The organism is Arthrobacter sp. AIWTK1 (genome assembly GCF_056680535.1).
In genome coordinates, this window is the sequence record NZ_CM155287.1 from 3,473,143 (window position 1) to 3,529,264 (window position 56,122).

The 56,122-nt window shown below is 67.1% G+C and carries 53 protein-coding genes (2 of these 53 running past the window's edge); 17 read left to right on the forward strand and 36 right to left on the reverse strand.

Features of this window, described 5'->3' with window-relative positions; translation table 11 throughout:
• On the reverse strand, positions 1–265 hold the 5' portion of the coding sequence (locus tag AC1MDG_RS15915; RefSeq protein WP_043483381.1) for a hypothetical protein. It extends 281 nt beyond the left edge of the window; the window shows 265 of its 546 coding nt (coding positions 1–265); its start codon is at positions 263–265; the stop codon falls past the left edge of the window.
• A 93-nt stretch (positions 266–358) separates the two neighbouring features.
• On the opposite strand from AC1MDG_RS15915, the gene AC1MDG_RS15920 reads away from it, so the two are divergent.
• Genes AC1MDG_RS15920 through AC1MDG_RS15930 form a run of 3 tightly spaced genes read left to right on the forward strand, consistent with a single transcriptional unit; the run spans position 359 to position 1,961 of the window.
• Positions 359–649, forward strand: coding sequence for a hypothetical protein (locus tag AC1MDG_RS15920; RefSeq protein ID WP_479805036.1), 291 nt, complete (start codon positions 359–361; stop codon positions 647–649).
• Between the two features lie 2 nt (positions 650–651).
• On the forward strand, positions 652–1,479 hold the full coding sequence (locus tag AC1MDG_RS15925; RefSeq protein ID WP_479805038.1) for a DUF1206 domain-containing protein: 828 nt from the start codon (positions 652–654) through the stop codon (positions 1,477–1,479).
• A gap of 41 nt (positions 1,480–1,520) precedes the next feature.
• Entirely contained in the window at positions 1,521–1,961 is a 441-nt protein-coding gene (locus AC1MDG_RS15930; RefSeq protein WP_479805040.1) for an SRPBCC family protein, read from the forward strand.
• An 83-nt stretch (positions 1,962–2,044) separates the two neighbouring features.
• On the opposite strand, the gene AC1MDG_RS15935 is transcribed toward AC1MDG_RS15930, so the two are convergent.
• The 5 genes from AC1MDG_RS15935 to AC1MDG_RS15955 form a co-directional block, all read right to left on the reverse strand.
• Positions 2,045–3,508: an FAD-dependent oxidoreductase gene (locus AC1MDG_RS15935; protein WP_479805042.1), complete on the reverse strand. Its 1,464-nt coding sequence runs from the start codon at positions 3,506–3,508 to the stop codon at positions 2,045–2,047.
• A 122-nt stretch (positions 3,509–3,630) separates the two neighbouring features.
• Positions 3,631–4,887 carry a uroporphyrinogen-III C-methyltransferase gene (gene cobA / locus AC1MDG_RS15940; protein WP_479805043.1) on the reverse strand — a complete coding sequence of 419 codons (1,257 nt, stop codon included), beginning with the start codon at positions 4,885–4,887 and terminating at the stop codon, positions 3,631–3,633.
• A gap of 210 nt (positions 4,888–5,097) precedes the next feature.
• Positions 5,098–6,063, reverse strand: a complete 966-nt coding sequence (locus AC1MDG_RS15945) for an ABC transporter permease (RefSeq protein ID WP_144406441.1) — start codon at positions 6,061–6,063, stop codon at positions 5,098–5,100.
• The gene (locus tag AC1MDG_RS15950) at positions 6,053–6,778 is read right to left on the reverse strand and encodes an ABC transporter ATP-binding protein (RefSeq protein WP_043483399.1); all 726 of its coding nucleotides are present in this window, start codon (positions 6,776–6,778) and stop codon (positions 6,053–6,055) included. Before AC1MDG_RS15950 ends, AC1MDG_RS15945 begins: the two co-directional genes overlap by 11 nt.
• 44 nt (positions 6,779–6,822) lie before the next feature.
• Positions 6,823–7,980 carry an ABC transporter substrate-binding protein gene (locus AC1MDG_RS15955; protein ID WP_479805046.1) on the reverse strand — a complete coding sequence of 386 codons (1,158 nt, stop codon included), beginning with the start codon at positions 7,978–7,980 and terminating at the stop codon, positions 6,823–6,825.
• 220 nt (positions 7,981–8,200) lie between these two features.
• Between AC1MDG_RS15955 and AC1MDG_RS15960 the strand changes: the two genes are divergently transcribed.
• Complete coding sequence (locus tag AC1MDG_RS15960; RefSeq protein ID WP_479805047.1) at positions 8,201–8,527, forward strand: GYD domain-containing protein; 327 nt, start codon at positions 8,201–8,203, stop codon at positions 8,525–8,527.
• 30 nt (positions 8,528–8,557) lie between these two features.
• Here AC1MDG_RS15960 and AC1MDG_RS15965 read toward each other — a convergent pair whose 3' ends face one another.
• The 7 genes from AC1MDG_RS15965 to AC1MDG_RS15995 form a co-directional block, all read right to left on the reverse strand.
• Positions 8,558–9,568 (reverse strand): GTP pyrophosphokinase, encoded by a 1,011-nt coding sequence (locus tag AC1MDG_RS15965; protein WP_479805049.1) that lies wholly within the window; start codon positions 9,566–9,568, stop codon positions 8,558–8,560.
• A 152-nt stretch (positions 9,569–9,720) separates the two neighbouring features.
• A complete protein-coding gene (locus AC1MDG_RS15970; protein WP_479805051.1) occupies positions 9,721–10,887 on the reverse strand; it encodes an RtcB family protein in 1,167 nt (388 codons plus the stop codon).
• Between the two features lie 105 nt (positions 10,888–10,992).
• The gene (locus tag AC1MDG_RS15975) at positions 10,993–12,414 is read right to left on the reverse strand and encodes a sulfate adenylyltransferase subunit 1 (RefSeq protein ID WP_479805052.1); all 1,422 of its coding nucleotides are present in this window, start codon (positions 12,412–12,414) and stop codon (positions 10,993–10,995) included.
• Positions 12,414–13,484 (reverse strand): sulfate adenylyltransferase subunit CysD, encoded by a 1,071-nt coding sequence (gene cysD, locus AC1MDG_RS15980; protein ID WP_479805054.1) that lies wholly within the window; start codon positions 13,482–13,484, stop codon positions 12,414–12,416. The genes AC1MDG_RS15975 and cysD overlap by 1 nt, the downstream gene beginning before the upstream one ends.
• The gene (locus AC1MDG_RS15985) at positions 13,481–14,260 is read right to left on the reverse strand and encodes a phosphoadenylyl-sulfate reductase (RefSeq protein ID WP_479805056.1); all 780 of its coding nucleotides are present in this window, start codon (positions 14,258–14,260) and stop codon (positions 13,481–13,483) included. Before AC1MDG_RS15985 ends, cysD begins: the two co-directional genes overlap by 4 nt.
• The gene (locus AC1MDG_RS15990; protein WP_479805057.1) at positions 14,257–16,002 is read right to left on the reverse strand and encodes a nitrite/sulfite reductase; all 1,746 of its coding nucleotides are present in this window, start codon (positions 16,000–16,002) and stop codon (positions 14,257–14,259) included. Before AC1MDG_RS15990 ends, AC1MDG_RS15985 begins: the two co-directional genes overlap by 4 nt.
• Positions 16,003–16,056: 54 nt before the next feature.
• The gene (locus AC1MDG_RS15995) at positions 16,057–16,920 is read right to left on the reverse strand and encodes a sirohydrochlorin chelatase (RefSeq protein WP_479805059.1); all 864 of its coding nucleotides are present in this window, start codon (positions 16,918–16,920) and stop codon (positions 16,057–16,059) included.
• 61 nt (positions 16,921–16,981) lie between these two features.
• Between AC1MDG_RS15995 and AC1MDG_RS16000 the strand changes: the two genes are divergently transcribed.
• Together AC1MDG_RS16000 and AC1MDG_RS16005 are read left to right on the forward strand one after the other, a co-directional pair.
• Positions 16,982–17,653 carry a trimeric intracellular cation channel family protein gene (locus AC1MDG_RS16000; RefSeq protein ID WP_479805061.1) on the forward strand — a complete coding sequence of 224 codons (672 nt, stop codon included), beginning with the start codon at positions 16,982–16,984 and terminating at the stop codon, positions 17,651–17,653.
• Positions 17,654–17,667: 14 nt separating this feature from the next.
• Positions 17,668–18,093 carry a hypothetical protein gene (locus tag AC1MDG_RS16005; protein ID WP_479805063.1) on the forward strand — a complete coding sequence of 142 codons (426 nt, stop codon included), beginning with the start codon at positions 17,668–17,670 and terminating at the stop codon, positions 18,091–18,093.
• Positions 18,094–18,254: 161 nt separating this feature from the next.
• Here the strand turns inward: AC1MDG_RS16005 and AC1MDG_RS16010 are convergent, their stop codons facing one another.
• From AC1MDG_RS16010 to AC1MDG_RS16025, 4 genes are all read right to left on the reverse strand, one after another.
• Positions 18,255–19,094, reverse strand: coding sequence for a hypothetical protein (locus AC1MDG_RS16010; protein WP_479805065.1), 840 nt, complete (start codon positions 19,092–19,094; stop codon positions 18,255–18,257).
• A gap of 388 nt (positions 19,095–19,482) precedes the next feature.
• Positions 19,483–20,586, reverse strand: a complete 1,104-nt coding sequence (locus AC1MDG_RS16015; RefSeq protein WP_043484914.1) for a polyprenyl synthetase family protein — start codon at positions 20,584–20,586, stop codon at positions 19,483–19,485.
• A 9-nt stretch (positions 20,587–20,595) separates the two neighbouring features.
• Positions 20,596–21,930, reverse strand: a complete 1,335-nt coding sequence (locus tag AC1MDG_RS16020) for a geranylgeranyl reductase family protein (protein WP_479805067.1) — start codon at positions 21,928–21,930, stop codon at positions 20,596–20,598.
• Between the two features lie 10 nt (positions 21,931–21,940).
• A complete protein-coding gene (locus AC1MDG_RS16025; protein ID WP_479809119.1) occupies positions 21,941–22,726 on the reverse strand; it encodes a demethylmenaquinone methyltransferase in 786 nt (261 codons plus the stop codon).
• A 132-nt stretch (positions 22,727–22,858) separates the two neighbouring features.
• Between AC1MDG_RS16025 and AC1MDG_RS16030 the strand changes: the two genes are divergently transcribed.
• From AC1MDG_RS16030 to AC1MDG_RS16045, 4 genes are all read left to right on the forward strand, one after another.
• A complete protein-coding gene (locus AC1MDG_RS16030; protein ID WP_479805068.1) occupies positions 22,859–24,259 on the forward strand; it encodes an isochorismate synthase in 1,401 nt (466 codons plus the stop codon).
• A 232-nt stretch (positions 24,260–24,491) separates the two neighbouring features.
• Positions 24,492–25,295, forward strand: a complete 804-nt coding sequence (locus AC1MDG_RS16035; RefSeq protein ID WP_043484910.1) for an ABC transporter substrate-binding protein — start codon at positions 24,492–24,494, stop codon at positions 25,293–25,295.
• Between the two features lie 96 nt (positions 25,296–25,391).
• A complete protein-coding gene (locus AC1MDG_RS16040; RefSeq protein ID WP_043484908.1) occupies positions 25,392–26,183 on the forward strand; it encodes an amino acid ABC transporter permease in 792 nt (263 codons plus the stop codon).
• A gap of 12 nt (positions 26,184–26,195) precedes the next feature.
• The gene (locus AC1MDG_RS16045; RefSeq protein ID WP_479805070.1) at positions 26,196–27,008 is read left to right on the forward strand and encodes an amino acid ABC transporter ATP-binding protein; all 813 of its coding nucleotides are present in this window, start codon (positions 26,196–26,198) and stop codon (positions 27,006–27,008) included.
• A gap of 38 nt (positions 27,009–27,046) precedes the next feature.
• Here AC1MDG_RS16045 and AC1MDG_RS16050 read toward each other — a convergent pair whose 3' ends face one another.
• Together AC1MDG_RS16050 and menD are read right to left on the reverse strand one after the other, a co-directional pair.
• A complete protein-coding gene (locus AC1MDG_RS16050) occupies positions 27,047–28,048 on the reverse strand; it encodes a hypothetical protein (RefSeq protein WP_479805072.1) in 1,002 nt (333 codons plus the stop codon).
• A 140-nt stretch (positions 28,049–28,188) separates the two neighbouring features.
• Positions 28,189–29,895, reverse strand: coding sequence for a 2-succinyl-5-enolpyruvyl-6-hydroxy-3-cyclohexene-1-carboxylic-acid synthase (gene menD, locus AC1MDG_RS16055; RefSeq protein WP_479809120.1), 1,707 nt, complete (start codon positions 29,893–29,895; stop codon positions 28,189–28,191).
• Positions 29,896–30,239: 344 nt separating this feature from the next.
• On the opposite strand from menD, the gene AC1MDG_RS16060 reads away from it, so the two are divergent.
• Positions 30,240–31,331, forward strand: coding sequence for a LacI family DNA-binding transcriptional regulator (locus AC1MDG_RS16060; RefSeq protein ID WP_479805073.1), 1,092 nt, complete (start codon positions 30,240–30,242; stop codon positions 31,329–31,331).
• Positions 31,332–31,355: 24 nt separating this feature from the next.
• Here the strand turns inward: AC1MDG_RS16060 and AC1MDG_RS16065 are convergent, their stop codons facing one another.
• The 11 genes from AC1MDG_RS16065 to AC1MDG_RS16115 all read right to left on the reverse strand — a co-directional run bounded on the left by AC1MDG_RS16065 (position 31,356) and on the right by AC1MDG_RS16115 (position 44,516).
• Positions 31,356–32,777 (reverse strand): glycoside hydrolase family 32 protein, encoded by a 1,422-nt coding sequence (locus AC1MDG_RS16065; RefSeq protein WP_479805075.1) that lies wholly within the window; start codon positions 32,775–32,777, stop codon positions 31,356–31,358.
• 23 nt (positions 32,778–32,800) lie between these two features.
• The gene (locus tag AC1MDG_RS16070; protein ID WP_479805077.1) at positions 32,801–33,703 is read right to left on the reverse strand and encodes a carbohydrate ABC transporter permease; all 903 of its coding nucleotides are present in this window, start codon (positions 33,701–33,703) and stop codon (positions 32,801–32,803) included.
• Positions 33,704–33,711: 8 nt separating this feature from the next.
• Positions 33,712–34,692: a carbohydrate ABC transporter permease gene (locus tag AC1MDG_RS16075; protein WP_479805079.1), complete on the reverse strand. Its 981-nt coding sequence runs from the start codon at positions 34,690–34,692 to the stop codon at positions 33,712–33,714.
• Positions 34,689–36,110, reverse strand: a complete 1,422-nt coding sequence (locus AC1MDG_RS16080) for an extracellular solute-binding protein (protein ID WP_479805081.1) — start codon at positions 36,108–36,110, stop codon at positions 34,689–34,691. Before AC1MDG_RS16080 ends, AC1MDG_RS16075 begins: the two co-directional genes overlap by 4 nt.
• Positions 36,111–36,368: 258 nt before the next feature.
• Positions 36,369–38,174, reverse strand: coding sequence for an arginine--tRNA ligase (argS, locus tag AC1MDG_RS16085; protein WP_479805082.1), 1,806 nt, complete (start codon positions 38,172–38,174; stop codon positions 36,369–36,371).
• A 123-nt stretch (positions 38,175–38,297) separates the two neighbouring features.
• Complete coding sequence (locus AC1MDG_RS16090) at positions 38,298–40,385, reverse strand: PhoX family protein (RefSeq protein WP_479805084.1); 2,088 nt, start codon at positions 40,383–40,385, stop codon at positions 38,298–38,300.
• 85 nt (positions 40,386–40,470) lie between these two features.
• Positions 40,471–41,523, reverse strand: coding sequence for an o-succinylbenzoate synthase (locus AC1MDG_RS16095; RefSeq protein WP_479805086.1), 1,053 nt, complete (start codon positions 41,521–41,523; stop codon positions 40,471–40,473).
• 350 nt (positions 41,524–41,873) lie between these two features.
• Positions 41,874–42,518 carry a hypothetical protein gene (locus AC1MDG_RS16100; RefSeq protein ID WP_479805088.1) on the reverse strand — a complete coding sequence of 215 codons (645 nt, stop codon included), beginning with the start codon at positions 42,516–42,518 and terminating at the stop codon, positions 41,874–41,876.
• Between the two features lie 440 nt (positions 42,519–42,958).
• On the reverse strand, positions 42,959–43,327 hold the full coding sequence (crcB, locus tag AC1MDG_RS16105) for a fluoride efflux transporter CrcB (RefSeq protein WP_479809121.1): 369 nt from the start codon (positions 43,325–43,327) through the stop codon (positions 42,959–42,961).
• Between the two features lie 5 nt (positions 43,328–43,332).
• Positions 43,333–43,965: a fluoride efflux transporter FluC gene (locus AC1MDG_RS16110; protein WP_479805090.1), complete on the reverse strand. Its 633-nt coding sequence runs from the start codon at positions 43,963–43,965 to the stop codon at positions 43,333–43,335.
• Positions 43,965–44,516, reverse strand: coding sequence for a universal stress protein (locus tag AC1MDG_RS16115; protein ID WP_479805092.1), 552 nt, complete (start codon positions 44,514–44,516; stop codon positions 43,965–43,967). The genes AC1MDG_RS16110 and AC1MDG_RS16115 overlap by 1 nt, the downstream gene beginning before the upstream one ends.
• Positions 44,517–44,647: 131 nt before the next feature.
• Here AC1MDG_RS16115 and AC1MDG_RS16120 point away from each other — a divergent pair, with 131 nt between their 5' ends.
• A complete protein-coding gene (locus AC1MDG_RS16120; RefSeq protein ID WP_479805094.1) occupies positions 44,648–45,568 on the forward strand; it encodes a phosphatase PAP2 family protein in 921 nt (306 codons plus the stop codon).
• A gap of 55 nt (positions 45,569–45,623) precedes the next feature.
• On the opposite strand, the gene AC1MDG_RS16125 is transcribed toward AC1MDG_RS16120, so the two are convergent.
• A complete protein-coding gene (locus AC1MDG_RS16125) occupies positions 45,624–46,448 on the reverse strand; it encodes a glycoside hydrolase family 25 domain-containing protein (protein WP_479805096.1) in 825 nt (274 codons plus the stop codon).
• A 345-nt stretch (positions 46,449–46,793) separates the two neighbouring features.
• Between AC1MDG_RS16125 and AC1MDG_RS16130 the strand changes: the two genes are divergently transcribed.
• Positions 46,794–48,011, forward strand: coding sequence for an aminotransferase class I/II-fold pyridoxal phosphate-dependent enzyme (locus tag AC1MDG_RS16130; RefSeq protein ID WP_479805098.1), 1,218 nt, complete (start codon positions 46,794–46,796; stop codon positions 48,009–48,011).
• Positions 48,012–48,386: 375 nt separating this feature from the next.
• The gene (locus AC1MDG_RS16135) at positions 48,387–48,998 is read left to right on the forward strand and encodes a carboxymuconolactone decarboxylase family protein (protein ID WP_479805100.1); all 612 of its coding nucleotides are present in this window, start codon (positions 48,387–48,389) and stop codon (positions 48,996–48,998) included.
• 77 nt (positions 48,999–49,075) lie between these two features.
• Here the strand turns inward: AC1MDG_RS16135 and AC1MDG_RS16140 are convergent, their stop codons facing one another.
• Positions 49,076–49,714 (reverse strand): TetR/AcrR family transcriptional regulator, encoded by a 639-nt coding sequence (locus AC1MDG_RS16140; protein ID WP_479805101.1) that lies wholly within the window; start codon positions 49,712–49,714, stop codon positions 49,076–49,078.
• 84 nt (positions 49,715–49,798) lie between these two features.
• Between AC1MDG_RS16140 and AC1MDG_RS16145 the strand changes: the two genes are divergently transcribed.
• A complete protein-coding gene (locus AC1MDG_RS16145) occupies positions 49,799–50,887 on the forward strand; it encodes a flavin-containing monooxygenase (RefSeq protein WP_479805103.1) in 1,089 nt (362 codons plus the stop codon).
• Between the two features lie 73 nt (positions 50,888–50,960).
• On the opposite strand, the gene AC1MDG_RS16150 is transcribed toward AC1MDG_RS16145, so the two are convergent.
• The 3 genes from AC1MDG_RS16150 to AC1MDG_RS16160 form a co-directional block, all read right to left on the reverse strand.
• Positions 50,961–52,169 carry an IS110 family RNA-guided transposase gene (locus AC1MDG_RS16150; protein ID WP_479805105.1) on the reverse strand — a complete coding sequence of 403 codons (1,209 nt, stop codon included), beginning with the start codon at positions 52,167–52,169 and terminating at the stop codon, positions 50,961–50,963.
• A 296-nt stretch (positions 52,170–52,465) separates the two neighbouring features.
• Positions 52,466–53,197: a hypothetical protein gene (locus AC1MDG_RS16155; protein WP_479805107.1), complete on the reverse strand. Its 732-nt coding sequence runs from the start codon at positions 53,195–53,197 to the stop codon at positions 52,466–52,468.
• A 9-nt stretch (positions 53,198–53,206) separates the two neighbouring features.
• Positions 53,207–53,332: a hypothetical protein gene (locus AC1MDG_RS16160; protein WP_479805109.1), complete on the reverse strand. Its 126-nt coding sequence runs from the start codon at positions 53,330–53,332 to the stop codon at positions 53,207–53,209.
• A gap of 146 nt (positions 53,333–53,478) precedes the next feature.
• Between AC1MDG_RS16160 and AC1MDG_RS16165 the strand changes: the two genes are divergently transcribed.
• Positions 53,479–54,492, forward strand: a complete 1,014-nt coding sequence (locus tag AC1MDG_RS16165; protein WP_479805111.1) for a zinc-binding metallopeptidase family protein — start codon at positions 53,479–53,481, stop codon at positions 54,490–54,492.
• A 36-nt stretch (positions 54,493–54,528) separates the two neighbouring features.
• On the opposite strand, the gene AC1MDG_RS16170 is transcribed toward AC1MDG_RS16165, so the two are convergent.
• Positions 54,529–55,746, reverse strand: coding sequence for an MFS transporter (locus AC1MDG_RS16170; RefSeq protein ID WP_479805113.1), 1,218 nt, complete (start codon positions 55,744–55,746; stop codon positions 54,529–54,531).
• A 174-nt stretch (positions 55,747–55,920) separates the two neighbouring features.
• On the opposite strand from AC1MDG_RS16170, the gene AC1MDG_RS16175 reads away from it, so the two are divergent.
• Positions 55,921–56,122, forward strand: the start of a protein-coding gene (locus tag AC1MDG_RS16175; RefSeq protein WP_479805115.1) for a GAF and ANTAR domain-containing protein. Its footprint extends 539 nt past the window's final position; 202 of the gene's 741 nt are visible here — the first part of the coding sequence; it begins with the start codon at positions 55,921–55,923; the stop codon falls past the right edge of the window.

Consider the following 56,122-nt stretch of genomic DNA (forward strand, 5'->3'; position numbering starts at 1 on the left):
TGAGGCCGGCCACACCTTCCTGCGCCGCCGTGCGGCCCTTGTTCTCCCAGGTGATGGCCAAGCCTGACAGCAGGTGCGCCGCAAACGCGCCGGCCTGCACGGGCGCCCACTTCTTCCAGCCCAGGCTGGAGAGCCTGGTGCGCTCGGTTGGATCCTTGGCCGCGGCGGCGGCCCCGTTAAGTCCGATCGCACCCATGAGCGAACCCCCGAACCACGCGCCCGCGGTCAGGTCGTGAATGGAGCGGGCAACAAGATTTCCTGCCATGATGATCTTCCTAACGTGAGTACGGATAGCGAGGCTATAGTAAGCACACTTATCAATATCTTGGTAGGGTGGATGATGCGTAAAATCAGCGATATGAACGGGTCCGGAACGCTTTTCGGTTGGGCTTTTGGTGACCTTTCACGGTCCGGAGACGAGGCGTGTCTGGACGAACTGCGCCGCGACGCCCTGGCCAACGCCACCCAGGACGCCGTCTCCCGGGGCTTCGGCGTCGAAGAGGGCACCGAAACGTACACGGTCATCAACCCGGGCGACACTCTGTCGGATGTCCACACGGCACCGGAGCAGCTCATTGTCCGCTGCACGGTGAAACTTACCGGCCCGGGCGCCGATGAGGTCCATGCCGAAGGCCCCATGAACGGCTAACGATGGCGGAAGAAGATACGGCCCTGGGCGAAGCCGCCGATGCGGCCGAGGCGGTGTCGAACACCAAAGCGCTGGACGTCGTCGCCCGTTCCGGTTTTGCCGTGATGGCCCTGCTGCACATTGTGATCGGGGCCATCGCCATCGCCTTGGCGCTGGGCCAGCCCGGTCAGGCCGAGCCCACGGGAGCCATCGAGCAGCTGGCCGCGAACCCGTGGGGTCCCGCCGTGATGTGGGCCGGGCTGACCGGCTGTGCGGGCCTGGCGCTGTGGCAGCTCAGCGAAGCCACCCTCAGGGCCCGCCACCTTCCTGCAGGCCAGCGTCTCGGCAAGCTGGTCTCATCCGGTTTCCTGGCCGTGGCCTACGGCAGTGTGGGGCTCACCTTCGCAGGGTTCGCGGTGGGACAGCGCGGGGACTCGGGCGATTCCACAAGGGACCTCAGCACAGCCCTGGTCCGCGGACCCCTGGGGGTTCCGGCGCTCATTGCGCTGGGGCTGACGGTGATCGGCGTCGGAATCTACTTCATCGTCAAGGGCGTCCGGAAGCAGTTCAAGGAGGAACTGCACCATTTCGAGGGAACCAGGCGCGGGCGCATGATCAGCGGGCTGGGCGTCGCCGGCCATGTGGCGAAGGGCGTCGCCCTCATCCTGGCGGGACTGCTGTTCGTCGTGGCAGCCGCCACCAACCGTCCGGGCGAATCGACCGGGCTGGACGGCAGCCTCAAGGCGCTGCGGGACCACCCGGCCGGGCCTTACCTCCTGGCGGCCATTGCGGCCGGCCTCATCAGCTACGGACTGTTTGCCCTGGTCCGGGCAAGATTCGGCCGGATGTAGGCCGGCGCAACCCGCAGTCCCCAGCAGAAAGCGAGCACAACATGGCTACTGTTTCGAAGCGTTTCCTCACTCCCCCGGCCGACGTCTGGAACGTCATCGCCAACGGATGGCTCTACTCGGGGTGGGTAGTGGGTGCATCACGGATCAGGGATGTGGACGCACTGTGGCCTGCTGCCGACGCGGTGCTGCACCACTCGGTCGGGGCGTGGCCGCTGCTGATCAACGACAAAACCACAGTGACGGCGTCGGATCCGGGCAAGTCCATCGAACTGCTGGCACGCGGCTGGCCCCTCGGCGAGGCCAAAGTGGTGATCACGCTGGAGCCCGAGGAAGCCGGATGCAAAGTGACCATCGCCGAGGACGCCGTCAAAGGGCCGGGCCTGTGGGTCCCCAAGTTCGTCCGGGACCCGCTGATCACGGTCCGGAACACCGAAACGCTGAACCGGTTGGAGCTCATGGCCGCGGGCGGCGCGGGGACTTAAACCAAAGCGCGAACTGGCAGCTAATGACGTCAACCGCGTGGTTTGCGTCATAAGCTGCCAGTTCGCGCTGAAGAAGGGCGCGGCTAGACCTGGGCGGCCACTCCGTCGCGGGAGATGGACACCATGTCCTCGCGCGGCACAACCTTGACCCGTTCGCGTGCAACCTCCACGCCGTGGGACCCGGTCTCGGTGGCCTTCTCGCCGAGGGCGCGCTCGTGCGCGTCCAGTGCCAGCCAGCCTTCCCAGCTGGTGTACTTCACGCCGCGGTTTTCCAGCAGTTCGACGACGGCGTCCGGTGCCGGCGCAGCGGCGAGCGGCAGGTTCGCGCGGTCTTCGAGCAGGTAGGTCACGGTCTCCAGGGCGTCACCCTTGGTGTGGCCGATCAGGCCCACCGGGCCGCGCTTGATCCAGCCGGTGGCGTAGATGCCCGGCACGTGGCTGCCGGCGGCGTCCAGGACGCGGCCGCCGTCGTTCGGTACAACACCCTTCTTGTGGTCGAACTCCACCTCGGGCAGCGCGGAACCGAAGTAGCCGATCGCGCGGTAGACGGCCTGGACCGGGTAGTCCACGAACTCGCCGGTGCCGCGGGCGTTGCCCGTGCCGTCCAGCTCGGTGCGCTCAAACTTGATGCCGGCTACGCGGCCGGGGGTCTCGGCGTCGTCGTACACCTCAACCGGGCTGTGCAGGAAGTGCAGGTGCAGGCGGCGGGAGGCCGTGAGCTCGGAAAGATCTTCCGGCTGCTCGGCGATCCAGTTGGTGAGCGTGCCAACCATGGTCTTGGTCTGGTTGTTGCTCTGGACCTGGCGGTCTGATTCCTCGTCGAACTCGAAGTCCTCCGGGTACAGGATGATGTCCACATCCTTGGAGTGGGCCAGTTCGCGCAGTTCCAGCGGGGTGAACTTCACCTGGGCGGGGCCGCGGCGGCCGAAGACATGCACGTCCGTCACGGGCGAGGACTTGAGGCCGGCGTAGACGTTGTCCGGGATTTCAGAGACCAGGAGGTCGTCGGCGTGCTTGGAGAGCATGCGGGCCACGTCCAGGGCCACGTTGCCGTTGCCGATCACGGCGATTTCCTTGGCATCCAGCGGCCATTCGCGGGACACGTCGGGGTGGCCGTCGTACCAGGAGACGAAGTCCGCGCCGCCGTAGGAGCCCTCGAGTTCGATCCCGGGGATGTTCAGGTCCGCGTCCTTGATGGCACCGGTGGCGAAGATGACGGCGTCGTAGTGGGTGCGGAGGTCCTCGATGGAAAGGTCCGTGCCGTAGTCCACGTTGCCGAAGAACCGGATGTCGCCGCGGTCCAGGACCTTGTGCAGGGCGTTGACGATGCCCTTGATGCGCGGGTGGTCCGGGGCCACGCCGTAGCGGATCAGTCCGTAGGGCGCCGGGTAGCGGTCAAAGAGGTCGATGCTCACGGTCAGCTCGCCGCTCTTGACGGCTTCGCTCTTGGTGAGGATGTCGGCGGCGTATACGCCGGCGGGGCCGGAACCCACGACGGCGACCCGGAGCGGGCGGGCGGCAGAACCTACGGTGGTGCTAGTTGACACGGCTGTGTTCCTTTTTTCTGTCACGGGCCCAACTAGGTAGCAGCAGATGTCGTTATGACGGCTCAAAACGACACTTACTGCTACTTAGTTGGGAAGGGGCTACGGGGCTGCGGGTCTTCGGGCTACTTGGTCAGTACGCGGGGCTGGTTCGGGGTGGTGGTGCTGTAGTCGGCGGTCTTGAAGTGCGACGGCGCGAACGGGCTGACGCGGACAACGTCGCCGATCACGATCACCGCGGGATTCGCGACGCCGGTGGCCTCGGCCTGGTCAGCGATGGAACCGACAGTGCCGATGGTCACGCGCTGGTTGGGCAAATAGCCATTCTCAACGATGCCAACTGGAGTGTCCTGAGGCAAACCGGCATCGGCCAGTGCAGCGGCGGATTCGCGGAGCTGGCCCACTCCCATCAGCAGCACGATGGTGTGGTCCGCGCGGGCCGGGACCTCGGAGAGTTCCTCGTGGCCGGTGACCACGCTGAAGCCCTTGGCCAAGCCGCGGTGCGTCACAGGGATGCCGGCTGCCGCGGGCACGGATATCGCGGAAGTCACGCCGGAGACCACTTCAACCTCGACGCCGTGCTGCCGGCAGAACTCGGCTTCCTCGCCGCCGCGGCCCAGGACGTAGGGGTCGCCGCCCTTGAGCCGGACCACGCGGTGGCCGGCCAGGGCTTCGTCGACGAGGATGCGGTTGATCTCGGCCTGCGGCACGGGATGGTGCCCGGGGGTCTTGCCCACCTCGATAACGCGGACGTCCGGGGCGAGTTCGTTCAGTAGCTCGCGGGGGCCCAGGCGGTCCGCCACCACGACGTCGGCCTGGCCCAGGAGCCTGCGGCCGCGGACGGTGATGAGCCCGGTGTCGCCGGGTCCGCCGCCCACGAGGGCTACGCTTCCCCGGTGGGCCCGCTGGCGGCGCAGCGGAAGGTCGCCGGTTTCCAGCGCGGTGGCCACGGCGTCGCGGAGGGCCATGGCGCGGCGCGGGTCTCCCCCGGCGTTGACGGCGATCTGCACGTCGTCCACCACGGCGACGGCGGGGGTCCAGGCGGCGGAGGCTTCGTGGTCCGACGCGTTGACGCACCAGATGCGCTGCGCCTCTGCGTCGGCCGAGACCCGGGCGTCCACCACGGAATCGCCGGTGGCCGTCTGGACGAACCAGGCGCCGTCGACGTCGGACGTGCGGTAGGTGCGCTGCTCCCAGGTGATGAGGCCGGCGTCGGCCAGTTCCTCAAGTCCGGCGGAGGCGAGGGGGGCAACCACGGTTACCCGGGCACCGGCGTCGAGCAGCCCTTTGGCGCGGCGCGTGGCCACCGGCCCGCCGCCCACCACCAGTACGGGGCGGCCCAGCAGGCGCAGTGCCGTGGGGTAAATATCCTGAATTGCCATGAATCGACGATAGGGCCGCGTCATATACCGGAACAACGGCGCGGAAACACCAGTTCACGTAAGGTAACGCTGCGTCACATTGCTGGTGGACCCCCGGGGGCCACATACCCGACGCCGCCCCCGCAAAAGCCAAGAGCAGAGCCCGACGGCGGGACTCGCCGTCGGGCTCTACTGTTTGGTTCTGCGCGGGTTGACTGGTGCGGCCCGACCCTAGCGGGTGCTGCCGGCAAGGAGGCCGCGGCGCCGGAGGAGGCGCTTTTCAATCGGTGCGAACACCAGCAGTTCGATCAGGATGCCCACGGCCAGGATCAGCAGGATGGCAGACATCACGATCGTCATGTCGGCGAGGTCGCGGCCCTGGTTCAACATGGACCCCAGACCGAAGCCGATGGTGCCGCCCACCGCGATGATTTCCGCCGCCATGAGGGACCGCCAGGAGAACGCCCAGCCCTGCTTCAAACCGCTCAGGTAGCCCGGCAACGCGGCCGGAAGGACGATCTGCAGGGCCATCTGCAGCCGGTTGGCGCCCAGGACGGTGCCCACGCTGCGGTACTGCGGCGGGATCTGGTCCACGCCGGAAATCAGCCCGTTGATGATGGACGGGATGGCGCCCATGAACACCACGAAGTACACCGTGGCATCCGTGAGGCCGAACCAGATGATGGCCGCGGGCACCCAGGCCACGGACGGCAGCACCTGCAGCCCGGAGATGAGCGGACCGAAGGCGCGGCGCAGCGGGGCGACCTGTGCCAGCAGGAGTCCGATCGGGGTCGCAATGACCACGCTGATCAGGAAGCCGGCAATGCCGCGCTGCAGCGACGTCCAGACGGCTTCCTGCAGGGACCCCTCGGCCCACAGGGTGCCGAACTGCCCCAGTACGTCCATTGGCCCGGGCACCAGGTCCCGGCGCTTGAAGCCGAGCGAAACATAGAACTGCCACACCAGCACCAGGACCACGAGCGCCGCGACGGGAAGCAGGATGCGGCTCCAGTCGATGCGCGCCGCGCGGGCAGCGTCCGACTGCAGGGAATCAAGGCCGGATTCAAGCTCGCGCAGGTCCTCGTTGCCCGTGGAGGACCGTGTCAGTGCCGCGTGTACTTTGCGGGTTTCGGGCACGGGGCCGGCTGCCTCCCCGCTTACGGGGGCTTCTGCCAGGGGTGTCGGGTTACTTGGCATGGCGGCGGATCTCCTCTCGCAGCCGGGCGGTAATGACCCCGGTCAGCTGTCCGGCAAGTCCGGCGTCGGTTCGGTGTTCCTCGGTGACGTTCCATTCCTGGACGACGCGGCCGGGGCGTGAGGACAGCAGGAGCACCCGCTGGCCCAGCCGGACCGCTTCGCGGACGTTGTGCGTCACAAAAACGATGGTGCGGCCGGTTTCCTTCCAGATCCGTTCCAGTTCGTCGTGCAGGAGGTCGCGGGTGATGGCGTCCAGGGCGGCGAACGGCTCGTCCATGAGCAGCAGCTGCCGGTCCTGCGCCAGCGATCGCGCCAGCGAGACGCGCTGGCGCATGCCGCCGGAGAGTTCGTGGGGGCGCTTGTCGCCGGCTCCGCCCAGGTGGACCAGGTCCAGGAGTTCGTTGGCTTTGGTGCGCCGCTCGGCCTTGCCCACGCCGCGCAGCTTCAGGGCGAGCTCGATGTTCTCCCGCGCCGTCAGCCATGGGAAGAGCGCGGCGTCCTGGAACATGAAGGCAGCGCCGTCGCTGGGGACTTCAAGGGCGCCCGACGTCGGGAGTTCCAGTCCCGCCATGATGTTCAGCAGGGTGGACTTGCCGCAGCCGGAGGCGCCGAGGAGGGCGACGAACTCGCCTTGGGCGATGCTGGCGTTGACGTCGTCCAGCACCGGGGCGCCGTCGCCGAAGCGTTTGCCCAGGTTTTCCAGTACGACTGGCATGGTCCTGTCCTTACGTTGAGGGGGCTGGAGGTGGTGCTTTGGGGTTAGTCGTTGCCGAGGCCGGCGGCGGAGACCGGGCTGCCCCCGGTTTGGGCGGTGACGCTGTTCAGGGCGGCGAGGTCGAAGATCCCGTTGATGTCCGCCTGCTTGGTGGTGCCGGCCTTCACGCCGTCCTCAAGCAGTTTCTTGTAGGCCCCGGCCAGCGGGTCCACGGTGAACACGATGTTCTGCAGTGACCGGTCGATGACGTCGGCCGGGAGTTCGGCACCTCCGGATTCCTTCAGGGCAGCATTCAGCTCGCTCGCCTTTTCCGCGGCCGGTGTGTTGTTGAGCCAGGCCACGGACTCGGCGTGGCCCTTCAGCAGGGCCTTGACGGTGTCCGGGTGATCGGCGGCGAACTTCCTGTTCACGATCAGGATGGTGGTGGGGAACTCGCCCGGTTTGCCGGTCAGCGACCCGTCCCACAGGTCCTTCTCGTCCACCAGGACCTTGGCGCCCGCCTGCAGCACCAGCCGCGAGGCCCACGGCTCCGGCAGCCACGCACCGTCCAGCTTGCCGTCCTGGAACAGCTTCAGGGTCTGCGCGTTCTCGGTCGGGTTGATCGCCACGTCGCCGCTGCCGTCAGTGTTGGTCTTGTACCCCTGGCCGGCCAGCCACGCCCGCAGCGCCACATCCTGGGTCCCGCCCAACTGCGGCGTGGACAGGGTCTTGCCCCTCAAATCCGAGGCCGAGCCGATCTCCGGCTTCACCACCAGCTGCGCCCCGCCGGCCGCGGCACCGGCAATGATGCTGACGGACTCGCCCTGGCTCTTCACGAACGAATTGATCGCCGGGTTCGGGCCGATATACGTGGCATCGATCGCCCCGGCGTTCAGCGCCTCGATCGCGGCCGGACCGGCGTTGAACACCTGCGTGCTCAGCTTGGTCCCGCCCAGGCTCCTGGCGATGAAGCCTTCCTTCACCCCGACCAGCGCCGGGGCGTGCGTGACATTGCCGAAGTACCCCAGCTTCAACTCCGCGGCAGGCATGGGGGCCGCTGCCTCGGCGGAGGGATTACGGGACAGCGTTGACGCCACCACGGCACCGGCGGCAATGAGCAGCACCAGGCCGAGGGCAACCAGAACCTCGACTGCGCGCTTGCGCTGTGGGTTCCTGCTCTCTCCTGCCACGATGCGGGTCATTCCGGGCTGGGGACTTGTCATTGTTTCACCATAGGGAGTGTCATAAACGAGGTTCAATGACTCGGAAACGGGGGGTCACGCGCGTTCATGCAGCGTCATATTCGCGAAACACAGGGCAAGGCTATTCCCGCCAGGGCGGCGGCGGTTTCGGGGCCACGGCCATTGCTGGCCGGGCGGCAGGCTGCCATTCTTGCTGGACCGGCTCCATCGGCACCATCGGCAAAAGGGAAAGGACGAGACGATGCCCCTCTATCTGTCGAAGTTCAGCTACACACCCGAAACCTGGGCAAGGCTGATCAGCAACCCTGAAGATCGCAGGAAAGCCGCCCAGGCCTACATCGAATCCGTCGGCGGTAAGCTCCACGGCTTCTGGTACGCGTTCGGTTCCCACGACGGTTTCAACCTGTGGGAGGCCCCGGACAATGTGTCCATGGCGGCGGTGGCACTGGCGATCAGCGGGGGCGGCGCGCTGAGCTCATTCGAAACGACGGTGCTCCTGACCGTCGACGAAACACTGGAGGCACTTCGCAAGGCCGATGAGATCAAGTACAAGCCTCCGGGCACCTAGCGGTTCAGGGCAGCGGCGGTTCGGGCCGGCTCAGTCCTGCATGCGCTCCAGCCGGTATGTCAGCTTGGCCTCCCGTTTGGGGTCGTCGCCCAGGGATTTGGTGCGCGCAATGTAGTCCACGCCCCACGTCTTCAGCAGGAAATCGTCGGCAATCCTGACGTGCCCCGCGGGGAACTTGTAGTCCATTCGCTTGGCCACGCCGGACCAGTCGGCGGCACCGAAGAGTTCCTCGGCGTCGGCCACGGTCCGCACGCCGTTGGCCGCCAGCAGGTCCCCCAGCCAGCCGTACTGCCGGGCCTGGCTCCTGGGGTGTTCGGACAGCAGCCGGGCCAGCATGTCCTGGAGGATGTCCCCGGTGAGCTCGGTCGCGGCGGGGTTGGCGGCGAACTCGGCTGTGCTCTCGGCCTGGCGGCGTTTGACGATGTCGTTGATCGCGGAGAACTGGGCGTCCGCGAGTTCGATCAGGGTTGAGGCCATGGTGAACGCGCGGTCCACCTCCGCGTTGGCCTCGGACAGGCCCTTGTAGCGGATGTCATGTTCGAAGGCGGCCCACGCGTGCTGCAGCACGGTCCGGATCTGGACCTCGAAGCGCTCCCCGACGTAGGTCTGGCATCCCACGGGAACGTTCTCGGCAGGGACTTCGAGGATGAGATGCCGGCCGGCGTAGCCGATCTGGCCGTTCCGCCGCTGGGAGCTCGTTTTGTCGTCGTCCTCGCGGCACCTGAACTGCCCCTTGAGTGCCGTGGCAACGTCCGCGATGTCCGGCTCCAGGAACATGATGACCCGGACGCCGATCAGGTCGTCGAGCTGTTCGAGTCCGCGTTGATACTTGAATCTGCCGTCCGCGGTGATCCGGTCCAGCTTTCCCTTGACCGAGCCGGGGTCCTTGACCCGGGCCTGCACGGTGTGGTGGTTGAGGCCGTCATCCCGGAGCCGGGCGCGGATGGCGTGCTCTATTGCTTCCGAGGCCTCGTTCAGCCGGGGCAGCAGCGCGCTGTATTGCTCCAGGGAGCTGGCAACAACCGACTCATGATCTTCCAACCGTTCCCCCTCAGATCACCCGTCACCCGGATCACCGCGCGGCGCATCTATCAAGCAGAGTATCCAAGGGCGCCGGTTTCAGCTACTGCCGCGGCCCCGTCAGCCGAAACGAACCGCAGGAAACCATCGTCCCTGTGCCGTGGAGGCCCTGCTCAATCCCCTTTGACGTTGATCAGCTGCCGGAGGGTGTGGCGGATCCTCACCAGGTCCCGCGCGTCGCGCATCACGACGTCAATGGGCTTGTACGCCGCCGGAATCTCGTCAATGAAGGCCTCGGTGGCACGGAATTCGATCCCCTGCATGGCCCTTTTCAGCTCGGCCAGCGAGAAGGCCTTGCGCGCCGCTGTCCGCGAGTACTCCCGGCCGGCACCGTGGGGCGAGGAATTGAGTGACGCCGGGTTGCCCAGCCCTTCCACCACGTAGGACGCCGTCCCCATGGAACCTGGAATGAATCCGGGATCCCCGGCCCCGGCCTTGATGGCACCTTTCCGCGAAACCCAGACGGACTTGCCGTAGTGCGTCTCCTGCTGGGTGAAGTTGTGGTGGCAATTGATCCGCTCCAGCTCCTTCACCGGGCCGCCCACCCAGTTCCGGAACCTGGCGATCACGCGGTCCATCATCTCCTCGCGGTTCAGCAGGGCGAAGTGCTGGGCCCAGCGCAGTTCCTCGATGTACCGTCTGAACTCCGGCGTGCCTTCCTCCAAGTAGGCCAGGTCCGGGTCTGGCAGGCGGATGTGCTTCTTTGCCGCCATGTCCCGGGCAACGCCGATGTGATGCTGCGCGATCTTGTTGCCGACGCCGCGCGAGCCGGAATGCAGGAACAGCCACACCGCGTTTGTCTCATCCGCGCTCACCTCGATGAAATGGTTGCCCGAGCCCAGCGAGCCCAGCTGGAGGTGCCATTTTTCCATGTACTGGGCGGGGTTGAAGCCGGCGTCGGCTGCCAGCTTCCGCAGCTCGGCGATCCGCGGCTCCGCTGAGGCCAGGACGTTCCTGTTGTTGTGGCCGGCCGAGAGCGGAATGACCCGTTCAATGTCCTCGCGCAGCCTCTTCCGGTCCTTCGGCAGGTCCGCCAGCGAGTACTGGGTGCGGACGGCGATCATGCCGCAGCCGATGTCCACTCCGACGGCGGCAGGAATGACCGCGTGCAGGGTGGGGATTACGGAGCCCACGGTGGCGCCTATGCCCAGGTGGGCGTCCGGCATCAGCGCCAGGTGCGGATAAATGAAGGGCAGCCGTGACGTCTTCAGGGCCTGCTCGCGGGTCTTGTCGTCCAGGATCGAGGCCCAGTTGAGCAGCTTGCTGTTGATGGTCTCCACGTTTCGCCTCCCACCGATAAGGATACGAAACGACAAAACCGCGGCTTCTTCGCGAGACCTGACCGTGAAGGTCCGGATCTGCGAACAAGCCGCGGTTTTCGTGAATCAGATGCTGTAGCGCTCGTCCTCGTGGTCGCCCGGGTGGTCGTTGACCAGGCCGGCGGCGAGGGTGTTACCGTCCAGCGGATCGATCACCAGGAACGCGCCGGTGCGGCGGTGGTGCAGGTAGTTCTCCAGCGGCAGCGGGGCGGCGAGCCGGAGCTGCGCGTGGCCGATGTCGTTGAGCTCCAGGCTGGACGCGCCCTCAAGCTTGAAGGTGGCGAGGTCCAGTTTGCCGCTGACGCTCCGGACCAGGGCCTGCACCGTGCGGGTGCCGTGCTTGACCAGCACCTTGGCGCCTTCACGGAGCGGCTTCGGGGACAGCCAGCACAGTGCCGCGTAGAGGTCTGCGGAGGCTTCGCGGACGGTGCCGGCGGCGGCGATCGTGTCACCGCGGGCGACGTCGAACTCGTCAGCCAGGCGGATGGCCACGGACTGCGGTGCCACGGCCTCGGTGAGCTCGGCGCCCGCGAAGTCGATGCCCGTCACCGTGGTGGTGCGCGGGTCCTGGCCGGGGGTCAGCACGCTGACCTTGTCCCCCACCTTCACCGAGCCTTCGGTGATCTGCCCGGCGTAGGCACGGTAGTCGCGGTATTTCTCGACGTCGAGTCCGCCGGCAACCGCGTCGGGAGCCAGTGCGCCCTGCGGCCGGATGACGAGCTGCACCGGGAAGCGGAAGCTCTCCAGGTGGCTTTCCAGTTCGTCCGCGGCAGGCAGCGTCTCGAGTACCTCGAGCAGCGCCGGGCCGGTGTACCAGGGGGTGCGCTCCGAGCGCTCCACCACGTTGTCGCCGTCGAGCGCGGAAACCGGGATGACCAGCAGATCGGCAATGCCGTCCGCACCGAGCCCGAGCTCGCGGCCGACTTTTTGCACGTCGGCCTCGATCTCGCGGAACACGGCCTCGCTGAAGTCCACCAGGTCGATCTTATTCACGGCGACAATCACGTGCGCCACGCGGAGCAGCTGCAGCACGGAGAGGTGCCGGCGGGTCTGCTCCAGGACACCCTTGCGGGCGTCGATGAGTACGACGACGGCGTCCGCGGTGGACGCGCCGGTCACCGTGTTCTTGGTGTACTGCACGTGCCCGGGGCAGTCGGCCAGGATGAAGCTGCGGCGGTCGGTGGCGAAGTAGCGGTAGGCGACGTCGATGGTGATGCCCTGCTCACGCTCGGCACGGAGGCCGTCGGTCAGCAGTGCCAGGTCGATCCCGCCGGCAGAACCGCCGAAGCCGCGGTCCGCGGAGGTGCGGGCAACGGCGTCGAGCTGGTCTGCAAGGATCGCCTTGGAGTCATGAAGGAGGCGGCCCACCAAAGTGGACTTGCCGTCGTCGACCGATCCGGCGGTGGCGAAGCGGAACAGCGAGGCGTGCGCGAGGGGGGCCTCGTCAAGAAGGGCAGCCGCGCGGGCTGTATCGATTTCGGTGCTCATTAGAAATAGCCATCCTTCTTGCGGTCTTCCATGGCGGCCTCGGAGATGCGGTCATCCGCACGGGTGGCGCCACGTTCGGTGATGGTGGAGGCGGCAACTTCAATGACGACGTCGCGCACCGTGGCGGCGGCGGATTCAACAGCGCCGGTGCAGGACATGTCACCCACGGTCCGGTAGCGGACGGTCTTGGTGATGACTTCCTCGTCGGGGCGGGGCTGGGAAACCTCGCCCACGGCGCGCCACATGCCGTCGCGGGCAAAGACCTCACGGTCGTGGGCGTAGTACAGGCCGGGCAGATCGATGTTTTCGCGCTCGATGTAGCGCCACACATCCAGCTCGGTCCAGTTGCTGATGGGGAACGCGCGGACGTGCTGGCCCACCGTGTGGCGGCCGTTGTAGAGGTTCCACAGCTCGGGGCGCTGGTTGCGCGGGTCCCACTGGCCGAATTCGTCGCGGAGGCTCAGGATGCGCTCCTTGGCACGGGCCTTGTCCTCGTCGCGGCGGCCGCCGCCGAAGACGGCGTCGAACTTGTTGCGCTGGATCGCGTCCAGCAGCGGGACGGTCTGCAGCGGGTTGCGGGTGCCGTCGGCACGCTCGGCCAGTTCTCCGCTGTCGATGAACTCCTGGACGGAGCCGACAACCAGCTTCAGGCCCAGGCGCTCCACGGTGCGGTCGCGGAAGTCGATGACCTCGGGGAAGTTGTGGCCGGTGTCCACGTGCAGCACCGGGAAGGGGACCTTGCCCGGCCAGAACGCCTTGGTGGCCAGGTGCAGCATCACCACGGAGTCCTTGCCGCCGGAGAAGAGCAGCGCAGGCTTCTCGAACTCGGCGACCACTTCGCGGATGATGTGGATGGCCTCGGACTCGAGGGTGTCCAGGCTGGATAGGCGCGTTGAGGCTGAGACGCCGACTGCCGCCCCCGCCCCTTCGCCGCGCGGCTGATCTTCGATCAGCCCAGCGCGCGGCTCCGACAGGCCCGATGCCACTCCCTGGGCGGCAGTCGGCGTCTCATCAGCGTCAAGTTCCAGCACAGACAGCTCCAGGTCCTCGTTGGTGGTTTCGATGCTCATACGTGTAGTCCGCATTCTGTCTTGTCGGTTCCTGCCCAGCGGCCGGCGCGGGGGTCATCGCCGGGCGCTACCTTGCGTGTGCAGGGCTGGCAGCCAATGGACGGGTAGCCCTGTGAAAGCAGCGGGTTGACGGGAAGGAGGTTGTCGTCGGAGTACTGCACCAGCTGGTCGAAGCTCCAGGCCGCCACCGGGTTCACCTTGACCAGGCCGTTGGCCTCGTCCCAGGTGATCAGCGGGGTGTTGGTGCGCGTGGGGGCTTCGTCGCGGCGCACGCCTGTGAACCACAGTTCGTAGCCGGACAGGGTGCGCCGGAGCGGGGCCACCTTGCGGAGGGCGCAGCACTGGGCGGGGTCGCGGGCAAAGAGGTCCTTGCCGAGGAGGCGGTCCTGCTGCTCCACGGTGCTCTCCGGAAGGACGTCCACCACGTTGACTCGGAGGTTTGCGGCCACCTCGTCGCGCGTGGCGTAGGTTTCCGGGAAGTGGTAGCCGGTCTCCAGGAAGAGGACGTCGACGCCGGGAAGCTGGTCGGCCACGAGGGCCGGCAGGACGGCGTCGGCCATGGAACAGGCCACCGCCACGGCGGGCAGCTCGAAGTTCCGGGCCACCCAGGCGATGACGTCGCGGGCGGGGGCATCCCAGCCGAGCTCGGCGGCGCCGGCCTCGGCGATGGCCTTGAGCTCATCGTGGGAACGGAGCTTTCCGGTGGTCGATCCCGTCGAGACCTGGGTTTCGGCGGGCTCAACCACCGGATCGACTCCCAATGCGTGCTTGCTCATTGCAGGTCCTCCTCATCGGCGGCGTGGGCCCACTCGGCGAAGGTCTGGCCGTCGGCGTGCTCGGCCACGAACTTCCGCACCACGCGTTCCACGTAGTCGGGCAGGTCCTCGACATAGACCTTGAGGCCGCGGACGGTGCGTCCGAGGCCGGCCTCTTCGCGGGTGGAGGAAGCCAGCCCGCCGCCCAGATGGACCTGGAAACCGGGGGTGGGGTCGCCGTCGGGCGTTGGCAGCATCATGCCCTTAAGGCCGATGTCCGCGGTCTGGATGCGGGCGCAGGAGTTGGGGCAGCCGTTGATGTGAAGGGACAGGGCGTGGGGCAGCTGGCCGCTCTCCGAGAGGTCGGCGAGGCGGCGTTCCAGCTCGGCCACGGCGGTTGCGGCGGTGACCTTCGTTTCCACGATGGCCAGCTTGCAGTATTCGATGCCGGTGCAGGCGATGGTGCCGCGGCGGAACACGGACGGCCGGGCGGAGAGGCCCAGGACGTCGAGCTCGGCCACCAGCGGTTCAACCTCGTCCTTGGGGACGTCCAGCACCACCAGCTTCTGGTGCGGCGTGGTGCGCAGGCGGTACGAGCCGCGGGCTTCGAGGGTGTCTGCGAGCTTCACCAGCTGCGCGCCGGAGAGGCGGCCTGCGATCGGGGTGGCGCCGATGAAGAACTTGCCGTCCTTCTGTTCGTGCACGCCCACGTGGTCGCCCGGGGTGGACGGCTTGGGTGCGGCGGGGCCGTCGGCCAGCTTGTAGCCGAGGTATTCGTCCTCGAGGACCTGGCGGAACTTCTCCGGGCCCCAGTCGGCCATCAGGAACTTCAGGCGCGCCTTGGTGCGCATGCGGCGGTAGCCGTAATCGCGGAAGATGCTGGTGACGCCGAGCCACACGTCGGCTGCCTGCTCCGGCGTAACGAAGGCGCCGAGGCGCTTGCCCAGCATGGGGTTGGTGGAGAGTGCACCGCCGGCCCAGAGGTCGTAGCCGATGCCGAGTTCGGGGTGCTTGACGCCCACCAGGGCGAAGTCGTTGATCTCGTGCACTACGTCCTGGCTGGGGTGGCCGGTGATGGCGGTCTTGTACTTGCGCGGCAGGTTGGACAGCAGCGGGTTGCCGATGAACCGCTCCCCCAGCTCTTCGATGAGCGGGGTGGGGTCGATGATCTCGTCCTTGGCGATGCCGGCCACGGGCGAGCCCAGGATGACGCGGGGGACGTCGCCGCAGGCTTCGGTGGTGGACAGGCCGACGCCTTCCAGCCGGTTCCAGATCTCGGGGATGTCCTCCACCCGGATCCAGTGCAGCTGGATGTTCTGGCGGTCGGTGAGGTCGGCGGAGTCCCGGGCGAAGTCCACGGAGATGTTGCCGATCACGCGCAGCTGCTCGGTGGTGAGCGCACCGCCGTCGATCCTGACCCGGAGCATGAAGTACTTGTCCTCAAGCTCGTGCGGCTCCAGCGTGGCGGTCTTGCCGCCGTCGATCCCGGGCTTGCGCTGCGTGTAGAGGCCCCACCAGCGGAAGCGGCCGTGCAGGTCCTGGCCCGGGATGGAGTCGAAGCCGTCCTTGGAGTAGATGGACTCGATACGCTCGCGGACGTTGAGGCCGTCGTCCTCCTGCTTCCAGGTTTCGTTGGCGTTGAGCGGCGTGGTGCCGTCAACCTTCCACTGTCCGTGCGGCTTCGCTGCCGGTCGGTTGGCGCGTGCGGGTCGCTTGGCGGCAGCGGAGTCCGCGGACGCTCCGGCTAGAGCTGTATCAGTCATGCATCGACTGTAGGTCCCACCCGAAAGCCGCCACAAAGGGTCAGAAACGCGAGGTCACCTAGGGAAATATTTCGTCATGAATCGCCGGACAGCCTTGAAGAAGCCCCTGTGCTGTGCATGGTTCGGGGTCGGTTCGGAGCGTCCGGCAGGGGCTTTTGAGGGGGTCCCGGAAGCGGTCCCGGCGGGTGCGGCCGCGGTCCCTGCGGGTGCGGCCGCGCGGGTCTGGGCGACGGCGGCGTCGTAGCGGTCAAGCGCAATCTCGGCCATCAGCCGGGAGGGCAGCAGCGGCTCCGTCACTACGTCGGCTTCGGCCTTGGCTAGCTGGTCGTGGAAGAATCCGTGCGCCAGCAGATACGACGCAATAATCACCCGTCCCTTCCCCTCGCCGCCGGGGTATTCGGCACGGAGGGAGGCGACGGCGTCGGGCACCGACGGTTTGGCGGCCGCGCCGTAGGCGGGCACGATCCTGTTGCCGCGCAGCGCCCTGAGGTGTTCGGCGAGCACTTCGACGCTGACCGAGGCCTTGGGATTGGTGGACCCCGCGGCCGCCAGCACCACGGCGTCGTTCTCGGTGGCACCCGCCTCGCGCAACCGCTGGTCGAGGATCTCCGCCAGCCTGGGGTCCGGCCCCAGCGGTTCCGAAGCGCTGCTGCCGTCCCGTCCCCGCGCCGCCTTCGCGATGTCCACCTTGGTGTGGAAACCCACGCTGAGCAGCAGCGGGACGATGACGGCCGGCTCGCCTTCCGGCAGCCCGGCCATAACATCCACCAGGTCCGGGTCCTGGACATCCACGTAGGCTTCCCGGACGTCCAGGCCGGGGCGCAGCTCAGCGATGTCGGCACGGAGGCCGTTGACCTCGGCGCCGCCCAGCGGGCTGGACGTTCCGTGGGCACAGGCGATCATGATGGGGCTATTCATAGGGGCTAGCGTAACGTTGGAGCAGCCCCATCCGCCCCTTCCACCTTGACCGGGACGACCATTGACCATCTCATTCGACGCCGTTCAGGTATGGCTGGATCTGGCCGGCATCTTCTTCTTTGCGGTCTCCGGATCCTTGCTGGCGGCGCGGAAGCAGTTCGACATCCTCGGCTCCCTGCTGCTCGCGTCCCTGGTGTCCCTGGGCGGCGGCGTCATCCGCGACATCATCCTCAACAGCGGCCCTCCCGCGGCGTTCACCAACCCGGCCTACCTGGCTCCCCCGCTGCTGGCCACCGTGCTGGTGTACTTCCTGTTTTCCAGCGTCCAGCGCTACACGTCGCTGCTTATCCTGTTCGACGCCGGCGGGCTGGCATTGTTCTGCATCACCGGTACGCTCAAGGCCCTGGCTGCCGGGATGAACCCGGTGGCGGCGGTGCTCCTGGGGGTCACGACGGCGGTGGGCGGCGGCCTCCTGCGCGACATCACAGCCAATGAGGTGCCCCAGCTCTTCGACCCGAAGGACCTCTACGCCCTCCCGGCGTTTACCGGGGCGGCGCTGACCACCGTCCTGTGGGTTTCGGGTTCCTTCAACGCGATCACCGCGGGAGCCGTTGCCGCCGTCGTATTTGCCTTCCGGGTGACGGCCTGGCGCCGTTCCTGGTACGTTCCGCTGGCCGTCCGGGGGTGGCACCGGCTGGGTCTTGGGACGGCGGAAAACGGTGGCCGCGATTAGCTAGGATAAGAACCATGACTGACATGTTCCTCGAGAAGTTCCGCGCGCTTGTTCCGAAGTATCTCGAAGACGAATGGCAGGAAGAGGACGGGCTGTCCCCCGAAGAACTCGACGAGGCCCTTTCCGAGCACCAGTTCCAGATTCCGTTGGTCCTGCGCGAGTTCTACCTGGCGTTGGGCGGCTGCGAGGACCTCATGGAGGCCTACCACTACTTCTGGGACCCCGAGGAACTCGAAGTCGATGACGAAGGCTTCCTGATGTTCCTGGAGGACGAGGAAGAACAGTTCACCTGGGGTTTCCGCGTGGGCGATCTTGGCGTCCCGGACCCCATTGTGTACCGCCGCAACAATGCCCGCGGGCAGTGGAAGAGCGAAGAAGGCACGTTCTCCGAGTTCGCGTTCGACATGTTCGAGTGGGCGTTCAACGACGAAGAGGACTAGGTTCGCCGGGCTTCTACTTGGGCCGCCGCCGTCGTGACCCTGTTTCAGGCCCCAATCCCGGCAACACCCTCTAAGTCCGGCGTGTCTGACCGCCAACAGCGGTAAAACGGGTCACGACGGCGGGACGGACGCGGGGTGGCCAGCCGCAACTGGCGCTGTGCTCACCAATGGGCAAACCTGCCCTCTGCACGAAGACGCAGAATGGCACGGATCTCATCCACCATGGCTTGGGGATGACGCACCACATCTTCGTAGTAGTAATGGAGCGTCAATCGGCCGCCGAGCATGCTGGCCCTGCTCCTGCGATGGTCCTTTTTAATCTGCCGGGACTCAAAATGGGACGCTCCGTCGAGTTCCACCACCAGCCAATCGTCCACGAGGCAGTCGACTTCACCCACTCCTGGCAGTTCAACATGCATGCGAACATTGAGGCCCGCACGGACAAAATGCGTATGGGCCAATATTTCCAGCAGTGAATCCGCCCTGGGAATCAGGAGATCCAGCACGGCGCGTGCCCTGCCGTTTCGTTTGCCCGGCAGCTTCTTCCTGAGGAATTCCGCGGTGATGTCTCCGCGCTGCGTGGCGGACTGCACCATAACCAGCGACTCCGGTTCCGGCAGGCATCTCAGGGCATGAATGAGCACGTCAGCCAGTCCGGCCACAGGTAGGTACGGATGCCGGGGGTGGGTGCAGGGTGAATGGTCCACCACTCCAGGCTTCGGGACTCCGTTCCCGCAACTTAAGTGCAGAGCACGGGCTGGGTGTAAAGCCCAGAGGTTGTAGAAGGGGGCGGCTGAGATGCACGTGAGCCGCCCGTTTGAACGAAAAGCGGCCACAACGCCGTCGTCCGCGGTTGTTGTTGTGTAGATGCCCCGCAACGGACGCATCAGCCGGCCGGCTGCCACGGCAGCCTCAAGCTCGGGTCGCTTGAATCCGGCGGCGAGCAGTTGGCTTCGCCTGGCGGCGCCGCCTCGATGACGTAGGTATGTGAGCAGATCCATGGAGCCATGGTGGATTGGGCTCCCGGGCCGGAACATGGCGCGGTAAGCCTATGTGGACAAGCCTCAGCTGCCGTCGTGACCTCTTTTCGTGCCGAGGGGGAGACGACGCGCCGAGGCTGCGGCGTGTTGTCGAGGTCGGCCGACAAAAGATGGTCACGACGGCGAGGCGAGCCAGAGCCGAAGCGCCGAAGAACTGTGACACGCCGATTAACACCCCGACTCGCGTTTATGACAAAGCTGTCATAGACTGTTTCACGGATCCACTAAATGCCTCCGGTGGATCTGATGCGAACGGAGAAACGGCCCCGGTTCGATGCAGCGTATGACTCGTATTGCTGCAAAGAACCGGGGCCGTTCCGTTTAAGCCGGAGGCACGCGGCAGGGCAAATTAGCTCGCGCGGTCCACCACGGCCAGCGCAAAACTGGTGAGCGAGGACTTGACCACGCCTTCGGGCAGCGGGGCCAGCGCCGCGATGGCTTCATCGGCCCAGGCACGCGCCACAACCCACGACTCCGCGGTGACCCGGTGGTCGCGCAGACCGGCCACGGCAGCGGCGAGGGCCTCGTCCGAGGAGAGGTCGCCGTCAATCAGCTTCAGGAGTTCGACGGCGGACTGGTCACCTTCGGCGGCGGCGTTGCGCAGGAGCAGCACCGGCAGGGTGGGCACGCCCTCGCGCAGGTCAGTGCCCGGGGACTTGCCGGACTTGACCTTGATGCCGGTGACGTCGATGACGTCGTCGGCCAGTTGGAAAGCCACGCCGATCTTCTCGCCGTACTCCACCAGGAGCGGTTCGTACGCTTCGTCGGCACCGGAGAAGATGGCACCGAGCTGGCCGGAAGCGGCCACCAGTGAACCGGTCTTGTCCGCGATGACGGACAGGTAGTGCTCCACGGGGTCCTCATCGGGGCGCGGTCCCACGGTCTCGTGCAGCTGGCCCAGGCACAACCGCTCGAAGGTGCGGGCCTGGATTCCCAGTGCGCGGGAGCCCAGCTCGGACACCAGGATGGACGCGCGGGCGAAGATCAGGTCGCCGGTGAGGACGGCAACGGAGTTGCCCCAGACCTCGTGGGCCGTGGGTGCGCCGCGGCGGAACGGGGCGGAGTCCATCACGTCGTCGTGGTACAGCGTGGCCAGGTGGGTCAGCTCGACCACCACGGCGGCCTGCACCACGGCCGGACGCGAGGCGTCACCGAGGTGGGCGCAGAGCAGAGCCAGCAGCGGGCGGATCCGCTTACCGCCGGCTTCCACCAGGTGACGCGACGTTGCATCGGCCAGCGGATCAGAGTTGGCAATGGCCTCGCGGAGCTTCTTTTCCACGCGGGCAAGGTTGGTGGTGATGGCGGGGCCCAGCTCGGGGTCGTCCGCGATGGCGGCGAAACCGGCCGGCAGCTGGAGGCCTGTGGCGATGGCGGTGGTGTTCAGGTCAGGTTCCCTGGCGTCCGGCAGGCCGTGTCCGGCGTGGGTCCAGCTGTGCTTGGCAGAGTTCGTCACGGGTTAACCCTAACTTTTTGTTGCGGAAACCGCGGATGTGTAGCTGGACGGGGACAGGGAGGTGTTGGACGTGGCAGGCACCAGGGCCTCCAGGAGCCTGATCACCCTGTCCTCGAATCCCTTGGCTGATTCATCCGTGACGTTGGCCATCAGCCGGACTACGAACTTCATGAGTGCGGGCAGCGGCATGCCGGTGCGGAGCGCGAGCTTCATCACCGACGGCTTGCCGATCACCGAGGCGAACGCGCGGCCCAGGGTGAAGTGGCTCCCCCACTGGCCGCGCACATGGTCGGCGTACCCCTTGAAGTGGAGGTCGGCGTCGTCGTGTGTCCACTTGGCGTAGCTGCTCTGCCAGGTGTTGGCGTCGATGACAAATTCGGCCGCAAAGCGGGCGGATTCCATGGCATAGGAAATGCCTTCGCCGTTGAACGGGGACACCATGCCGCCGGCGTCGCCCAGGAGCAGCAGGCCCGGGTAATAGTGCGGGGTGCGGTTGAAGCCCATGGGCAGCGCGGCGCCGCGGATTTCGCCCACCTGGTTTTCGGGCGTGAAGCCCCATTCGGCGGGCATGCCGGCGGTCCACTCGCGCAGGATCTGCTTGTAGTCGAGCTTGCCGAATTCCTTGGAGGAGTTCAGGATGCCCAGGCCCACGTTGGAGGTGCCGTCGCCCACGCCGAACACCCAGCCGTAGCCGGGGAGCAGTCCGCCGTCGCGGCCGGGGAGTTCCAGCCAGCCTTCCATCCAGTCGTCGTCGTGGCGGGGACTGGTGAAGTAGGTGCGGACGGCGACACCGAGCGGGCGGTCGTCGCGCTTCTCGATGCCGACGGACACGGCGGTTCGGGAGGAGTTGCCGTCCGCGGCAAGGACGACGTCGGCATGGAAGTCGCGCGTCTCCCCCGTCTTGCGTCCGGACTCGTCAAGCAGGGCCGCGCGGGCACCGATGACGCGGCCGTCGGCCGCACGCAGGGCCTCGGTGACGCTGTGCCCTTCGAGGATGGTGGCGCCGGCGGCCTCGGCGTGACGGGCCAGCTCTTCGTCGAAGCCCAGGCGCGTGCGGATCAGGCCGTAGGTGGGGAAATCGGAGACTTCCGGCCAGGGCAGCTCGATGGTGCGGCCGCCGGCGATCAGCCGGAGGCCCTTGTTGCGCCGCCAGCCGCCTTCTTCGGTGTGCGGGAGGCCGAGCTTCTGGATCTCGCGGACGGCGCGCGGTGTGAGGCCGTCGCCGCAGACCTTTTCGCGCGGGAACCTGGTTTTTTCCAGCACCGTGACGGGGATGCCGGCCTTGGCGAGGTAGTAGGCGGCAGTGGACCCTGCGGGGCCGGCGCCAACGATCAGTACGTTCACGGCAGCGTGGCTAGCCCGCGGGCCGGGTGATGTTGCGGCGGAGCTTCGCCACGGGGCCGGTGTGGTTGGCGATGGCGGCGGCGCTGCCGTCGGGCGTTGAACCAGACGGCTTGTGTGCGCGGTGGACGGCCACGATGCCGCCGCTGAGGTTGCGGTAGGTGACCTTTTCCCAGCCGGATTCCTGCAGCCAGCCGGCCAGGTGGTCCTGGTCCGGCCAGGCGCGGATGGACTCGGCGAGGTAGACGTAGGCGTCCGGGTTGGACGAGACCTTCACGGCAATGGCGGGCAGGGCGCGCATGAGGTATTCGGTGTACATAGTGCGCCAGAGCGGGATCACGGGCTGGGAGAACTCGGCGATGACGAGTTTTCCACCGGGCTTGGTGACGCGCAGCATTTCAGCCAGGGCCTTCTTCGGCTCATTGACGTTGCGCAGGCCGAAGGAGATGGTGGTGGCGTCGAAGCTGTTGTCCGCGAACGGCAGGCGGGTGGCGTCGCCGGCGATGAAGTCGATATCCGGGCGGCGGCGCTTGCCCACTTTGAGCATCCCCAGGGAGAAATCGCAGGCGATGACGTCGATCCCCGCGTCCGCGTAGGGCTCGCTGGAGGTGCCTGTTCCGGCGGCGAGGTCCAGCACCCGCTGCCCCACCTTCACATCCATCGCTTCGATGACCACCCGGCGCCAGCGGCGCGTCTGTCCCATGGACAGGACATCGTTCACGACGTCGTATTTGGGGGCGACGTCGTCAAACATCGTGGCTACTTCGTCCGGACGCTTATCCAAGGATGCTCGGTTCACCATGACATTGTCTCAAATGTTGGGCTGACCCACGAACCACGGCCGATGCAGCGCGGCGGCTACCGGCCCAGCAAGGCACCGGCACCCGTCAAACGAGGCGCCGGCCGCACTCGGGAGTACTGTTATCTCATCATGACGAGAACGTTCCGCACCTTGACAGTCCCTCTGGATGGAAGATCATTCTCCGGGGGGCTGCCGTCATTTCTGGTCCGGGACGACGTCCTCTGCTGGACCCGCCGCGAAGCCGGCCTGGTGGGCTTCGGCGAGATCGCCCGCTTCACCGCCACCGGGCCCGAGCGTTTCCTCGAGGCCGACATCTGGTGGCGGCACCTGGTCCTCGAGGCGGACGTCACCGACTCCGTCGAATGCCCCGGCACCGGGCCGGTGGCCTTCGGCTCCTTCGCCTTCTCCAAGGTGTCCACGCACCGTTCACGGCTGATTGTTCCCGAAATCGTTGTGGGGGTCAGGGACGGCCGCGCCTGGCTCACCCAGTTAACGTTCGACGACGGCGAACTCACCGAGGCGGGCGCCCTCGCCGCCCTGGACCGCTGGCTTGAGGCCGACCCGCTGGACGGGGACTTGCTTGCGACGGAACTGCCGGCGACCGGTTCGGCGGACACCGCCGTCGGGCTGCCCAGTGGCGACCGTCCCGGCGGCGAGGGGCCCACTGACCCGGGTGCCGCCGTCGTACCTAAACTCGAAACCGGATCCCTCAGCGAGCATGACTGGATGGCGGCGGTGGCTGCCGGCGTCGAGGAAATCCGGACCGGCAAGCTGCAGAAGCTGGTGCTGGCAAGGGACATCGTGGCCACGATTCCTGAGGGCGTGAACGCGGCGGAAATCCTGCGCCAGCTGGCCGTCCGGTACCGCGAATGCTGGACCTATGGCGTGGACGGCCTGGTGGGCTCAACCCCGGAAATGCTGATCCAGGTGGAGGGACGCACGGCTCAGGCGCGGGTCCTGGCCGGAACGCTGGACCGGCGGGATGCCGAGGGAATGGACGGCTCGCCGCTGGAATTTGCCGAGCGTGTGCTGGCGGGATCCGAGAAGCAGCGGCATGAGCACGAGATCGCGATCCAGTCGCTCACCACGCAGCTGGCGCCGTTCTCCGAAGCCATGAACGCGCACAGCGAACCGTTCATCCTGGAGCTGCCGAACGTGTGGCACCTGGCCTCGGACGTGAAGGCCGAACTGACCGAGGTGGAGGGCCATGTGCCCACCTGCCTCGCGCTGATCAACGCGCTCCACCCCACGGCCGCGGTCTGCGGAACGCCCACCACCGTGGCAGGCGCGCTGATCCGCAAGCTGGAACACATGGACCGTGGACCGTACGCCGGACCGGTGGGCTGGCTGGATGCGGCGGGGAACGGCGAATGGGGCATCGCGCTGCGCGGCGCGGTCGTCGAGGCGCCGGACACGGTGCGGCTCTACGCCGGCTGCGGCATCGTGGAGGGCTCCCACCCTGAAGCTGAGCTCGCGGAGACCTGGGCAAAGTTCCGGCCGATGCTCGAATCGCTGGGCATCAAAAGCTGACTTCGCCGCTCTCAACCCAACTGGCTGGCTCGCAGGCCTGTGGTCGCCCGGCGGGCCCGGCGGGCCGGGAGTCCGGGATTTCAGACAATGCCGCGGCGCGGGGTCTTGCGCTAGCCTCGATATTAGTTATCCAATAGTGAAACTAAGTTTTCTGTGATGCACATCTCAGGTTCGGCGATACACTATAAGCCGTTTTAGTCACGCATACCCCTGCAACAAAAGGTAAGAAACTATGCAGCCCATGTCCTCCGCCACGGCCAAGTTGGCCGCCAAGGCAGCCGCAATCCTCGCCGTCGGCGCCCTCTCCCTCACGGCCTGCGGCGGCAGCTCCACCCCCGCCGCGTCCTCCGCAGGCGGCGTCCAGCTCATCAACGCCGGCAAGCTGACCGTTTGCTCCGACGTCCCCTACGAGCCGTTCGAGTTCCAGAAGGACGGCAAGATTGTCGGCTTCGACATGGACATCGCCGCCGAGGTCGCCAAGGACCTGAAGGCCGAACTCAGCGTTGTGGACAGCTCCTTCGAGGCCATCGAGACCGGCACCGCGCTCACCGGCTGCGACGTCTCCATCTCCTCGGTCTCCATCACGGACACCCGCAAGGCTGTCATGGACTTCTCCAACCCGTACATGGACGATGACCTCACCCTCGTGGCCAGCGAAGCGTCCGGCATCAAGGACATCGACAGCGCCAAGGGCAAGAAGGTGGGCGTGCAGCAGGCCACCACCGGCGCCAAGTACGCGCAGGAGAAGGGCATCGACGCCCAGCAGTTCGAGGATTCCGGACTCCTGGTCCAGGCTCTCCAGGCTGGCACCGTCGACGCCGCCCTCGGCAACCAGTCCGTCCTGGCCTATGCCATCAAGGACGACGCCAAGTACAAGCGCGTGGAAAACTACGCCACCGGCGAGAAGCTGGGCATCGCCATCAAGAAGGGCAACACCGCCATGGCTGACCAGGTCAACTCCACGCTCAAGCGCCTGACCGACGACGGCTCCCTGAAGAAGTACGAGACCACCTGGTTCGGCGAAGCCGCCAAGTAGCCCACGCTCCAGAGACCTACGCAGCCGGGGCCCCGTTCAGTATCTGTCCATCAGCCTGTACGGGGCCTCAACTGCGCAAACGAATGTGAGAACACCATGGCAATGACCGCACGTCAACGAGCCAAAGTCAGCCTGTACGTCCAGGCCGGAATCTTCGTTGTGGCTGTGGCCGCGCTGGTTCTGGCCACCGACTGGAAGACCATCGGCACCAGCGTCTTCAACTTCGCCAAGATCGGCCCGATGTTCCCGGACATCTTCTTCTCCGGCCTCAAGAACACCCTCATCTACACGGCCCTGGGCTTCATCGTGGGCCTGTCCGGCGGACTGCTGCTGGCACTCATGAAGCTTTCCAGCTTCCCGCTCTACCGCTGGATCGCCACCGGCTACATCGAGTTCTTCCGCGGCATCCCGGCCCTGCTGGTGTTCATCGCCTTCGGTTACGGTGTTCCGCTCGCGTTCGGTGTGCAGTGGAACGTGACCATCGTGGTGATGATTTCGCTGGGCATGGTGGCCGCGGCCTACATCGCGGAAACGCTCCGCGCCGGCCTGCAGGCTGTGCCCAAGGGACAGCTGGAGGCCGCCCGCTCGCTGGGCATGCCCCAGTGGCGGGCCATGGTGTCCATCGTGATCCCGCAGGCGTTCCGGATCGTGCTGCCGCCGCTGACCAACGAAGTCATCCTCCTGACCAAGGACTCCTCGCTGATCTACGTGCTGGGCCTGACCGCCTCGCAGTACGAGCTCACCAAGTTCGGCCGCGACGGCATCTCCAGCCTGGGCGCAGGGCTCACCCCGCTCCTCGTGGCCGGTGCGTTCTACCTGGTGATCACCATCCCGCTGAGCCTTTTGGCCCGGAAGTTCGAAAGCCGCTCCGCGCGGACGAAGCGATAGGCAGGAACAGTCATGAACGACGTCGTACATTCCTCCGGCACCGCCGGAACCCGCGGTTCCGCCGTGCATGCCGCCGGAGTTTCCCTGAAGGACCTCCGCAAGTCCTACGGCTCCAATGAGGTCCTCAAAGGCATCAGCCTGGACGTAGCCCCCGGCGAGGTTGTCTGCCTGATCGGTCCGTCCGGCTCCGGCAAGTCCACCCTGCTGCGCTGCGTGAACCTGCTCGAGCAGCCCAACGAGGGCACCATCCACGTGGGCGGTTTCGAGGCAACAGACCCCGACGTGGACATCGACAAGATGCGCCGCAAAGTGGGCATGGTGTTCCAGCAGTTCAACCTGTTCCCGCACCTGAACGCCCGGCAGAACTGCACCATCGCCCAGGCCAAGGTGCTCAAGCGCGGCCAGGCCGAGGCGGACAAGGTGGCGCAGGCCAACCTGGACCGGGTGGGCCTGGGCCATCTGGCGGACCGCTTCCCGGACCAGCTTTCCGGCGGCCAGCAGCAGCGCGTTGCGATTGCCCGCGCGCTGAGCATGGACCCCGAGCTCATGCTGTTCGACGAGCCCACGTCGGCCCTGGACCCGGAGACGGTGGGCGACGTCCTGTCCGTCATGCGGAACCTGGCCAAGGAGGGCATGACCATGCTGGTGGTGACCCACGAGATGGGCTTCGCCCGCGAAGTGGCCGACCGCGTGGTCTTCATGGATGGCGGCGTTGTGGTGGAGGAAGGCGTGGCCGAGCAGGTCATCAGCGCACCCACCCAGTCCCGCACCAAGGAGTTCCTGAAGCGCGTCCTGGATCCGACGCACATCGACATCTCGAAGTAGCTGCCGGGGCTGAGGACACTGAATCGGTCCGGGGACACTCATATTCGGGTGTCCCCGGACCGATTCTGCGTCCTGGCGCTGTTTGCGTTTCCTGCGGAGGAACGACGACGGCGTGCCACCCCGGCCGCCGCCAGCTTGCCTTCCACCTCGCCCGGCTTCCAGAGATCCGCCCAGACCCACCGGACCACATTGCGTCCGGTGGCCCGGATCCGGTCCTCCCGGAGTTTTTCGTCCACCACGACCTGCCCGGGCGTCCTGCCTTTGAGGTATTCCGGCTTGAGATACTTCTCAACGCCGTCGAATTCCCCGACGGTCCGGCTGCCCTTCCAATAAAAGTCGGTGAAGGCCACGAAACCGGTGGAGCTCCGGACCTCGTACTGCAGGGTTGGTGACTCGAACCCCGCCACGTGGATCAACCCCCGGCTGTAGGACTCCCCGGCCGACCCGGACTGCGGGTCGGCAAACTCTACGACCGCCCGCACCCTCCGTTCTACGGCCGCCGGGTACAACCCTGGCAAAGCAGCGAGGAGACCTGCCTTGGTGAGCGCCGGGAGTCCGCGAGCCGGATCGGGCTTTAACACGTGGTCCAGCGGAACTAGTGCCTCGGCGAACGGCACGGTTGCCGCGAGGTCCAGCACCGTTACCACGCGTGAGGTGACGAGCAGACCGTCCACCGTGTCGGCGTCGAGGTTTCCAGACTCAACCAAATGCCTCCGCACGCCGTTGCGGGATCTGCCGCCTCCCCTGAACGTAGTGAGAGCGTGCACCGGCTGGCCCCGCTGGATGGTGGGAATCCCCCACACCGATGCCCCGGAATGATGCGAGAAGACCGGCGGGACTATGGAGGTGTCCGCAACCGCCTCGATCCGGAGCCTGTACTGTTGCCAGGCGGCGAGCCCGGCCCAGGCTGACGCCTCCGCATAGACACCCTGCCTAATACGCACCAGCGCGCCGGATTTCACTGCTGCGGGCAGTGAGCGGGTGCTCGCGCCGGTCTCGGCAAGATGGCGGGTCAGGATCAGGCGGGGAAGCGCGCGCATACCGGAACCATCGCAGGGCGCGAAGCGTGCCGACAGATGCCGGGCCAGCTATGTGGACAACCCCACCCCGCCGCGGGACGCAGTTTCGGCCCGAGGATGCGGGTTAGTCCGTGTCCTCGGACCGAAACGGCGTCCTGGGGTTACGCCAGCACGCCGCGCACCGCCTCCGCTACTGCAGCCTTGATCCGGCCGTGCAGCTCCCGGAGGCCACTCCGGTCGGTGCGGACCTCAATGATGCTGCGGCCCTGCGGCGGTGCGGCGAGCGCCTCGGCGAGTTCCGCCGTCGTACGTACTGAGCAATGTTCGACGCCGTACGCTGCGGCGAGCGCCGCGATGTCAACTGTGTGGGGGGTTCCGAAGAGGCGTTCGACGGCGTTCCCGTACGTTCCGGACTCCTGCACGGCGCCGTGTTCCAGCAGGTTGAAGATGGCGCCGCCGGAGTCGTTCAGGACCACGATGCGCAGCAGGGGGTCGTTCTCGGCGAAGCCCAGGAGGAGCCCGCCGGCGTCGTGCAGGAAGGTGACGTCGCCGACGAGCAGCGTGGTTTCCTGCCGGCCGCCCCACGCGATGCCCGTGGCGGTGGAGATGGTGCCGTCGATCCCGGCGAGGCCGCGGTTGGCGAAGATGGTGGCGTGCGGCTCAGGCGCGGGCTGGCCGGCGAGGTCCACGTCGCGGATGCCGTTGGAGGACCCCAGCACGAGCTGTCCCCGCGCGTGCTTCCACACCAGTGCTCCCACGGTGGGTCCCGTCGCGGCAGGTTGCTCGGACAGCACCTGGTCGAGCGCACGCTGGGCCGCCGCACCGGCCAGCAGCCAGGCATCCAGCCATGCCGACGAGCCGCGGCCCGAGAAATCGGCGAGGTCGCTGAGATTGTCCAGCGGGAGCTCGGTCCGGCGGCCCGGCTCGTACCAGGCCACGGGAACCGGCTGGTAGAGGGCCGAGGGGACGTCGGCGCGGGCCAGCAGCGCTGAGACCGGACGGGAGAGAGTTGGCCTGCCGAACAGCACCACGCGTTCGATGGGCTGGGCGGAATCGGGGCCGAAATGCTCCAGCAGCAACCGGTAAGGCCCCACGGCATTGGGACCGAAGCGCGAGTTGGAGGACGGCTCGGCCAGCAGCGGCAGGCCGTGGGCGCGGGCGAACGCTTCGGCGACCGGCCCGGCGTCGTGCCCTGCCAGCACCACGGTGCGCCGCTCCTCAAGCGTGGCCGCTGCCGGCGAGAGGGTGAGCGGCTCCGGCCCGCGGCCGATCTGCCAGATTCCGGGACCGGCAGCCTCCGGCAGGTGGTCACCGGCAGCGGGGACCAGCGGATCACGGAAGGCCAGGTTCAGCTGGACAGGCCCGGGCGGGGTGTCCTCGAAGGCCCCCGTGGCCGCGCTGAGCGCCGTCTCCACGGCACGCTGCGGGTCTGTGCCGGCGGGGACGTCGACGGCGAAACGGACGTGCTCGCCGAAAAGGTCCAGTTGGTCCGTGGTCTGGTTGGCGCCGGTCCCGCGCAGCTCGTCGGGCCGGTCGGCGGACAGGATGACCAGCGGAACAGCGGCGTGGTTCGCCTCCATAACGGCCGGCATCAGGTTCCCGACGGCGGTGCCGGATGTGGTGAGCACGGCAGCCGGCGCTCCTGTGGACAGGGCCAGGCCAAGGGCCGTGAACCCGGCCGACCGCTCGTCGATCCGGACCAGCAGTTCCACCCGGCCGGCGGCGTCGGCCTCGGCGAGCGCATAGGCCATGGGCGCGGAACGGGAACCGGGCGAAACCACGACGTACCGGACTCCGCCGTTGAGCAGCGTTTTGACGGCGATCCGGGCGGCATCGATCGCCGTCAGGGTTCCCTTGGCCCCGCGAATGCCGGGTGCCGAGTCGGCTAACGAGTCGGTTCGGGTGCCGGTGGCGACGTCCAGTGTGCCGGCGTCGGTGCCAGTGCCGGTGCCGGTGCCGGTGCCGGTGCCAGCGTCGGCGGGGGGGTGGGCGTCCGAGTTCGGGCGCGCTGCCGATGCGGCCGCGGGGGCGCCGGTGGGGTCGCCTTCGGAAAGCGGGGCATCGTCGGCGGCGGCGTAGGCGTTAATCGGGTCCAGCGGGTTCTCAGAAGTCACCAATCCAGTCTCCCACCAACCCCAACGCAGATGAGCGGGGCTCACACGAGTTAGGTAAACTGCAGCAAAGCAGTGATTACCCACCGGAGGATCAGCCCATGAACCGCAAGGCCACCGCACTGGACGTCGCCAAGCTGGCGGGCGTCTCGCGCAGCGCTGTGTCGCTGGTGCTCAACGGGCGGGGCGACGGCAATGTGGCGCTCGAAAGCCAGCAGCGCATCCGGGAAGCAGCCGCGGCGCTCAATTACTCCCCCAACAGGATCGCCCTGAGCCTGCGCAACCAGCAGTCGCGGGTCATCGGGATTGTGTCGGACCAGGTGGTCACCAGCCCGTTCGACGGCAACATCATCGCCGGCGCGGATGCCGTGGCACGGTCGCACGGCTTCGTCACCGTGGTGATGGATACGGAGCTGGATGAGTCCCGGGATGAAAGCGCCGTGGAAACCCTGCTGGACCGCCAAGTGGACGGCCTGATGTACGTGACTGTGGGTCTGCGTCCGTTGCACGTGCCGCCGAACATGGCCCGGGTCCCGTCGATCCTGGCCAACTGCTTCGACGACCGCCCGGACGCCGGGCTTCCGGCCGTTATCCCGGACGAGGTCCGCGGCGGCCGGGAAGCCGCCGAGCACGTGATGTCCCTGGGCCACCGGGACATCGCCTTCCTTGCCGGCGACTCCCTGACCCCCGCGGCGCCCCGCCGGATCGAGGGCTACCGCGAAGCCTTCAGCGGCGCGGGCATGCCTGTTAATGAGGACCGCGTCATCCAGGTGGGCTGGGACATCGACGCCGGATTCCACGGCGCCATGAAGCTCCTCGACGGCGTGGAACCGGCCGCCCGTCCAACCGCGATCCTGTGCGCCAACGACCGCCTGGCCATCGGCGTCGTGCTGGCCTGCTACCGGCTGGGGCTGAACGTTCCGCAGGATGTATCGGTCATGGGCTACGACGACGAATTCCGCGTCGCGAAAACCATGGTGCCGGCGCTCAGCACCATGGCCCTCCCGCTTCGGGAGATGGGCGCGGCTGCCATGACGGCGCTGCTCACCGAGGTGGAGGCTGCCCCGAACGGAAAGCACGACGACGGCGGCACTGCTGCCGCCGGCGCCCCCGCCGTCACCGGCGCGGAGACGATGGTTCCCTGTCGGCTGGTGGTCAGGGATTCCACCGGCCCCGTCCCGGCCGGGCGCTAAGGCCCGGCCGGGACCAGCCACGCGCTAAGAGGGCTGCCCGAGTTCCCAAACCTCGGCCGTCGCGCCGTCGGGAAGCCGCAGCTGCCACTCTTCCCCGTCGGCCGGGTAGGCGCGCAGAGTCGTGGCCACCGAACCCGCCCGGTACACCTCCACCAGCGAAGCATCCACGAACACCCGCAGCTCCTCCCCCGGCTCGACCGTTCCGCTGAACACTGTCTGCCGGGTACCGTCCCCCACGAGCAGGAGTTCGACGGCGGTGTCCCCGCCACCAGCGCCGGTCCTGACGCCCGGGCCCGCGGTCGCCAGCGCTTCGGCAAACGCAGGCAGCTGAACGCTCCCTGACGCTTGGCTGGCCACCAGCGTTCCGCGGTAGGCATCGATTTCGGGGGCGGGGCTAACCACCAGGGCGCCGTCCACCACCGAGAGCTCACGTGGGAAAGTCAGGACCCCTGCCCAGCCGGCGGCGTCGATGTCGTCCTGGCTGCGGCCGCGGCGTCCGTCCCGGCCGGGGCCTTCGTTGGCCCACCCCCACAGCAGGGCCCGGTCCTCCAAGGCCACAACCTGCGGAGCGTAGAAGTCGCGTCCGTGGTCGGACTTGCCGCCGCCGCGGGGGGTGAAGACCGGCAGCCCGGTAGCCGGGTCCTCAGTCAGGGAACCGATCAGGTGGCCCACGCCGTTGGCGTGTTCGTGCGCGTCGCCGGAGAGCCAGAGCGAGAACATCATCAGCCAGGTCCCGGAATCCCCGGAGTCACCGCCGGCACCGGAGGAATCCGGCACGCGCACCAGCTGCGGGCACTCCCAGATTTCAGCCGGCGTGAACTCGGAAGCCACCGGGTTCTCCGAGGTCAGCCAGATGCCTTGGTATTTCCAGTCGGACATGTCCTCCACCGTGTACAGGAGCAGCGCGGCGTGCCCGTTGGCGAGGCCGGCGCCCTGCATGGCGTACCGCTTGCCGTTGAACCGGAAGATGAACGGATCCCGCACCGCGGTGACCTGGCCGTCGGCGGGCATCGTCGCTGCCACATGGCCAGTCTGCTCCCAGTAGACAAGGTCCGCCGAACCGCGGGCGATGACCACCTCTGAGTGGCCCCCGTCGCTGCGGACGCCGGAGTACGCGGCGGTGGGAACACCGCCGTCGTCCGTCACCACACCGGTCCAGCAGCCGTACTCATCCGGACCGCCGCTCTGCGGGCGCAGGGCCACCGGGTGTTCCTCCCAGCGCACCAGGTCGGCGGAGCTCACGTGGCCCCAGGCGATCCGGTGGTGCCGGGCGGAGTCCGGGTTGTACTGGAAAAACACGTGGTACCGGCCGTTGATGAAGCTGACGCCGTTGGGGTCGTTGATCCAGCCCTGCGCGGGACGCGGGTGGAAACGCGGGAAGGCGGGGTCGGGGTGGTGGGCGGCGACGTCGTCGAAACGGACGGCGGCGAGGTCCGGGGAGGGCATGGCGGGGCCTTTCGGTGGGTAGGTTATTTTCCGGTGCCGGCCGTGAGGCCGTCCTGGAGTGCGCGCTGGCCGAACATAAAGACCACCAGCGCCGGAATCATGGACAGGACCACGCCCGCGAGCACCACTGAGATGCTGCCGGTTCCCAGGTTGCCCTGGAGCGAGACGAGTCCCAGCGGGAGCGTGAAGTTTTGTTCGGAGATGGTCAGGATGAGCGGGCGGAAGAATTCGTTCCAGTGGAAGTTGAATGCGAGGATTCCCACGATCGCCATACCGGGCATCGCCAGCGGCGCATACACGGAACGGAATGTTCGCCAGGGGCTGGCGCCGTCGATCGAGGCGGCTTCGGCCAGTTCGGCGGGGAGTCCCATGAAGTACTGCCGCATCAGGAAGGTGCCGAACGCCGTCGGGATGGCTGGCAGGATCAGCGCCAGCAGCGTGTCCGAGAGGCCCATGCCGCGGATCAGCATAAAGACGGGAACGATCGTGACCTGCACCGGCACCATCATGGTGGCCAGCACAATCGAGAAAAGTGCGCCCCGGCCGCGGAACTTCAGGTGCGCGAACGCATAGCCCGCCAGCGCCGCGGAAACCATCTGGCCCACCGCGATCAGCCCGGTCACCAGGGCACTGTTGAGGACGAGGAGGAAGATATTCAGCTGCTGGAATACTTCTCCGTAGGACGTGAAGTCGGGGTTCCAGGGAAAGAACGACGGCGGCAGCTTGAAGGACTCCGACGGCGACCGCAGCGAGGTGGACAGGGTCCACAGCACCGGACCCAGCGTCAGGGCGGCCGCGAGGAGCAGCAGGACGAGGCGGAGGGCGAAGGCCCCGTTGAACCGGCGCCGGTTGGGTGATGTTTCCGGGAGGCCTTCGGACAGCCGGGGTGAATGTCCGGCCAGGCCGTGGTCTGTTGTGGTTGTCATGGCTGGCCTTACTGGTAGAAGACGAATCGTTTGCTGAGCCGGAACTGCGCGGCCGTGATGGCCATGATGATCAGGGTGAGCAGCACGCCGATGGCGGACGCCTGACCGAACTCGAGCCGCTGGAAGGCCGATTCAAAGATGACCATGACGGCGGTGCGGGTGGAGTCGCCGGGACCGCCGCGGGTCAGCACATAGGGCTGGTCGAAGACCTGCAGGGCGCTGATGATGGCCATCACCGAGGCCACCAGTGTGGTGGGGCTCAGCAGGGGCAGCGTCACGTGCAGGTGCTTGCGCCAGCCGGTGGCGCCGTCGATCGCTGCCGCCTCGTATGTCTCCACGGGAATGGAGGCCAGGCCGCCGATGAACAGCAGGAAGGAGAAGCCGAAGTTCTGCCACACGTACACCAGAATCACGACGGCGGCGGACCCGCCCGGCGTGGTCAGCCACGGCACGGCGGGGATGCCCACGAGGGACAGGAACCAGTTGACCACGCCGAACTGTTCGTTGAAGAGGTACCGCATGAAGATGGATACGGAGGCCGCGGACAGGATCAGCGGGAAGAAGAAGGCGGAGCGGAAGAACACCCGCAGCCAGGCAGGCATCTTCTCCTGCACCATGATGGCCAGCGCCAGGGCGAGCCCCAGCTGAAGGGACACGGCCACCACCACGAACATAATGGTGTTCAGGAAGGACACCCGGACGGTGGGGTCCTGGACCACTTCGGAGAAGTTGTCGAAGCCCACGAACGTCGGAGCGGAAATGATGTCCCAGCGGAAGAAGGCCAGGACCACGGACGCCACGATCGGGATCAGCGTGAACAGGCCCATGCCGAGGATGGTGGGTGCCAGGAAGATCCAGGCCAGCCAGCGCTGGCTGTGCCGTGCGTTGGTTGCGCGGTTTTTGGCGTGGGCGCCGACGGGTGCAACCCCCGGCGCTGTCGGCCCGGCGGCCCGCTTCGGCCGTTCCCGGCGCGGGATGGTAGTGCTCATGACTGCCTCCTCAGGCCCAGTTCAAGGTCGCGCTGCATGGAGGCGAGGGCCTGCTTGAGCTGGCGCTCGTCGCCGCTGACCGCGAGCGATACGTTCTTCATGAGGGCCGTTTCGACGGCGGCCTGCTGCGGTGGCGCCGGGATGGGGCCCGTGGTGGGGAACCGGTCCAGGGTGTCGTAGAACACCTTCCAGTGGGCGGGACCCTTGCCGGCGTAAAGCTGCTCGTTGACCATGGAACGGCGTGCCGGCGTCGTAATCGGGTTGGGGAAGATCAGTTCCATGGCCTCGCGGCTGGAGCTGAACTTGATCCATTCCCAGGCGGCGTCCTTGTCCTTGGCGGTCTTCATGATGGCGTAGCCGGCGGTGCCGAACTGGTGGCGCTGGGTCTTCCAGCGCGGGAAGAACTGGACGTCGAAATCGTTCGCACCCATCCCGGCCTCGTGCAGTCCCTGCACCCAGTAGCCGCCGGCCGGTGTGGTCCCGATGCGGTTGGAAGCGAACAGCCCGACCAGGGAGCTGCCGCCGCCTTCCTCCGGGCGGACGCCGAGCCCGTCCTTGACCAGTCCGCGGAGGTAGTCGAAGGACTCGAACACGCGGTCGTCATTGGCGTTGGGTTCCAGCCACTGGTAGCCGCCGGACCGGAGGCTGCGGGAGGGATCGTTGGCGTAGAAGCCGTCCCAGAGCCACTCCCCGCCAGCGGACCTGGTTTCTTTCAGGAAGCTGGTGTCATTGGCGTAGAGCCACGGCACCACCCCGCCGAAGAGCCGGTTGGTCCAGTAGTAGGGCGTGAAGTCCGAGGTCCGGGCCTTCCGCATGGCGGCGAGGGTGTTGCGGAAGTCCATGTGGGTCCAGTCGTCCGCCGGGCGCTCCAGGCCAGCCTGCGCGAACGCTGTGGTGTTGTAGTACATGTTGGCCGCGTTCCAGTCCATGGGGAGCTGGTACAGGCTGCCCTTGTACATGAAGGCCTCCACCAGGCTGGGGTGGACGTCGTCGAAGAACTCCCTCATGTCCGCGGCGTCGCGGCGCACGTACTCGTCCAGCGGGTGGGCGAGCTTTTCGGCGAACAACTGGGCGCCTTCGGTGGCCACGTAGACCACGTCCGGCGGGGTGCCTGCGGCCACCATGGTGAGGATCTTGGTGAAGAAGTCTTTCCAGTCGACGGCCTGAATGGCCTGGACCTTGACCCTGATCTCCGGGTGGAGGCGGGTGAAGGCATCGATGGCGCGCTGGCGGGCGGCGGCGTCCGCGGCGGTGCCCATGATGGCGATGCTGAGGCTATTGTCCCCGCGGCCCGGAATGTCCGTCCCGGAGAGCCGCGGCCACGACGCCACGGTTGCTCCGATGATTCCCGCGCCCAGGGCACCAAGGGCGGTACGGCGAGTGATTTCCCGCAGGTGCCCGTTTGTGGCTCCGGTCATGTCATTTTCCTTCCTAACACGTGTTAGGAACTGTAGATCGCCGACCTAACACGTGTCAAGCGTCACAACGTTGAGGTGCGTAATGCGACGCTCGCTCACCTCAAGCGGTCATGCCGCTAAAGGTGAGAGCGTTGGCCGAAAACCAGCAGGATCTGAGAGAGCGGTGCCTGGGGCGGCCGAGCGAGGACCGGGAGGATTCCGGGCCGGACGCCCCGCGGGAGGCCCCTCTTCGGGTGGCAGGCGCGCGCCGCCTGGGGGCTACATATTCTCCGGCGTCTCGATGCCCAGCAGGTCCAGACCCTCGGACAGCCTGTGGAGGACGAGTGCGCACAGGGCGAGCCGTGACTGGCGGACGGACTCATCCGCCTTCAGCACCGGGCACTGGTCGTAGAACGAGGTGAACAGTTGCGAGAGTTCGAACAGGTAGGAGCACAGCCGGTGCGGCTCCAGCAGTTCTCCCACCCGCCGCAGGGTGGCGCCATACTCCAACAAATGGAGGGCCAAGGCCCGCTCGGCCGGTTCGACGACGGCGATCCTGGCTTCCGCCGTCGGCTCCCCCGCCGCCTCGCCGGACTCCGCCGCCCCGCCAGAGACGACCGCCGCCGCGCCAGACTCCCCCGCCTCGCCAAGTACGACCGCCGACTCAGCCGCGGCCTCCTCCGCCTTCCGCAGAATGGAGCGGATCCGGGCGGCGGCGTACTGCACATACGGGCCAGTGTTGCCGCTGAGCGCCAGCATCCGGTCGAAGTCGAAGACGTACTCGGTGTCGTGCCCCACGGCGAGGTCGGCGTACTTCACCGCGCCGATGCCCACCTGCCGGGCAGTCACGGCGCGCTCCTCCTCCGAGAGCTCAGGGCGGCTCGAGTCCACCACGGCGCGGGCCCGGTCCACGGCTTCGTCCAGCAGGGCCATGAGCTTCACCGGAGTGCCGGATCGGGACTTCAAAATCTTGCCGTCCTCGCCCAGCACGTTGCCGATCTGCACATGGGTGGCTTCCACCGTGTCCGGGAGCCAGCCGGCCTCGCGCGCGGTTTCAATCACCATCCGGAGGTGCACGTTCTGCGGGGCACCCACCACGTAGAGGATGCGGTCCGCATGGAGTTCGTGGACCCGGTACCGGATGGTGGCAAGGTCGGTGGTGGCGTACCCGTAGCCGCCGTCGGATTTGCGGATGATGAGCGGCAGCGGTTCACCGTCCCTGCCTTTGAAGCCGGCCGGGAACGTGCACAGCGCCCCCTCGCTGATGCGGGCCAGGCCGCGCTCCTCCAGTTCCTGGCACAGCTGTGCCAAATGCGGATCGTACGAACTCTCGCCGGCGATGTGGTCGTCCTCGAGGCTGACTCCGAGCGTGGCGTAAATGGCATTGAAGTACAGCTTCGAGTGATCCACCAGCCGCTGCCAGACTTCCAGCGTCTCCTCGTGGGCCGACTGCAGTGACACCACGCGAAGGCGGGCGCGCGTGGCGAAGTCGGGGTCGCCGTCGAACTTTGCCCGGGCCGCCTGGTAAAAAGCGCTGGGGTCCTCCACCAGCAGGGCTGCCTCGGGCGAGTCCTCGCCGATCTCCAGCCAGTGCTCGATCAGCATGCCGAACGGCGTGCCCCAGTCGCCGATGTGGTTCTGCCGGATCACCGTGTGGCCCAGCGCCTCGAGGACGCGGACCAGGCTGTCCCCCACCACTGTGGTGCGGAGGTGCCCCACATGCATTTCCTTCGCAACGTTTGGGGAGGAATAGTCGACGACGACGCGCTGGGCCTGCGTCTCCGGCCCGCCTTCCGGCCGGGATGCCTGGGCGTTGAGGAGCTCCTCGATCCAGGTGCCGTCGAACGTGAGGTTGATGAAGCCGGGGCCGGATATTTCCACGGCGGTGCAGAGGCCGTCCAACTCCAGCGCCTCGACGATCCTGGCAGCAGCATCCCGTGGCGGCAATCCGACCTTCTTGGCGAGGGCCATGGCGGCGTTGATCTGGATGTCGGCGAACTGCGACGGCCGGACAACTGGATCAGTGTCCCGGAACTCTTCGCCGAACGCTTGGGCAATAGCTGCCTGGACTCTGGGGACAACCATCTCGGCCGGATTATTCACAAGCTCAAATTATCAGCCCCCTGCGCGTTGCCCTATCACTTATGGTCCCCAAAGCTGCTCGTAAAGGACCACAAGTGATAGCGCAACGGGCGGGTGGGAAGGGGGTTAGGCGTCCGTGCGGAAGACCTGGACCACGGACGGGCGCGGGGCGCGGGCCTGGCCGCGCGCCGGCGTCGTGCCTGCCGCAACGTAGTCCGGGAAGTACGAGTTGGGCGCGTCGAACGTGCCCTCTTCGCCCGGGTGCTGCACGGAGACGAAGACGGTGCGCTCGTCGTCGTGCACGATCGGCCCGCAGGTCTCGGCGTCGCGCGGCACGGCCAGGAACTGCTCCACCCTGCCGCGTTCGGCGCCGTCGAGCGTGACCTTGAACAGACCGTCCGCGCGGCCGATGCCTGAGGGGGCGCCGTCGGTGGAGATCCACAGGTTGCCCACGGCGTCGAAGGCGAGGTTGTCCGGGCAGGAGATCGGCGAGACCTGGTCCACCGGGAAGCCGGAGAAGTACGTGACGTCGCCCTGAGCAGGATCGCCGCAAACCATCAGCAGGTTCCAGGTGAACGTGGTGGAGGTCTGGTCGCCGGATTCGGTGATTTCCACGATGTGGCCGTCGCGGTTGGCGTTGCGCGGGTTGATCTCGGTGGCGCCTTCCTTGCCCACCTTGCCGCGGTCCGAGTTGTTGGTGCAGGCCACGTAGACCTTGCCGGTGCGCAGGCTCGGCTGAACATCCTCGCAGCGGTCCATCTTGGTGGGGCCCACCTTGTCTGCGGCCAGACGGGTGTACACCAGCACCTCTTCGACTGACGGCATGCCCGGTACCTTGGATACCCCGCCCACCACCAGCGGCAGCCATTCGCCGGTGCCGTCGAAGGCGCCGTCGGCCGGAACTGCGCCGGTGCCGGTGATCTCAGCGGCCGGTGAGTTGCCGGTGAACTTGGCGACGTAGAGGTCGCCTGCGGAGAGGAGGGTCATGTTGTGCTTGCGGTCGCCCTCCCGGTACTTGTCCTTGGACACGAACTTGTACAGGTAATCGAAGCGCTCGTCGTCGCCAGAGTAGGCCACCACGTGACCGGACTCGGCCACGATCACGTTGGCGCCTTCGTGCTTGAAGCGGCCCAGGGCGGAGTGCTTCTTCGGGGTGGAGGTGGGGTCGAACGGATCCACTTCCACGATCCAGCCGAAGCGGTTGGCTTCGTTCTCATAGCCGGCGTTGCGGGTGTCGAAGCGGGGATCGTCCAGTTCCCACTGGCGGGCCGTTGCCTTTGACGTCAGGCCGTAGCGCTTGTCCTCTGCGGACGTGCCCGGCGAGACAAAGTAGCCGTTGAAGTTCTCTTCGCCGGAGAGGATGGTCCCCCAGGGGGTGGTGCCGCCGGAGCAGTTGCCCAGGGTGCCCTTGATGGCGCGGCCGGACGGGTCGTCGATGGTCTTCACCAGCGAGGATCCGGCCACCGGGCCGGTGAGTTCGTAGACCGTGCTGTTCAGGTAGCGGCGGTTGAGCCCGGCGCCCTTGACGTAGCTCCACGGCTTGTTCTTGTTCTTCCGTTCCAGTTCCACCACGGTGAGGCCGTGCGCGGCCTGCCCCACGGCGCGAACGTCCGCTGCGGGCATGGTGGCCGGGAACATGATGTTCTCGTTGGTGTATTCGTGGTTCGCGAACAGCACGGCGCGGCGGCCCTTGCTGCCGGGGATCTCCAGGATGTCGGAGTAGTCGTTGTTGTAGCCGAACTGCTGTTCCTGCGCGGCGGCCGTCTGGTTGTTGAGGTCGAAGTCCGGCGCGGTGTTGAAGATGGGGTCGCCCCAGCGGATGACCGGCTGCCAGGTGAATCCTGCGGGTACGGTCAGCTTGTCCACGTCAGAGGCAATGGACGGGATCGCGGTGAACCGCAGCTTGGACTTGCCGAAGCCGTCCTTTGCTGCGGCGGCGAGGCCAGTGCCGCCGTCGGCCACTGCGGTTCCGGCGGACGTCACCGCACTTCCGAGTACGACGGCGAGCGCACCGGCGGCGCCGAAGCCCAGGGCGGCGCGGCGGGACATCGTGGCAGAGGCGATGTCGCGGAAGTAGCTGTTAGAGCTGGTGTTGCAGACGTCGCCCGAGCAGGCGTTGTCGCATTTCAGCGCGCAGGTGACGGGGCTGCGCTTGCCTTTGGTGTGGCCAAGCATGGGGAGTAGGGCAAACTTGCGTCCGGTCGTTTCAGACATGGGGGCCTTCCAAGGGATGTGATGCGGTCCTGCCCACCCTTCCAGCCAGTTCCAACACGCAGCCGTCAGCCAGATGAAATTCCGGTTAACCGATAGTGACCTCCGGGAATCCTCGGCTGAGTCGAGCGTGGACGCGGCCGAGCCGGTCCAGCCACCAGTCCCGCCGGTCGGCGGGTGCCGCGTAGCGCTCCAGCAGCCCGGCGTCGGCGGTCACGTCGCGGACGCGGATGGCGCCGTCGTCGGCCACCAGCGGATCCAGCGTGATGTCCTGTTCAAACAGCGACACCGTTCCCAGCCCGCACGCATAGGGCAGCTCCGGGAGCGCCGCCGCCAGGGCCAGCCCGGCGCGGATCCCCACCGAGGTGTCCAGCGCGGAACTGACGACGGCGGGCAGCCCGGCCTGCGCCACGATGTCCAGGGCGCGCCGCACTCCCCCGAGCGGCGCCACTTTCACCACGATGAGATCGGCCGCGCCGGCCCGCGCGACGCGGAGTGGGTCCTCTTCCTTGCGTACGCTTTCGTCTGCGGCGATCAGCACGGGGATGCCTGCAGCCCGCATCCGGCGGCGCACCTCGGCCAGGCCGTCGATGTCCGGGACCGGCTGCTCGGCGTATTCCAGCCCGACGGCGGACAGCCTGGTCAGTGCCTCGACGGCCGCTGGCACATCCCAGCCGCCGTTCGCGTCCACCCGGATGGCGGCGTCCGGCAGGGCGCTGCGGACGGCGGCAAGCCGGGCGGCGTCGTCGTCGAGCGTCTGGCCGCGTTCAGCCACCTTCACCTTGACGGCGTCCACGCGGCCGAAACGGGCCAGGATCTCCGGAACACGGTCCGCGGTAACAGCGGGAACTGTGGCGTTGACGGGGATCACTGACCGCAGCGCAGGAGGAAAGCCCTGCCAGCCGGCCTCGACAGCGGAGGCGAGCCAGCGGGAAGCCTCGGCGTCCCCGTATTCGGGGAAGGGGCAGAATTCGCCCCAGCCAGCCGGGCCGTCCAGCAGCAGGGCCTCGCGCCGGGTGATGCCCCGGAATTTCACGCGCATGGGCAGGCTCACCACGTGCGCTGACGCCACCAGCTCGTCCAACAAAGGGAGATCCTGCGGAGGGTGGTTTTGGGGCTGGCGGTGTGCGTCGGCGGGCATGTTTTCACTCTACCGGCCACGTCTGACGGTAATTCGGCCAGCTACTCCCTTGGTAGGGCCGACGGCGACTGGGGGCGAGCTTCACGTCTATGAGACTCGTCGCCGCCGGCCCAGCTCAAGGAGCCCCGGGCCTGCATTTCCTGCGGTTAACCGCAGGAAATGCTGCGGGGCCGGCCGGTCCGCAACCCGGCCGTTAATAGAATGCTAGGGCCCGGGATTCGGTGCCGCATGAGTACCTGCTACTCGTTTTTACCCCCGGAACGTACTCACGGAAGCGGCCACCACGCGCCGCAAACAGCGCATGATGGCCGGCTGTTTTCCGTCCGGTTACCCGGCTGGTTTCCGTCCGGTTACCGGTGCCCGTGATCGTCATCCTTGGCGCGGTCCAGCATCTTGCAGATGTCCTTCGCGTGCCGGATGCTGTTGTGCGTGATCTCGCCGGACACTACTTCCTTCTGGTCGGTGGAGGCGTACACCACGTTGCCGGACAGCCGGCCTTCGGTGAAGTAAAACGCCTTGGGCAGGCCCTCGTCCTCAAAGGCCTTCTCCTCGGCAGCTCCCATGGCATACACCAGGCCGGGCCCCCGGCCGGACAGGTGGGCGCTCAGCCCGTCCGCGGCAAGCCGCATCGTGAACGGCCCGGAGACGTCCAGCTCGTCGATGGTGGCGCCGTCGGAGGCGCGGGTCAGGTCGATCGTGGCGTCGCCCCGGTACTTGATCACCAGCGTGCCGTCGTCCTTCTTCTCGCCCTTGTACGTCACTTCGCGTTCGTCCCCGGCAGAGACCTTGATGGTGGTGTCACAGGCATCGAACTCGTAGTCCGCGTAGTACGCGTCGGGAACGGAGACGTATTTCCCGTCCGTGTCCTCCGGGGGCCACGGCCCTGCGGCACCTCCCCCGCCGTCGGACCCGGCAAACGCAGGGGCCGAAACGCCTGACAGCAGTGCCAGCGACAGGGCGGCAGGCAGGCACAATTTCCTCATTTTTCGGTTCATGGCAGCACTCCTGAAATGTGGCAGGAGGGGGCGCATACGGACCTGTCCTGCCGATGTTAAACATCAAATGCCCGCAATGGGCGAACGAGACCAGTTGTGATGCGGTGATGTTGCGGCCCGTGTGTCCAAGGCGGCAATACGATCAAGCTAGCGCCGGCTCCACGGGGGTGTCAACAGGTTTTTGCGGATGCCAATGCCCTGCGTGTCACCGTCCCGGGACATTGGCATCCGCCACGGTCGCCGGCTTAGTGCTGATCGGCTGACGGCCGCTATGCCAAGAGTAAGAAGGACAGCCGCCCCGGGCACGAGTACTTGCTACCTGTTTTGGCAGCGGACTGCCGCCAGTGGCGGCCGCCGGTACGGACACGGCACGGCGGCGGCATTTCGAACGCGTCCCGCTACGGACACGGCACTACGGACACGGCAAGCTGCGGCAGGTGCTACAGCAGGCTGGCAAGGGCCAGGCCCGCGGCCGCTGCACCCACGGCTGCGATGGCAGTGCCGATGCCGTTCAGCAGGGCCAGGCCCGCGCGGCGGGACTGGACGAGACGGACGGTCTCGAAGCTGGCCGTGCTGAACGTGGTGTATCCGCCCAGGAATCCGGTGCCGGCGATGGCCTGGAGTTCCGGGGGCGCGGCGTGGACGATTACCGCCCCGGCCACCAGGCCCAGGAGGAAGGACCCGGTGATGTTGATGGCGATGGTGCCCACGGGCAGTGCGGTGCGGAGTTTGGAGCGGACCAGCCCGTCGACGACGAAGCGGGTTCCGGCGCCGAGTCCGCCGGCCAGCCCGAGCAGGAGAATGGTCAGGACGTTCACCGGATGCCCTCCTGCCGGTCGGGGCGCCGCGTCGACTCCCGACGGCGGGTAGCGCCTTCCCGGCGTCGTGCATTCCTGCTGTGAAACACGACGGCGGCCCGGATCCCGGCCACTGTTGCGATGGCGCCGCCGATCAGTGTGACGGCGACGTAGATTACTGCGTCGGCGATCCGGCCGGCGCCGATGAGCGTGTTCGTTTCCAGCGCCAGCGTGCTGTAGGTGGTGAAGGCGCCCATGAACCCGGTACCGGCCAGCAGGCGGAACATCCTCCGGCGCCCGGCGTCGGGGCCGCGGCGGACCAGGGCCTCCAGCAGGACCCCGAGCAGCAGCGCCCCGGTCAGGTTGATGATCAGGGTGGGCAGCGGCCACCCGTCCGGGGCGGGCAGGACGGTGCTGAGGCCGTAACGGGCCAGGGCTCCGAACACACCGCCGGTGATGACCACCAGCACGAAGCCGGGGTGCAGGTGCACAGGGCGGTGGGCGCGCGCCTCGCCGAGCGTGCCTTCATCCGTGTCGTCGGCTGTTGGCTCCGCCGAGTCGCTGCCGGCGGGGAGCCGGCCCCCGTCCTGCATTGCGGTTGCCTCAACAGGGCGGGCCGGCACGGACGCCTCGGGTGCCGGCGGTTCCATCAGTGCCCCTCCTGCGGACGCTGTCTGACGTGCGGGGCGAGCGGAACCACCAGGACGGGCCGGTGCTGGCGGTGGGTGAGGTGGACGGCGACGGACCCCACCAGCAGCTCCTCGAAGCGGGCTCCGAGGCCCCGTTCGCGGGTGCCGACCACGATGACCGAAGCATCCGTGGACTCGGCGAGCCGTCCCAGTGCCCTGGCCGGCTCACCGCCAAGGGTCACGAATGACCAGCGGATGCCGGTTCCGTCCAGCGCCTCCTGAAGGCGTTCGGCGATGCCGGCGCTGATGCCTTCGATGTCATCGTCGATGCCGTCCGGATCAATCGGCAGGGCCTCGAGCCGCCCGTCGGGTTCTTCGGCGAGATAGGTGGTGACGTCCACATAGGCGCAGATCAGCTGCACGTTCAGGCTGTAGGCCAGTTCCGCGGCGCGGTGTGCCACGGCCAGCGGCTGGCCGGGCACAACGCCCAGGAGGACGGGCCCCGTGATCTTCCGCGGGACGTATGCCGTGGACCCGGTGGCGGGCCGGGTTTCCTTCGCGGGATCGTTCATGGGGCGCTCCTTTCATTGGCGTGGGCGACGCCGAGGTCCGCGAAGAACGTATCACCCGATTCCCCGGAGCGGTATGACACCGGCGCCCCGGCCACCTCCGCAGACGGCTCCCAGCATTCTGTGGGACGCTGATGGTGATGAGTTCTCACCTTAAAGATTCCCGACGACGGCGGCCCGCCGGGCAGGTGCGTAGTGCAGTGGCGCTGGGTGCGTTGTGCCTTCTCGCGACACTGGCCTGCGTGGCCGGTGTGATTGCCACGTACTACTTCTTCGTGCGGACCACCACGGGCCAGTACATTGACGAATCCGCCCTGGTGGAGGCGGTGGCCATCCACGGCCCGGCCGGGAAGGCCGCCACCAGGTTCCTGGACTGGCTGCCCACCATCTCGCTGGTGGTGGCCGCCGTCGTCGTCCTGTTTGTGACGGTGATCCGGAAACGCTGGCGTGCCGCGGGCATCGCCGTGTCCGCATGTATTGCCGCGAACATCGCCACGCAGGTTATGAAGGAGCTGCTGCCGGAGAGGCCGTTCCGCGGGGTGGAGACCCTGGAGCTGAATTCGCTGCCGTCCGGACACACCACGCTGGCGGCCTCGGCTGCGGCCGCGGTGTTCCTCATGGCGTCACCGCGCTGGCGGCCGTTTGCGGGATTTGCCGGCGGCAGCTTCGCCATTGTGTCCGGAATTTCCACGGTGGTGAACCAGTGGCACCGCCCGGCCGACGTCATCGCCGCGTTCCTGCTGGTGGGTGCGTTCGCCATCCCGGCCGGCTGGCTGATCATTCGCACCGGCAACGCCTGGAATGTGTGGGACGGGTTCGGCGGGCACTGGGCGTCCTCGCGCTGGTGGATCCGGCTGCCGGGCCTGATCTCCCTGCTCTTCGCGGTGGCCGCCACGTTCCTGCTTACTCGCTACGTTCCCGGCCAGGGCGGGAGCGGCACCAGTTACTTCTGGGGCGGAATCTCACTGATTGTGGTGGCCGGATATCTGGCCACCGTGGCAACAACTGCATTGTTTGCGTTTGCCGCACGACGGCGGGGCGCCGGCCTGCGCTGACGGGCCGCGGGCTGATGCCGCATGGCGCTGGATTCCATCTCACGATTGCCCCGCCCTACTTCAGGAACGCGGCGTCGAAGGAGTTGAGGTCCACCGGGACGCCGTTGAGGCTGTGCTCGAACTTCTGCTGGATGCCGATCCGCATGGTGGTGGCCGTGTTCCAGCCGCCGTACTGCACCGGGGCGGGCGCAAGGTAGTCGGGCGCCCAGCTGGAGTACTCGAGGGTGCTGGCGGTGTTGGTGTCCCAGAGAGGAACGTCGGAGAACGCCGTGCTGTTGTTCATCAGGTCCGGCCACATGCCGCTGCCGCTGTAGATCACGGGCCGCACCCCCATGCTGCGGACGCCGTCCACCATGGCCCGGGTCACCGGAGGGCTGCCCGGCTCCACGTCCAGGGCGAAGAACTGAAGCTGCGCAGTGTACGGCCCGGCCGCGCTGATGCCGCCCTGCCAGCAGCTGGCGTCGCGGGTGTACACGGCAATTTTCAGGCCGGCGTCCAGGGCCATCTTGAGCTGGGGCTGCGTTCGGTACCAGGGGTCACACGTACCCCACGCGGTGGAGTGCATGACGTACAGCCGGACGCCGTCGTCGTACGCTTTTTTGAACCAGGCGGGATCGGTGATCGCCGCGGTGGTGTCCACCACCTTGACCGAGGAGTTCGTTGGCGGGAGGGCTTTCGCGGGCTGCATTTTCGCCTCCTGGAGCGGGATCTTCTTGGCCGCGGGCTGCAGGGCTGCTGACCGCGCTGCGGACGCCTGCTTCGCCGCGGCGGGAGCCGAAGCCGGTGCGGCGGCCGGTGCGGGTGCGGCGGCTGGTGCTGTGCCGAGGCTCAGCAGAAGGGGCAGCGCGGCAAGCGCCGCAACAAGGTTGATCTGAAGCAAACGATACTCCTGGGTCTGGCCCGCCCGGTGTGATCGGAGGCAGGCATGGCGCAGCAATGGCCGCGTTCGAGGGGGAAGCGCGGTTGATCGAGCCCAGTTCCCGGTCAACCCGTGGGACGTTGCACGCGTAGTGCAAAGGTCCGCAGCCCACTTTACGGGTGTTGTGGCGGGTAGCGAAAACCGAAAAGACGAGTGTTGACGGCACAGGTCCGTGCATCTAAGGGGCTGTGGAAGGAGCATCCCATTTACATTGCTGCCGCCGAGGGACAGAATAAATCGCACAACAGCCCCACTGGCTCAGCAGCGAGCTGACTTCCACGCTGCTTCAAACAGGGGGTTGCTCTGATGGCCGGTATCTACGATTCCAAGCTCTCCGCGCGGGTGGATTTCCCGGCGAGGGCACGGGCTGTCGCTTCCATTCCGTCGTTGCTCAGGGTCCAGGGATTCCTGCGCACTCATGCCGGCCGCCAGGACAAGCCGGGAATCTGCGACTTCACCCTCGGGAACCCGCATCAAATGCCGCAGGAGGCATATGTTGCGGCGCTGCGGGAACAGCTGGAACCCCGGAACGAGGGCTGGTTTGCCTACAAGACCAACGGCGTCGAGGCCCAGAACGCCGCGGCGGCATCGCTGCAGCGCTTGCTGGAGATGCCGTTCGAGCCGGAGGACATCCACCTCACCACGGGCGGCTTCACGGCCATCGCCATGGCGTTGAAGGCAGTGGCCGACCCAGGCGACGAGGTGGTCTACAGCCTGCCGCCGTGGTTCCTGTATGAGCCGATCATCACCGAAGCGGGGCTGGTCCCGGTCAAAGTGCGCATCAATCCCGGGACGTTCGACCTGGACCTGATGGCCATTGCCTCCGCCATCACGCCGCGGACCAGGGTGGTGATCGTCAACAGCCCCAACAACCCCACGGGCCGGATCTACCCGGAGACGCTGCTGGTGAAGCTGGCCGCGATGCTGGAACTCGCATCGGAGCGGAACGGGCGCCGGATCTACTTGTTGTCCGATGAGGCATATAACCGGATAGTGTACGACGGCGCCCGCTTCCACAGCCCGGCCGAATATTATCCGTACACGCTGCTGGCCTACTCCTACGGGAAAACGCATCTGGCGCCGGGGCAGCGCGTCGGCTACCTTGCCTTGCCGCCCACCATGCCGGACCGGGATGCCATGCGGGACATACTTGGCGGGCTGCAGGTTGCCATGGGCTGGATTTATCCCAATGCTTTGCTTCAATACGCGCTGCCCGCGCTGGAGACATTCACCATTGACGTGGGTCAGCTGCAGCGGAAGAGGGACCGCCTCTTCGAGGAGCTGACCGGGATGGGCTATGAACTGCACCGGCCGGAGGGCTCGTTCTACCTCTTTGTCCGCTCCCCGGTGGCCGACGACGAAGCGTTCACCGAGTCCCTGGTTACCCATGATGTGTTTGTACTGCCCGGCGTCCTGTTCGAAACACCCGGGTTCTTCCGGATGTCGCTTACTGCCAACGAGGAGATGGTGGAACGCAGCCTGCCCGCATTCGCAGAGGCGATCCGGCTCGCGGGGATGGGGTAGGTGCGGGGCTGACCGGTTGGCGCAGGTCGCCTTCTGGCCTCGGGCAGCGGGGCCGGGCCTGCTGGGCGGAGCCGGGCGGCCGGAGCGCGGGATGGCCCGGGCGCCGCACTGCGCCCGTTCAACGCGCCGGCGCGTGGATTGGACCTTACTCAGCAAGCTGATGATCCGCCTGAGTAGCCACTACTCGTTAATCGGCCGGGGCTCCCCCCTGAACGGTCCCCGGCTACGCATTGCGCCCCCGCACCGCCGAACACGCCGCGACATGTGTTGACTCGCCGCAGGTCGCGGAGGAATATCGCATTTGTCCGCACCGGCGCTGTCCTGGCTCTCCGTCGCCGTGCAGCGCGGGTGGCCCAGCCGGAAGAAGGATCCCCCATGTCCATATTCGCCAGCACTCCCGAAAGCCAGGCGTTCGGCCTGAAGGCGAAGATTTACGACGACGAGCTGCGGTCCCGCGGTTATGTCGCCAAATTCACCAAGGACCTGGCGGTGAACCCGGAGGCGTACGTGGCGTTCGAAGCACTCATCAGCGCCATCACCCAGAACATGGATCTGCGCCGCTACGAGCTGGTCACCTTGGCCGCCGCTCAGGCGCTCGGATCGGCCCACTGCCGGCTTGCCCACGGGGTGAAAGCCCTGCGGGCGATTGACGAGGAGGAGCTCATCCAAATCGCCCGGGACTACCACAACGCGGGCCTGTCACCGGCGGAGGTGGCCATGATGGAGTACGCCGAAAAGCTCAGTACGGACGCGGTGACCATGACGGACGCGGACACCCTGGACCTGCGGGACCACGGCTTCACCGACCGTGAAATCCTGGACATCACGCTCGCGGCGGGTGCACGGAACTTCATGAGCCGCGTGCTGCAGGCCATCGCTGCCGAAGTGGACGTCCCCACCAAGCTCTCCCCTCAGCTCCGCAGCGCCCTGCTGGCGCCCCTGGCACAGTACGGGGCAGAAGCGAAGCCCCGCCACCGCGGCGCCTGAACCCGTAACCACTCGGCGGCTGCCGTCGCGCCCGCTGGACCAGCCGCCGTCGCGCGTTCCGGTCCGCCGACAGCTTGCTACGCCAGGGCGGCGGCGAGCGCCTTGAGGATCCACTCCCGGTAGGCTTCGGGCGTCCATCCGGCGTCGTTCACCAGGGTCCGGTAGGCCTGCGGATGGCCCAGGGACCAGATGGCAGCGGCAGCGTCTTCGTCGGTCATGCCCGAGGTCAGGCCGCCGCGCTCCCTGACCGCCGCGGCCGCTTCGTGATAACGCGTCAGCCTCTGCAGCGCGCGGGCCTTTTCCAGCTTCGCCACGTCGGCATCCACGGCTGCTGCCTGGGCGATCACGCCCAGCACCGTGCCGGTCCGCTGGTGCACCTCGACGAACCAGTCCGCCAGCATGGCCAGCAGCGCGTCAAGATCCGGGGCTTGGCGGGTCCGTTCGCGCATGAACTCGAGCACCTGCGCCGGCGCATTGGGACCGGAAGCTGCGTCATCCAGTACGGCCGAGAGCAGCGCCGCCTTGTTGCCCACGGAGTTATAGACGGTCTGCACCGCCACGCCGCTCTCCGCAGCAACGCCTTCGATGGTGGTGCGCACGTAGCCGTTGACAGCGAAGAGCCTGCGGGCGGTGGCCACGATGTGGAGCCGGGTGTCCGCCGCCTGGGCCGTCCTGCGCGTGATTCGGGGTGCTGTTGTCTTTGATGCTGCCGCCATGAAATTAGACTATCCCTCCACTCACTGGAATGCTATTCTAATGACATCGAAACAAAGCAGTTGTTCTGTCATAAGGAGCCAGTGATGGACCAGGACATGCAGCAGTTTGATGTGGTGGTGCTCGGCGCTGGCCAGGCAGGACTTGCCGCCGGCTATCACCTTTCCAGGACGGGACTGCGGTTCGTCATCCTGGAGCAGGCACCGCGGATCGGGGACGGCTGGCGGGCCAGGTGGGATTCCCTCCGCCTCTTCACCCCCTCCCAGCGCGTCGGCCTTCCCGGCCTTGCGTTCCCGGCCGCGCGGAACACGTGCCCTTCCAAGGACGAGTTTGCCGACTATCTCGAGGCCTACGCCCGGAAGTTCAGCCTCCCGGTCCGGACCGGCGTCCAGGTGGTCAGCGTGGGCGCCACGGGGACCGGCTTCGCCGTCACCACCAGCGATGGCGTGCTTCACGCGCGCAACGTGATTGCCGCCGTCGGCGCCAACGCACTCCCCCGCATTCCGGCTGCGGCCGCCGGCCTGGACGCCGGGATCCTGCAGCTCCACAGCTCCCAATACCGGCGCCCCGCGGACATCCCGGACGGCGACGTGCTGGTGGTGGGCGCCGGGATCTCCGGTGCAGAGATCGCACTGGAGCTCGCCGCCACCCACCGCACCTTCCTTTCCGGCCGCCCCACACCCCACGTCCCCGATCCCGTGCTGCGCTGGGCCGACCCCCTCTACTGGCGGTTCATCCATTTCGTCCTGACAACGGACAACCCGCTGGGGCGGAAGGTGTCCGCCAACTTCCACCGGCACGGTGCGCCGCTGTTCCGGATCTCCGTCAAGGACCTGGACAGGGCCGGCGTGGTCCGGCTGCCGCGGTTCAGTGCCGCTGCCGGCGGACAGCCAGCGTTCGACGACGGGACGTCCCGGAGCGTACGCACCGTCATCTGGGCGACCGGCCACAAGCCGTCGCTCGACTGGATCGAGGGACTGCCCGTGACGGACTGGGGTTGGCCGATAACCCGCCGGGGCGTGGTGCCGGAGCTGCCCGGACTGTATTTCGTGGGCATGCCGTTCCAGTACTCGCTCACGTCGGGGCTGGTCGGCGGGGTGGGCCGGGACGCGGCATACGTCGTGGACGGCATCCTGGAGCGCAGCAAAAGCGGCGTCCCCACGCCAGCGAAGTAGCGCCCGCCCCAACCGGCAGTGAGAGAGCGTTCCGAAAAACACACGTCAAGTGAGAGTGTCCCTATGTTTTTTGTCAAGCTGCTGCGGGTGATTTTGCCTGGTAGAGGGAGCCGTCGCGGAGCATGGCGTAGAGGGTGTCGCAGCGGCGTCGGGCAAGGGCGATGAGGGCTTGGTTGTGGCGTTTGCCTTCGGCTCGTTTGCGGTCGTAGTAGGCGCGGGAGAGCGGGTCTTTGAGGGCTGCGAATGCGGAGAGGTAGAGGGTGCGTTTGAGGACTTTGTTGCCTCTTCGGGAGGCGCGGTCGCCTCGGATGGAGGACCCGGAGCGCCATGTCACCGGAGTCAGGCCGGCGTAGGAGGCCAGGTGCCCGGCGGTGGGGAAGTCTTTGCCGGCGACTTCGGTGAGGATCCGTGCTGCGGTCCTGATGCCGACGGCCGGCAAAGACATCAGGACCTGGTGAAGAGGGTGGGCCTCCACGAGGTCTTCGACCTGGGTGTAGACGGTGGCGCGGCCTTCGTGGATCCTGGCGAGCATGCCGGCCAGTTCAGGCAGGACGATGGTTGCGGCGTTCGTGCCGATAACGGTCACGCTCTGTTGGCCCAGGGCCTCGATGATGTCATCGGCGAGGCGTTCGCCCATCCGGGGCGCGAGCTTGGTCAGCCGGTTCCCGATCCGGCGCCGTCCGGCGTGGCGAAGCGCTTCGGGTGTGGGCCAGGTCCGTAGCAGATCCAGGACCGCGGGGTGGTCCAGCCGGGGTCCCAGGACGCGTTCGAGTGCCGGGTGGATCTGCGTCAGCAGGCCACGGATCCGGTTCGAGGTGGCGGTGGCCTGTTTGGCCAGGTCATCATCGAAACCGCAGAGCATGGTCAGCTCGGCGGTCTGCTCGTCTGCGAGCTGGACCGAGCGCAGAGTATGGGGCATGGTGCGGGCGGCGTCGGCGATGATAAACGCATCCCGCGCGTCCGTTTTTGCTTCCCCGGGGTGCAGGTCCGCGATCCGGCGCATCGCCAAACCCGGAAGGTAGCCGATCAGCGTCCCTGCGGCCTGGGCCACGGCAACCGGGAGCGCGCCGATCGTCGCGGGCTGGTCGACCACCACGAGGATTCGGCCGTGGTGTTCAAGCTCGGCCAGGATCTCCCGGATCCGGGTCTCGTCGTTGGGCAGGGCCCGGTCCAGCAACTTCTTCCCGGTCCGGTCCAAGGCAACAGCATGATGCTCGCCCTTGCCGACATCCAATCCGATGAACACTTCAACGTTTTCGTGGTTCCTGATCACCTGGCGCACCTCCCGGTCCTGGACACTGACTTTCGTGCCAGCCTGACCCTCGGTGTCAGAGCCCCGCACCCACGTTACGCACGACGTTCCCAAACTGTCCTGCCCCTATTAGCGGTCACCCTGCCACCCGCCCGGACCCCGGTGACAACACTCTCAGGATCATCCAACGACAGAGCGTGATAATCATGCCGGGGCCGGTCAGGCAAGCACACCCACATCCTGCAACAGAACTGGGCTACGAAAAAGGTAACGAGCGTTCCGAAAAAACGCGCAGCAAGTGAGAGAGCGTCACAACCTGCTGCTGGTTAGCTGGGGCCCGGGAGGGCGTGGTGCGCGGCGGGGTCGAACGCGTCGAACCTGGACGAGCCCATCATGAAGATCCCGCGCTGGGGAATCCAGAAGTCGCCAAGCCGGGTCTGCACCGGTAGGGCCCGCGGGCTGCCCAGGTCCTCGCCGTGCAGCGTGGCGGTGCTGCCGGAGATGAACCACATCCGCTTGGGGTTGGCCCGGAAACCCTGGCCGTTGGGGACCCGGCCAACGAGCCCGATCCTGCCGGCCTGCAGCGCGGGCCCGGCCACGGCTCCCATGACCCGCAAGAAGGCCGGGCTACCCCACAGTTTTGCCGGCAGTGCGGAGGCGAGCGCGGACATCGCCCGGGTGACGGGTGTGGCGGCGAGGCTGACCTCCCAGTGGAGGCCAACGTCGTCCGCTATGTCCACCGTGAAGCGGCGGTCATCGAGCCACGCGACGTCGATGCGGTGGACCGACGTGGACTCCAGGGCGCTGCCGAAGTAGCGGGGGCAGGACACGTCCGCGGGCACGTCCGTGTACATGATCCAGGAGCCCGGTGGGCGCCGCATCCACACGGCGGTGTAGCCGGGTCCCACCGAGGTGGTAGGAAACCGGCGCAGCGCGAGGAGGTAGCCGGAGCTGAACGGCTGGCCCATGATGCCGTAGCCGGTGAACCGCTCGTCCTCTCCTTCGGGGAGCCGGGAGTCGCGTTCCGCGGCGGCGATGAGTGATCTGATGGATTCCATGGCGCGCTCCTATGCCTCGCCAGCCACCGTCGCTGCGGACACTGATTCCTGGTACTGGTCCGTGGGCATGATCCGCATCCGATTGTGGCCCTGCCAGGTGCCCGTGAACGGTGCCAAAAATTCGACAATTTTCATACCGGCAGTCTGGCCCTGATCCGCCCGCGCCGCCAGTGTCCGGAACCGTAGGCCGCCGCCAGTGCTTGTAACCGGGGATACGTGGCCCGTCCGGGGCGTCCAGTGGGCCCGGGGTTAGGCACGGTTGCCGCGGGTAGGATCGTGAGGTGAAGAAACAATCCTGCGGTGACTGCGGTTCGGCTGTGTACTTTGAAAATTCGGTCTGCCTGCAGTGCGGAACCAACTTGGCATATCTGCGGGATTCGCGCGCCGTGGTGGCAGTGGACGGCCAGGGCCGGCACACAGATGAATCGGGAGCCGTCTGGCACCGCTGCGCGAATTTGCTGCTGTCCGGCTGCACCTGGCTTGCCCCGGAGAGCGGCCGCCAATGCTTCAGTTGCGACCTCACGCGTACCCGACCCAACGACAGCGACGCCAAAGGCCTTTCGCAGTTCGTGGCGGCCGAGCAAGCCAAGCGCCACCTCATTGCCGAACTCGATGCCCTGGGCCTGCCCATCGTCACCCGCGCGGAGGACCCTGACGGCGGCTTGGCGTTCGACTTGTTGTCGAGTGTCGAGGACGACGTGGCGATCGGCCATGCCGACGGAGTCGTCACCATCAACCTGGCCGAGAGCGACGACGCCTATCGGGAAAGAATGCGTACCCAGCTCGACGAACCGTACCGGACCATGCTCGGTCATTTCCGGCATGAAGCGGGGCACTATTTCGAGACCACGCTCGTCTTCAGTCACGACGGCCGGACGCGCGAGGCCAGGGGTCTGTTTGGCGACGATACCAAGGACTATCAAGCGGAAATCGACCGCCACTACAGCGAAGGCGCTCCGGCGGACTGGAACGAACAGTACATTTCAAAGTACGCCACCATGCACCCGTACGAAGACTTCGCGGAGTCGTTCGCCCACTACCTCCACATCTGCGACACCCTAGACTCAGCCCGGGAGTTCAGACTCATTTCAACCACTCCCCGGGATTCCTCTTTCCGGGCGGTGGTGGAAGCGGAATGGCTGCCGCTCTCGATCGCCCTGAACCAGGTCAACCGCAGCATGGGGAAAGCCGATCTGTACCCCTTCGTGCTCTCCGCGCCCGTGATCGACAAGCTCGAGTTCGTACACCGCCTGCGCACTGAGGCGTGGCCCCCGCTAATACCGCCCGCCCGCTAATACCGCGCGCTGATAAAGCCGGCTAATGCCGCGCGGCTAGTAGTTCCGGCGGTGTTTGAGCCGCGGAATCGTGATGGCAAAGACGACGGCGGCGGCGAACCCCAGCACGCCGGTGGCCCACACGCCGGCCCCCAGTGAGACTGCGGCGGTGACGCCGGAGAGGAGGACCGGGCCGCCGGTGGCGCCGGCGTCGGCGATGAAGCGCCAGAGCCCCAGGAACTGGCCGCGGCCGCGGTCCGGGGAGAAGTCGGCGCCCAGGGTCATGATCAGGCCGGAGCTGATGCCGTTGCCGAATCCGATCAGCAGTGCCGCGAGCAGCAGGCCCACGAAGCTGCCTGTCAGCGGAATGAGCATCAGGGCGGTTCCCATGATCACGGTGGACGGGATGGCCACCCATTGCCTGCCCTTGCGGTCCATCAGCTTGCCGGCCGGGTAGAACACCAGCATGTCGATCGCCCCGGAGAGGCCGTAGATCAGCGAGGCGTGGGTGGCGTCCATGCCCAGGTTGTCCGCCCACAGCGGGATGACCACCTGGCGGGAGGCACGCAGCGCGCTGAGCAGCAGGATCCCGGCGCCCACGGTGAGGAACACGCCGGCGTGGGACACGGCGATGCCGCGCATGGTGGGCTCGGGCCCGCGGTGGCCTTCGCCGGGGCCTCCAACAGCGGGCAGGTCCGGGATGGTGACGGACAGGATGGCGGCCGCGGCCATGGCCGCCACGCCCACCCAGTACGCGCCGCTGATTCCGGCAAACTGCATCACGCCGGCGCCCACGAACGGCCCGATGAAGATGCCGATCCTGCTCACGCCGCCCAAGGTGGACAGGGCGCGGGCGCGGAAGGCCACCGGCACCGCCTCGGTCAGGTATTTCTGCCGCGCCAGGCTGAAAACGCTGGCTGCCATCCCGACGACGACCATCGCCACGGCGAGCAGCCACAGTCCGTCGGGAATCACCGAGGACAGACCTGCCGCCGTCAGCGCCAGGGCACCGGCCGCGGCGGCGCCCACGATGGACCAGCGTTCGCCGAATTTGAGGGTGATCAGGGAGGCCGGCAGGTTGAAGAACCACGAGCCCAGGCCGATCAGCGTGACTATCAGCGCGGCCACCGCCACGGACGCCCCGAGGTCGCGGGCGGACAGCGCCACCACCGGCAGCACCGCCCCTTCGCCGATACAGAACAGCAGCGCCGGTCCGAACGCGGGGACGGCAATGCTGCGGAGGCTGAAGGGTTTGGTGGCTTGTGCGGAGGTCATCCCTTTCATCCTATGACCGAATGAGCGCTCACAACGCGCCAAGCTCCGCCCAAGGCGCGGGCCGGGCATGAGCCGCAGAGAGCGGGTCGACCGGGGCCTCCCGCATCGTGCCCTTCCGGGATTAGGATCAGATATCGCCTCATACCTTTCGCAGTCCCCGGCTAAGGACGACCCATGACATCGAAGTCCGCCAGCACGCGTGAACCTGTTGAACGGCCACCGGAGTTCAGCGGCGGGCTGGCTGGCCGGCTCAGCGATCTTGCCCGGGAGCTGCAGCATGAACAGGACACCGACGCGATCCTGACGATCATTGTCCACGCCGCCCTGGAACTGATCCCGCACGTCGCGGAGGCATCCATCAGCCTGGTGACCGGCC

Bases quoted from the DNA above. Each gene is read 5' to 3' on its own strand.
- cysD (WP_479805054.1), bottom strand. From the start codon at position 13,484: ATGAGCATCGAAACCACCAACGAGGACCTGGAGCTGTCTGTGCTGGAA.
- AC1MDG_RS16170 (WP_479805113.1), bottom strand. From the start codon at position 55,746: ATGACCTCCGCACAAGCCACCAAACCCTTCAGCCTCCGCAGCATTGCC.
- AC1MDG_RS16010 (WP_479805065.1), bottom strand. From the start codon at position 19,094: ATGGATCTGCTCACATACCTACGTCATCGAGGCGGCGCCGCCAGGCGA.
- AC1MDG_RS16130 (WP_479805098.1), top strand. From the start codon at position 46,794: ATGGCCGGTATCTACGATTCCAAGCTCTCCGCGCGGGTGGATTTCCCG.
- AC1MDG_RS16120 (WP_479805094.1), top strand. From the start codon at position 44,648: ATGGTGATGAGTTCTCACCTTAAAGATTCCCGACGACGGCGGCCCGCC.
- AC1MDG_RS15960 (WP_479805047.1), top strand. From the start codon at position 8,201: ATGCCCCTCTATCTGTCGAAGTTCAGCTACACACCCGAAACCTGGGCA.
- AC1MDG_RS16065 (WP_479805075.1), bottom strand. From the start codon at position 32,777: ATGCCCTCCCCGGACCTCGCCGCCGTCCGTTTCGACGACGTCGCCGCC.
- AC1MDG_RS16030 (WP_479805068.1), top strand. From the start codon at position 22,859: ATGACGAGAACGTTCCGCACCTTGACAGTCCCTCTGGATGGAAGATCA.
- AC1MDG_RS16140 (WP_479805101.1), bottom strand. From the start codon at position 49,714: ATGGCGGCAGCATCAAAGACAACAGCACCCCGAATCACGCGCAGGACG.
- AC1MDG_RS15930 (WP_479805040.1), top strand. From the start codon at position 1,521: ATGGCTACTGTTTCGAAGCGTTTCCTCACTCCCCCGGCCGACGTCTGG.
- AC1MDG_RS15955 (WP_479805046.1), bottom strand. From the start codon at position 7,980: ATGACAAGTCCCCAGCCCGGAATGACCCGCATCGTGGCAGGAGAGAGC.
- AC1MDG_RS16005 (WP_479805063.1), top strand. From the start codon at position 17,668: ATGACTGACATGTTCCTCGAGAAGTTCCGCGCGCTTGTTCCGAAGTAT.
- AC1MDG_RS16160 (WP_479805109.1), bottom strand. From the start codon at position 53,332: ATGAAAATTGTCGAATTTTTGGCACCGTTCACGGGCACCTGGCAGGGC.
- AC1MDG_RS16050 (WP_479805072.1), bottom strand. From the start codon at position 28,048: ATGCGCGCGCTTCCCCGCCTGATCCTGACCCGCCATCTTGCCGAGACC.
- AC1MDG_RS16075 (WP_479805079.1), bottom strand. From the start codon at position 34,692: ATGAGCACTACCATCCCGCGCCGGGAACGGCCGAAGCGGGCCGCCGGG.
- AC1MDG_RS16145 (WP_479805103.1), top strand. From the start codon at position 49,799: ATGGACCAGGACATGCAGCAGTTTGATGTGGTGGTGCTCGGCGCTGGC.
- AC1MDG_RS16040 (WP_043484908.1), top strand. From the start codon at position 25,392: ATGGCAATGACCGCACGTCAACGAGCCAAAGTCAGCCTGTACGTCCAG.
- AC1MDG_RS16090 (WP_479805084.1), bottom strand. From the start codon at position 40,385: ATGTCTGAAACGACCGGACGCAAGTTTGCCCTACTCCCCATGCTTGGC.
- AC1MDG_RS15920 (WP_479805036.1), top strand. From the start codon at position 359: ATGAACGGGTCCGGAACGCTTTTCGGTTGGGCTTTTGGTGACCTTTCA.
- cobA (WP_479805043.1), bottom strand. From the start codon at position 4,887: ATGGCAATTCAGGATATTTACCCCACGGCACTGCGCCTGCTGGGCCGC.
- AC1MDG_RS15985 (WP_479805056.1), bottom strand. From the start codon at position 14,260: ATGAGCAAGCACGCATTGGGAGTCGATCCGGTGGTTGAGCCCGCCGAA.
- AC1MDG_RS16060 (WP_479805073.1), top strand. From the start codon at position 30,240: ATGAACCGCAAGGCCACCGCACTGGACGTCGCCAAGCTGGCGGGCGTC.
- AC1MDG_RS16070 (WP_479805077.1), bottom strand. From the start codon at position 33,703: ATGACAACCACAACAGACCACGGCCTGGCCGGACATTCACCCCGGCTG.
- AC1MDG_RS16080 (WP_479805081.1), bottom strand. From the start codon at position 36,110: ATGACCGGAGCCACAAACGGGCACCTGCGGGAAATCACTCGCCGTACC.
- AC1MDG_RS16135 (WP_479805100.1), top strand. From the start codon at position 48,387: ATGTCCATATTCGCCAGCACTCCCGAAAGCCAGGCGTTCGGCCTGAAG.
- argS (WP_479805082.1), bottom strand. From the start codon at position 38,174: ATGGTTGTCCCCAGAGTCCAGGCAGCTATTGCCCAAGCGTTCGGCGAA.
- AC1MDG_RS15950 (WP_043483399.1), bottom strand. From the start codon at position 6,778: ATGCCAGTCGTACTGGAAAACCTGGGCAAACGCTTCGGCGACGGCGCC.
- AC1MDG_RS16100 (WP_479805088.1), bottom strand. From the start codon at position 42,518: ATGAACCGAAAAATGAGGAAATTGTGCCTGCCTGCCGCCCTGTCGCTG.
- AC1MDG_RS16045 (WP_479805070.1), top strand. From the start codon at position 26,196: ATGAACGACGTCGTACATTCCTCCGGCACCGCCGGAACCCGCGGTTCC.
- AC1MDG_RS15995 (WP_479805059.1), bottom strand. From the start codon at position 16,920: ATGAATAGCCCCATCATGATCGCCTGTGCCCACGGAACGTCCAGCCCG.
- AC1MDG_RS15945 (WP_144406441.1), bottom strand. From the start codon at position 6,063: ATGCCAAGTAACCCGACACCCCTGGCAGAAGCCCCCGTAAGCGGGGAG.
- AC1MDG_RS15990 (WP_479805057.1), bottom strand. From the start codon at position 16,002: ATGACTGATACAGCTCTAGCCGGAGCGTCCGCGGACTCCGCTGCCGCC.
- AC1MDG_RS16115 (WP_479805092.1), bottom strand. From the start codon at position 44,516: ATGAACGATCCCGCGAAGGAAACCCGGCCCGCCACCGGGTCCACGGCA.
- AC1MDG_RS16155 (WP_479805107.1), bottom strand. From the start codon at position 53,197: ATGGAATCCATCAGATCACTCATCGCCGCCGCGGAACGCGACTCCCGG.
- AC1MDG_RS16110 (WP_479805090.1), bottom strand. From the start codon at position 43,965: ATGGAACCGCCGGCACCCGAGGCGTCCGTGCCGGCCCGCCCTGTTGAG.
- AC1MDG_RS16095 (WP_479805086.1), bottom strand. From the start codon at position 41,523: ATGCCCGCCGACGCACACCGCCAGCCCCAAAACCACCCTCCGCAGGAT.
- AC1MDG_RS15975 (WP_479805052.1), bottom strand. From the start codon at position 12,414: ATGAGCACCGAAATCGATACAGCCCGCGCGGCTGCCCTTCTTGACGAG.
- AC1MDG_RS16035 (WP_043484910.1), top strand. From the start codon at position 24,492: ATGCAGCCCATGTCCTCCGCCACGGCCAAGTTGGCCGCCAAGGCAGCC.
- AC1MDG_RS15925 (WP_479805038.1), top strand. From the start codon at position 652: ATGGCGGAAGAAGATACGGCCCTGGGCGAAGCCGCCGATGCGGCCGAG.